The sequence below is a fragment of the Streptomyces capparidis genome, from assembly GCF_054782095.1.
In genome coordinates this window covers 56,104-113,167 of the sequence record NZ_BAAGTD010000008.1, presented here as the reverse complement: position 1 = coordinate 113,167, position 57,064 = coordinate 56,104, and the positions used below count along the sequence as shown (strand labels likewise).

Genomic DNA, 57,064 nt, shown 5'->3' with positions numbered 1-57,064 from the left:
GGCCGACGGCGGCGACGGCGCCGTTCTCGACCAGGACGTCCGCCGGGTCGCCGCCGAGGATCCTCGCGCCGCGGATCAGGGTCTTGTGCTCGCTCACTTGCTCTCCTCGGGGCGGGCCTGGGTGGCGGGGACGGTGGCGGCGGGCGCGGCCAGGGCGGGCTCGGCGCCGCCGAGCAGCAGGTACATCACGGCCATGCGCACGCTGACGCCGTTGGTGACCTGCTCGACGATGGTGGAGCGCACGGAGTCGGCGACCTCGGCGGCGATCTCCATGCCGCGGTTCATCGGCCCCGGGTGCATGACGATGGCGTGCTCGGGCAGCGCGGCCACGCGGGCGGCGGTGAGGCCGTAGCGGCGGCTGTACTCGCGCTCGGTGGGGAAGAACGCGGCGTTCATCCGCTCGCGCTGCACCCGCAGCATCATCACGGCGTCGCACTTGGACAGGGAGGCGTCCAGGTCGTAGGAGACCTCGCAGGGCCAGCCCTCGACGCCGATGGGCAGCAGGGTGGGCGGCGCGACCAGGGTGACGTGCGCGCCCAGGGTGTTCAGCAGGTGGACGTTGGAGCGGGCCACCCGGCTGTGCAGGACGTCGCCGACGATGGTGACGCGGCGGCCCGCCAGGTCGCGCCCCGTGCCGTCCCCGGGGCCGCGGTGGTGGGTGGGCCCGCCGTCGGGGGCGCCCGCGAGGTGGCGGCGCATGGTGAAGGCGTCCAGCAGGGCCTGGGTGGGGTGCTCGTGGGTGCCGTCGCCGGCGTTGACGACGCTGCCGCCGATCCAGCCGGAGTGGGCCAGGCGGTGCGGGGCGCCGGAGGCGGGGTGCCGGATGACCACGGCGTCGGCGCCCATGGCCTCCAGGGTCAGCGCGGTGTCCTTCAGCGACTCGCCCTTGGAGACCGACGACCCCTTGGCGGAGAAGTTGATCACGTCGGCCGACAGGCGCTTGGCGGCGGCCTCGAAGGAGATGCGGGTGCGCGTGGAGTCCTCGAAGAACAGGTTGACCACGGTGCGCCCGCGCAGGGTGGGCAGCTTCTTGATGGGGCGGTCGGCGACGCGGGCGAGCTCCTCGGCGGTGTCGAGGATCATCAGGGCGTCGTCGCGGTCGAGGTCGGCGGCCGAGATCAGGTGGCGCTTCACTGGTGACTCCGTCGGATCTTCTCGTGGGCGCGCGGCAGCCCCGGGCGTGCTTCGGGCGCGGGGCGGCGTGCCGCCGGGTGTCAGGCGCGTTCTTCGGGGGCGCTGCCGAGCAGGACGGCGTCCCGGCCGTCGTACTCCGCGAGCAGGACCTTGACGGTCTCGCGCAGCGACGTGGGCAGGTTCTTGCCGACGTAGTCGGCGCGGATCGGCAGCTCCCGGTGGCCGCGGTCGACCAGGACCGCGAGCTGCACGGCGCGGGGGCGGCCGATGTCGTTCAGCGCGTCGAGGGCGGCGCGGATGGTGCGGCCGGAGAAGAGCACGTCGTCCACGAGGACCACGAGGCGGCCGTCGACCCCGTCGGCGGGGATCTCGGTGCGGCCGAGCGCCCGCGCCCGGCCGAGGCGCAGGTCGTCGCGGTACATGGTGATGTCCAGCGAGCCGGAGGGGACGGCGCGCCCGTTGATCTCGGCGAGCTTGTCGGCGAGCCGGCGGGCCAGGAAGGAGCCGCGGGTGGGGATGCCGAGGAGCACCACGTCGTCCGCGCCCTTGGCGCGCTCCACGATCTCGTGGGCGATACGGGTGAGCACCCGTGCGATGTCAGGTGCTTCGAGCACCGGTCGGGCCGAGGACAGGTCGGAGACCATGCCTGTGGGACCTCCTTCCCCGCCTCACGGGACGGGTCTTAAAGGACGTCTGATGGTTACAGCGGCAACGGTACCAGGCGTGCCGACGGGGGCGGACGGGAGGGGGAAGAGGGTGCGGAAACGTTTCCACAGGCGCCGACAACACCTGTCGTGACCGTGCGCGGGGTCCCCCCGCCGGGGTGCCGCGCCCCGCTTTGCGGAATTTTGGAGGCCCGTACACCTGCGCGAACCGGCCAGAGTGAGCTTTCCTGAGGCCCGGCTGGACCATTCGGCTTGACGAAGGCAAATTACGCTGCGTAACCTCACAGTGAGTTACCGCTCCGGTAGCCGGGACACGGAAGCGTCCCGGCGGACGCGCCCGCGGCCACACACACCGCGGCCACCGACCGGCAGCGGGATTGTTGACCACAGGATTTACCGACGATCCGCCGAGTACCACGCCGGGGAGCCATATGTCCAGCGACTACGCCAAGCAGCTCGGGGCCAAGCTCCGGGCCATCCGCACCCAGCAGGGCCTGTCCCTCCACGGCGTCGAGGAGAAGTCCCAGGGACGCTGGAAGGCCGTCGTCGTGGGCTCGTACGAGCGCGGCGACCGGGCGGTGACCGTCCAGCGCCTCGCCGAGCTCGCGGACTTCTACGGTGTGCCGGTGCAGGAGCTGCTGCCCGGCAGCACCTCGGCGGCCGCCTCCGAGCCCCCGCCGAAGCTCGTCCTCGACCTGGAGCGCCTCACCCAGCTCCCGCCGGAGAAGGCCGGTCCCCTCCAGCGCTACGCGGCCACCATCCAGAGCCAGCGCGGCGACTACAACGGCAAGGTGCTCTCCATCCGCCAGGACGACCTGCGCACCCTCGCCGTCATCTACGACCAGTCGCCCTCCGTGCTGACCGAGCAGCTCATCAGTTGGGGCGTCCTCGACGCCGACGCGCGCCGCGCGGTCCCGCAGGACGAGAGCTGACGACGCCGAAACGTCACGGCCGGGAGGCGGCCCCACCGCCTCCCGGCCTTCTTCGTACGCTCCCCCGGGACGGGGGGTGCGGGAGTGCACGCGGCGGCCCCGCGAGGGCGGCGCCGTGGGAAGAGCCCTGCGGTGCGCAGTACCGGCGGGAAGGCACGGGCGGGAACCCCGGAGGCTCCGGAGGCGGAGCCCCGACATGAGACCGAGGGCCGAAGCCCCGGGCAGGACGGTAACGCACTGCTCGGCAGGGGCACGGGGGCGAATCCGCGAGCCTCGGAGAGCGGCCCTCTCGCCCAGCCACCGGCAAGCCGGCAGCCGTCGGAGCCCAGCCCTCTTGCGCGACCCGGCGTGCCCCGGGGCCGGCCTCGGCAGGGGCAGAGGTCCACAGGGGTCCGGGGGCGGAGCCCCGACTCGAGCGCGTCCACGCCCGCGCGGAAACGCCCGCCCGGGCCACCGGCCCGGGCGGGCGTTCACATTGAGGGCCCCGCGGCCCGGGAGCGGCTAGCGGCGCAGTCCCGGCTTGAGTTCCTTGAGACGGCCGAGGAGTCCGTTGACGAACGCCGGGGAGTCGTCGGTGGAGAACTCCTTGGCGAGCTCCACCGCCTCGTCCAGCACCACCGCGTCCGGGACGTCGTCCTCCCATATCAGCTCGTACGCGCCGAGCCGCAGCACGTTCCGGTCCACGCCCGGCATCCGGTCCAGCGTCCAGCCCACCGAGTAGGTGGCCAGCAGCTCGTCGATGCGCTCCGCGTGCTCCGCGTAGCCCTCGACCAGCCGCATGGTGTACTCGCTGACCGGCGGCTGCCGGTCGTCGGTCCTGGCCAGCCGGATCCAGTCCGCGAGGACGGTCGTCGGCTTCTCGCCGCGCTGGTCGGCCTCAAAGAGGATCTGCAAGGCGCGTTTGCGCGCCTTGTTGCGAGCGGCCACGGCTAGTTGTTCACCCGACCGAGGTAATCACCGGAGCGGGTGTCGACCTTCACCTTTTCACCGGTGGTGATGAACAGCGGCACGCCGATCTCGTACCCGGTCTCCAGGCGGGCCGGCTTGGTGCCGCCGGTGGAGCGGTCGCCCTGCACACCCGGCTCGGTGTACTCGATCACCAGCTCCACGGAGGCCGGGAGCTCGACGTACAGCGGGTTGCCCTCGTGCATCGCCACGACCACGTCGAAGCCCTCGAGGAGGTAGTTCGCCGCGTCGCCCACCGTCTCCGGGGAGATGTGGATCTGGTCGTAGGTCTCGGTGTCCATGAAGACGAAGTCGGTGCCGTCCTTGTAGGAGAACTGCATGCCGCGCTTGTCCACGTTGGCCGTCTCGACCTTCACACCGGCGTTGAAGGTCTTGTCCACCACCTTGCCGGACAGCACGTGCTTGAGCTTCGTGCGGACGAAGGCGGGGCCCTTGCCGGGCTTGACGTGCTGGAACTCTACGACGGACCAGAGCTGGCCCCCGTCGAGCTTGAGCACCATGCCGTTCTTGAGGTCGTTCGTGGTGGCCACGGTTGCGGATTCTCCTGAGTGCTGCTTCGGGGACCCAGGGGCGCGCCTGAGCGCCCTCGCGGGCCTACAGGGCGAGCAGCTCCTTGGTCGTGATGGTGAGTAGCTCGGGGCCGCCGTCCGCCGCGGGGCGGACGACGAGTGTGTCGTCGATCCGGACACCGCCCCGGCCCGGGAGGTGGACCCCCGGCTCGACAGTGACCGGCACACAAGCGTCCAGTTTACCCATGGCCGCTGGTGACAACTGAGGGTCCTCGTGGATTTCCAGCCCCACGCCGTGGCCGACGGCGGGCCCCAGCAACTCGCCGTACCCGGCCCCCTCCACGACCTGCCGCACCGCGCGGTCCACCTCCCGGCAGGCGGTGCCCGGGGCGAGCGCCTCGCGCCCGGCGCGCTGGGCCGCGAAGACCAGGTCGTACAGCTCGATCTGCCAGGCGGCGGGCTCGGTGCCGATCACGAAGGTGCGGCCCACCTCGCAGCGGTAGCCCTGGTAGCGGGCGCCGAGGCAGACGGTGAGGAAGTCGCCCTCCTCCACCCGGCGCTCGCCCGGCGTGTGGTGCGGGGCGCCCGCGTTGGGGCCGGTGCCGACGCAGGTCGGGAACGCCGGGGCCTCGGCGCCGTGGTCGACCAGGCGGCGCTCCAGCTCCAGCGCCAGGTGCCGCTCGGTGCGGCCGACCAGGATGGACTCCAGCAGCTCCCCCAGGGCCTGGTCGGTGATCTCGGCGGCGACCCGCAGCGCCTGGATCTCCCGCTCCTCCTTGACCAGCCGGAGCTGCTCCACGGCCCGGTCCAGGCCGATCAGGCGCAGCCCGGGCGCGGCGGCGGCCATGGCGCGGTGGCGGGCCACGGTGAGGTGGTGCTCCTCCACGGCGAGGGCGCGCACTCCGAGCCGCTCGGCCAACTCGGCGGCGGCCACGGCGGGGTCGCCGCCGGTGGTGGGCAGCGGGTGCCGGCGCAGGTCCTCGGGCGGGCGGGTCCGCGGGTCGGAGGGCATGAGCAGGACGTCCTGGCCGGGCGCGAGGAGCAGCAGCGCGCCGGGGGGCGCGCCGCCGGTGAGGTAGCGCACGTTGGCCGCCCGCGAGATCAGGGCGCCGCATCCCCCGATCGCCGCGCAGCGATCCCGCACTCTGCCCCGTCGCGCCGCATGGACCTCGGACATACGCCGAGCGTAAGCGTGAAACGGCCGGACGGCCCGCCCGGTACGGCCACTCGGCGGGCCGGCCGGGACCGGGGCGCGCGGGACGCCCCGGCAGGGGTCCTCACCAGGTGACGGGGCCGGTCAGGCTCTGGGTGATGACCTGGTCGAGCGCGGCCGCGGAGGCGGTGACGTCCAGCGTGGAGTTGTCGATGATCGGCAGGCCGGACCCGTACCAGCCCGCCATGCGGCCGTGGATGCGGGCCACCTCCTCGTCGCTGAGGCGGCGGTTGCCGGTGCGCTCGGCGTTGCGGGCCAGCACCACCTCGAGGCCGGGCAGCAGCACCACCGGGATCAGGCCCGGCCCCACGTGCCGCTTCCAGCCGCCCAGGCCCACGGCGGGGCGGTCGGGGAAGACGGCGTCGTCGATGATGCAGGAGATGCCGTTGGCCAGGAAGTTGCGGGCCGCGAAGCCGCAGGTGCGGCGGGCCAGCCGGTACTGGGCCTCGGAGTTCTCGTTCCAGCCGGACTGCGGGTCGGCGAAGCCGGACCTGACCCACTCGCGCACGTCGTCCAGGCTGATGTGCGCGGTGGGCACGGGCCGCTTGTCCGCCCAGTACCGGGCCACCGTGGTCTTGCCCGCCCCGGCGGGGCCTATCAGCAGCACCGCGATCGGCGCCGTGGTGGTCACCGCGGGCGCCTGCGGGGCGGGCGCGGGTGCCCGCACCGCGGCCGGGGGCGGCAGCGGGAAGTGCCCGGTGCCGCCGGGGGCGGGAGGCGGCGGGGCCGCGGGCGCGGGTGCGGGCGGCGGGGCCGCCGGGGGGCGGGGGGGCGTCGGCGGGTGCGGCGGAGGAGCGGCAGGCGCCTGGTAGCCGGGGGCGGCGGGCGCCCTTCCGTCACCTGGCCCGTGGGGAACGCCCGACGGCGGGGGCAACGGCACCCCAGCATGCTGCATCTCGGCCCACTCCGTCTCCTGCGGCACGGATCCCTCCGTCGTGGACGGCCCGCGCGTTCACCTGACGAACCGTACCGCCCCCGACGGATCTCGCCTCGATGGTGGCCCGGTCAGCAGTCTTTATAGCTCATCCGCGAGGGCCCGCAGGGCCAGCCGGTAGGAACCGATCCCGAAGCCGGCGACGGTGCCCGTGGCCACCGCGGCCACCACGGAGGTGTGCCGGAAGGACTCGCGGGCGTAGGGGTTGGAGATGTGCACCTCGATCAGCGGCGCGGTGCGCTGCGCGGCGGCGTCCCGCAGGGCGTAGGAGTAGTGGGTGAACGCCCCCGGGTTCAGCACGACGGGCAGGCGCCCGTCGGCGGCTTCGTGCAGCCAGCGGACCAGCTCGCCCTCGTCGTTGGTCTCCCGGACCTCCACCTCCAGGCCCAGCTCGGCGCCGAGGGCGGTGCACTGCCGCACGAGCCCGGCGTAGGAGGTGGAGCCGTAGACGTCGGGCTCGCGGCTGCCGAGGCGGCCGAGGTTGGGGCCGTTGAGCACCAGGACCCGTGTGGGATTTTTCACGCGGTCCTGGCCGGCGGGCGCGGCGGCCTCCTGCCGCGGCGCGGCGGTCACTCGGCGACCTCCGCGTACGCGGCGACGAGCAGCGACGGGTCGGGGGCCTCCAGGACGGCCGGCCTGGCGAGCCCGTCGAGGACGATGAAGCGCAGCCGGTCGGCGCGGGACTTCTTGTCCACGCGCATGGTCTCCAGCAGCCTGGGCCACGCGTCGGCGCGGTAGGTCAGCGGCAGGCCCACGGACTCCAGGACCGCGCGGTGCCGGTCCGCGGTGGCGTCGTCCAGGCGCCCGGCGAGGCGGCCGAGCTCGGCGGCGAAGACCATGCCGACGCTGACGGCGGCGCCGTGCCGCCACTGGTAGCGCTCGGCCCGCTCGATGGCGTGGCCGAGGGTGTGGCCGTAGTTGAGGATCTCCCGCAGCCCGGACTCCTTCAGGTCGGAGGAGACCACCTCGGCCTTGACGCGGATGGCCCGCTCGATCAGCTCGGCGGTGTGCGGGCCCGCGGGGGTGCGGGCGGCCTGCGGGTCGGCCTCGACGCGGGCGAGGATCTCAGGGTCGGCGATGAAGCCCGCCTTGATCACCTCGGCGAGCCCGGAGACGTAGTCGTGGACGGGCAGCGACTCCAGGGTGGCCAGGTCCGCGAGGACGCCCGCGGGCGGGTGGAAGGCGCCGACGAGGTTCTTGCCCTCGGCGGTGTTGATGCCGGTCTTGCCGCCCACGGCCGCGTCCACCATGCCCAGCAGCGTGGTGGGCACGGCGATCCAGCGCACCCCGCGCAGCCAGGTGGCGGCGACGAAGCCGGCCACGTCGGTGGTGGCGCCGCCGCCGACGCCGACGATCACGTCGGTGCGGGTGAACCCGGTCTGGCCGAGCACCTTCCAACAGTAGGCGGCGACCTCGGCGGTCTTGGCCTCCTCGGCGTTGGGCAGTTGGACGGCCACGGCCTCGAGGCCCTGCGCGGCCAGGTCCTCGCGCACGGCCTCGCCGGTGGCGGCGAGCCCCTCGGGGTGCAGCACGGCCACGCGCCGGGCGGCGTCCCCGATCAGGCCCGGCAGCTCGCCGAGGAGGTGGCGGCCGACGAGCACCTGGTACGGGTCGGTGCCCGCGGTGCCTTCGACCTGGATGCGGGTGGGGGTGTCGGACATGCGTTCCTCGGCAGTGGAGTCGGCAGTGGAGTCGGCGGGGGTTCGGCGGGGTCGGTGCGGGGCCCGCGCGTCAGCGGGCCGGAGTCAGCTCCAGCGCCTTGGCGACGGCGTCGGCGACCTCCTCGGGGGTGCGCCCCTCGGTGGCCACCACCGCGCGGGCGACCTCGGTGTACAGCGGCCTGCGCTGCTCCATCAGCTCCCGCCAGCGGGCCCTGGGGTTGCCGATCAGCAGCGGGCGGGGGGCGTCCAGGCCCACCCGCCGGACGGCGTCGGCGAGCACCACGTCGAGGAAGACCACGGGGGCGCCGGCGAGCAGCTCCCGCGTCCCGGCGTCCATGACCGCGCCGCCGCCGAGGGAGAGCACCCCGGTGTGCTCGGCGAGGGCGGCGCGCACGGCCTGCCGCTCCAGCTCGCGGAAGCGCGGCTCGCCGTCGTCGACGAAGATCTCCGGGATGGGCTTGCCCGCCATGGCCTCGACGTCGGCGTCGGTGTCCCGGTAGGGGATCAGCAGCCGTTCGGCGAGGATGCGGCCGACGGTGGTCTTGCCCGCGCCGGGCGGGCCGACGAGGACGGCGACGGGAGCCGGGGCGCCGCTCACCTGACCACCAGGTTGTCCAGGTACCCGGTGACGTTGCGCCGGGTCTCGGCCACCGAGTCGCCGCCGAACTTCTCCGCGACGGCGTCGGCCAGCACCAGCGCCACCATCGCCTCGGCGACGATGCCGGCGGCCGGGACGGCGCACACGTCGGAGCGCTGGTGGTGGGCCTGCGCGGGCTCGCCGGTGGAGACGTCCACGGTGGCCAGGGCCCGGGGCACGGTGGCGATGGGCTTCATCGCGGCGCGCACCCGCAGCGGCTCGCCCGTGGACAGGCCGCCCTCGGTGCCACCGGAGCGGCCGGACCTGCGGCGCACGCCGTCGGGGGTGGGCTCGATCTCGTCGTGCGCCTGGGAGCCGGGCACGCGGGCCAGCTCGAAGCCGTCGCCGATCTCGACGCCCTTGATGGCCTGGATGCCCATCAGGGCGCCGGCCAGCCGCGCGTCCAGGCGGCGGTCCCAGTGGACGTGGCTGCCCAGGCCCGGCGGCAGCCCGTAGGCGAGGACCTCGACCACGCCGCCGAGGGTGTCGCCGTCCTTGTGGGCCTGGTCGATCTCGGCGACCATCGCGTCCGAGGCGTTGTGGTCCAGGCAGCGCACCGGGTCGGCGTCCAGCCTGGCCTCGTCGGCGGGCACGGGCAGCAGCCCGGCCGGGGCCTTGGCCGCGCCGAGCTCCACGACATGGCTGACGATCTCCGCGCCGACGGTCTCCCGCAGGTAGGACCTGGCCACCGTGCCGAGCGCCACCCGGGCCGCGGTCTCCCGCGCGGAGGCGCGCTCCAGCACCGGCCTGGCCTCGGTGAAGCCGTACTTCTGCATGCCGGCCAGGTCGGCGTGGCCGGGGCGGGGCCGGGTCAGCGGGGCGTTGCGGGCCAGCTCGGCGAGCACCTGGGGGTCGACCGGGTCGGCGGCCATCACCTGCTCCCACTTGGGCCACTCGGTGTTGCCGACCATGACGGCGACGGGGCTGCCCAGGGTCAGGCCGTGGCGCACTCCGCCGAGGAAGGTGACCTCGTCCCGCTCGAACTTCATGCGGGCACCGCGTCCGTAGCCGAGCCGCCGCCGCGCCAGCGCGTCGGCCACCATGCCGGTGGTGACCGGTACGCCGGCGGGCAGGCCCTCCAGCGTCGCGACGAGAGCGGGGCCGTGCGACTCCCCCGCAGTCAGCCAGCGCAACCTGCTCAACGATGCTCCTTCTCACGTCTCCGCGCACGGTCCGGCCGCTTCGGGCCGGTACCCGCCTTGTGACGATCCTCCCACGTCCCGGCCGAAGGCCACGGGCCGCGTCCACAGCGCGGGACGCGCGGCGTCCGGGCGGGCCCGCCCGCCCGGACGCCGCGGCGGGCCTGTTCAGCGCCCGGCGAGCGCCTGCTCCCCGGCCCTGCGCATCGCGGTCAGCGGCGCGGGGCGGCAGCCGGTCATCAGCTCGACCTGGAGCACCGCCTGGTGCACCAGCAGGTCCAGGCCGCCGACGACCGAGCCGCCGCGGGCCCGCCAGGCGGCGGACAGGCGGGTCGGCCAGGGGTCGTAGAGCACGTCGAACAGCGCGCCGGGCCGGTCGGGCACCGCGTCCGCCAGGGCGTCGGTGGCCCCGGCGGGGGTGGTGGAGACGACCAGGTCGGCGGTGAACGCCTCGGCGGCGCGCTCCCAGGGCACCGGGCGGGCCGCGACGCCGAGCCGCTCGGCGACCAGCCGCACCTCCTCGGCCCTGGCCGATCCCCGCGCGTACACCCGCACCTCGCCGCGGCAGATCCGGGCGAGCGCCGCGAGCGCCGAGGAGGCGGTGGCGCCGGCGCCGAGCACCGCGGCCGATCCGGCCTCGGTGACGCCGCGCTCGGCGAGGGCCGCGACCATGCCGGGGATGTCGGTGTTGTGGCCGGTCAGCCGTCCGTCCTCGGTGAACACCACCGTGTTGACCGCGTCCACGGACGCCGCCGTGGGCGTGATCTCGTCCAGCAGCGGGATCACGGCCCGCTTGAGCGGCATGGTCAGCGACAGACCGGCCCAGCGGTGCCGCTCGGGCGCGGTGCGGGCGAGGAAGCCGGGCAGCGCGGCCTCGTCCACCTCGTGCCGCTCGTAGGTCCAGTCGGCCAGGCCGAGCTCGGCGTACGCGGTGCGGTGCAGCACCGGGGAGAGCGAGTGGGCGATCGGCGACCCGAGGACCGCCGCCCGCCGGACGTCGGTCATTGCCCGCCCTCCTCCCCGCCCCCGTTCCGGCGGATGGCGTTGAACTCGTCCACGTTGCGCTGGTGCTCCTCCGGGTCGCCGGTGAAGCGGGTGTCGCCCGGCTTGACGGTGACGAAGTACAGCCAGGGCCCCTCGGGCGGGTCGATCGAGGCCTGGATCGCCTGGTGGCCCGGGTTGCTGATGGGAGCGGGCGGCAGGCCCTCGTGCTTGTAGGTGTTGTAGGGGCTGTCGAGGCCGGTGTCGTCCACCGAGACGTCCAGCGTGCTGCGGTTGAGCGCGTAGTTGATGGTGGAGTCCATCTGGAGCAGCCCGTTGGTGGCGTTGGTGTCCAGGCGGTTGTAGATGACGCGGGCCACCTTGCCGAAGTCCTTGTCCTCCTGGGCCTCGGCCTGGACGATGCTGGCCAGGGTGATGATCTCGTACGGCGTGCGGTCCAGCCTGCTCGCCGCCTGGTCGAGACCGTCCTTGGCGTACTCCCGCTCGGCCCGCTCCACCATCTCCTTGAGCACGTCCACCGGCTTGGTGTTCTTGCCGACCGCGTAGCTGGAGGGGAACAGGAAGCCCTCGGGGTTGCCCTTGGCGTACTCGGGCAGGCCGAGGTCGGCGTTCTTCGCGGCCTGCTCGGTGGTGCCGTCCTTCAGCTTCAGCCGCTTGTCGATCATCTTGTAGATCGCCGTGGCCCGCTGACCCTCGGGGATGATGAGGTTGTTGAGGCTGCTGGGGTCGGTGAGGATCCGCATGGCCGCCTCGGCGGACATCTTCTCCTTCAGGAAGTAGACGCCCGGCTGGATCGACCGCGAGCGGCTGTTGGCCTCCGCCTCCTCGGTGAAGGCGCGGACGCTCTTGATGACGCCCTTGTCGAAAAGGATGTTGGCGATGTCGCCCGAGCCCGCGCCCGCGGGCACCTCGACCTCCACCTGGCCGCTGCCCTCGCCGGAGAAGTCCGGGGGCGGGCCGAAGCGGGTCTGCCAGAAGTCGTAGCCGAAGTACCCCACGGTGCCCAGGCCGCCGCCGAGGACGAGCAGCACCACCAGGCAGGCGCAGCCGTTGCGGCGCTTCTTGGTCTTCTTGCGGCCGCGGCGGTCGCCGTCGCCCTGGGCGTCCTCGTCCTCGGCGGGCTCCTCGCCCGGCGTGCCCGCGGCGCCGTCCCGCTCCCCGGGGCCGGAGAAGAACGGGTGGTCCTCGTCGTCGGCCGGAGGGTCCTGGGGGCGCGGGCCCTCGGGCGCCGCGCCGTCCCGCGGGCCGCCGGCGCCGCCGTCCCCGGGCTGTCCGGGGTGCCCGGGCTGCCCGGGGTGTCCGGGCTGCCCGGGGTACGGCTCCTGCCCTTGCCCGGGGTACGGGCCCTGCTCGGGGTACGCGTACGGCTCGTCGGGGGCCGGGACCGGGTAGCCCTCGGGCGTCGGGTACGGGCTCTGCCCGGCGTACGGGTCGCCGGGGTAGTGCCCCTGGTACGGGTCCTGGTGCCCGTAGCCGTGCCCGGCGTACGGGTCCTGGGGGGCGGGGGGCTGCTGTCCGTACGGGTCGCCGTAGCCGTTGTACCCGTCCGCGCCCTGCCCGTAGGGGTCGTGCTGGGCGTGCGGGTCGTGCTGGCCGGGCTGGGCGTGGGGGCCGTGCGGGTCGTGCTGCCGGCCGGGGTACGGGCCCTGGGCCTGCGCGTCCCAGCCCTGCCCGCCGTCCCAGCCGGGCTCGCCCTGCGGGGCGCCCCGGTCCGTCCAGTCGCCGCCCTCCCACTGTCCGGAGGGGGCTCCGTCCGCCCACCGCGGGTCTCCGTAGCGGGGGTCCTCCGGGTGCCACGGCCCGCCGGAACCCCGGCCAAGGTCAGTCATCTATCCCCTATCACCGGGATGGCGGCGCTCGCGATCGTCGTCACTGCGCTTCGGCCGCTATTCGCTTCAGCGTTCGAACGAGCGCCCTTGCGGGTACTCACCCCCCGCGCGAACGTTACCGTACCGCGATCAGACAACCACTTCGACGCACTCGCCCGGGGGCCGCCCCGACCCTCGTTCGGCCTCCAGCGCGCTCTGGAGGATGACGACGGCCGCCGCCTGGTCCACCACCGAGCGGCCCTTCCTGGACCGCACGCCGGAGGCGCGCAGGCCGTGGGTGGCCGTGACCGTGCTCATCCGCTCGTCCACCAGGCGCACCGGCACCGGCTCCACCCGCGCCGCCAGCGTGTGCGCGAACTCGCGGACCTTGGCCGCGGCCGGGCCCTCGCGCCCGCTGAGCGAGCGCGGCAGCCCGACCACGACCTCCACGGCCTCGTACTCGGCGACGATCGCGGCCAGCCGCGCCATCGCCCTGCGGCCCGCCGGCACGGTCTCCACCGGGGTGGCCAGCAGCCCGTCGGGGTCGCACGAGGCCACCCCGATCCGCGCGTCGCCCACGTCCACCCCGATGCGCCGGCCGCGCCGGAAGGACTCGCTCATCGCCCGGCGCGCTCCGCGACCAGGCGCCGCACGGCCTCCACGGCCGCGTCCACGGCCGACGGGTCGCTGCCGCCGCCCTGCGCGACGTCGTCCTTGCCGCCGCCTCCGCCGCCGAGGGTCTTGGCGGCGGTGCGCACCAGCTCACCGGCCTTGACGCCGCGCTCCCTTGCGCCCTCGTTGGTGGCGATCACCGTCAGCGGGCGGCCGTTGGACACCGCGAACGCGGCCACCACCGCGGGACGGCCGCCGGTGATCCGGCCGCGCACGTCCAGCACCAGCCTGCGCAGGTCGTCGGCCGCGGTGCCGTCGGCGAGCCGGGCCGCCACCAGCGCCACCCCGGCCACGTCCTCGGCCTGCTCGGCCAGCCCGGCCGCCGCCTGGAGGACCTTCTCCGCGCGGAACTTCTCGATCTCCTTCTCGGCGTCCTTCAGCCTGCCCAGCAGGCCGGAGATCCGCTCCGGCAGCTCCTCGGGTCGGCCCTTGAGCAGGTCCGTCAACTGCGAGACGACGGTGTGCTCACGGGCGAGGTACTGGTAGGCGTCCACGCCGACCAGCGCCTCGACGCGGCGCACGCCCGAGCCGATGGAGGACTCCCCCAGCAGCTTGACCAGGCCGAGCTGCGCGGTGTTGTGCACGTGGGTGCCGCCGCACAGCTCCTTGGAGTAGTCGCCGATGGTGACCACGCGCACCCGGTCGCCGTACTTCTCGCCGAACTCCGCGATCGCGCCCTGCGCCTTGGCCTCGCTCATGCTCATCACCTCGGCGGTGACGTCGAGCTCGCGCGCCAGCACCTCGTTGATCTTCTGCTCGACGTCGGTGAGCACGGTGCCGGGCACCGCGCTCGGCGAGCCGAAGTCGAAGCGGAACCGGCCCGGGGAGTTCTCCGAGCCCGCCTGCGCCGCCGTCGGGCCGAGCGCGTCGCGCAGCGCCTGGTGGGTGAGGTGGGTGGCGCTGTGTGCGCGCGCGATCGCCCGGCGGCGGCCGGAGTCGATCTGCGCCCACGCCGACGCGCCGACGGTGACCTCGCCGACCTGCACCACACCCTTGTGCACGCTGACGCCGGGCACCGGCTGCTGCACGTCGCGGACCTCCACGACCGCGCCGGACTCCAGCTTGATCCGGCCGGTGTCGGCCTGCTGGCCGCCGCCCTCGGCGTAGAAGGGGGTGCGGTCGAGCACGACCTCCACCTCGTCGCCCTCGTGCGCGGCCGGCGCGGGCACGCCGTCCACCAGCAGGCCGACCACGGTGGCCTCGCCCGCGGTGTCGCTGTAGCCGGTGAAGACGGTCGAGCCGGAGCGGTCGGCGACCTCCCGGTAGGCGGTCAGGTCCGCGTGGCCCATCTTCTTGGCGCGGGCGTCCGCCTTGGCGCGCTCCCGCTGTTCCTTCATCAGGCGGCGGAAGCCGTCCTCGTCGACGGACAGGCCCTGCTCGGCCGCCATCTCCAGGGTGAGGTCGATCGGGAAGCCCCAGGTGTCGTGGAGCAGGAAGGCCTTGTCGCCCGGCAGCACGGTGCCGCCGGCGCGCTTGGTCTCGGTGACCGCGCCGTCCAGGATCGCCGTGCCGGTCTTCAGCGTCTGGAGGAACGAGCCCTCCTCGGCGAGCGCGACCTGCTCGATCCGCTTGTGCTCCTCCACCAGCTCCGGGTACTGCGGGCCCATCGCCTTGACGGTGACGTCCACCAGCTCGCGCACGGTCGGCCCGGTGGCGCCCAGCAGCCGCATGTTGCGGATGGCCCGGCGCATGATGCGGCGCAGCACGTAGCCGCGGCCCTCGTTGCCCGGGGTGACGCCGTCGCCGATGAGCATCACCGAGGTGCGGATGTGGTCGGCGACGACCCGCAGCGAGACGTCCGAGCCCTCCGCGTCGCCGTAGGCGTGCCCGGTGAGCTCGGCGGCCCGGTCGATGACCATCCGGGTGGTGTCGATCTCGTACATGTTGTGGACGCCCTGGAGGATCATCGCCAGGCGTTCCAGGCCGAGACCGGTGTCGATGTTCTTGGCGGGCAGCTCGCCGAGGATCGGGTAGTCCTCCTTGCCCTCGCCGGGACCGCGCTCGTACTGCATGAACACCAGGTTCCACAGCTCGACGTAGCGCTCGTCGTTGACGGCGGGGCCGCCCTCGGGGCCGAACTCGGGGCCGCGGTCGTAGTTGATCTCCGAGCAGGGGCCGCAGGGGCCCGGCACGCCCATGGACCAGAAGTTGGGGCCCATGCCCAGGCGCTGGATGCGCTCGGCGGGCACGCCGACGACGTCGCGCCAGATCCGCTCGGCCTCGTCGTCCTCCTGGTAGACGGTGATCCACAGCCGCTCCGGGTCGAGCCCGTAGCCGCCGTCGTCCTGGGAGGAGGTCATCAGCTCCCAGGCGAAGCGGATGGCCTCCTCCTTGAAGTAGTCGCCGAAGGAGAAGTTGCCGCACATCTGGAAGAACGTGCCGTGCCGCGTGGTCTTGCCGACCTCTTCGATGTCGGGGGTGCGCACGCACTTCTGCACGCTGACGGCGCGCTTGTACGGCGGGGTCGCCTCGCCGAGGAAGTACGGCTTGAACGGCACCATGCCGGCCGGGACCAGCAGGAGCGTCGGGTCGTCGGCGATGAGCGAGGCCGACGGCACGACGGTGTGCCCGCGCTCCTCGAAGAAGCGCAGCCAGCGGCGGCGAATCTCTGCCGACTCCATCAGTGGCCCTCTTTCCGGTTCCGGTGGTGACTGAAGTGACTGGGGTCGCCCGGCGCGGCGCCGGAGGACGGCCCCGGCAGGGCCGCCCGCTCCGGTGCCCCCGGGCGGATCTGGTACACACCCCGGCCGTCCCGGCCGAGGACCTGGTTGAGCTCCCGCTCGCGCTCGGCCATGCCGACGCGGACCTCCCGCGCGAACAGGCGAAGCCGGCCGCCCGCGACGGACGCCCGGACGGCGGCGGTCTCGGCGAGGCCGCCGGGCGTCATCCTCCGGGCCGCCCGGTTGACCTTGGTGGTCCCCCAGGCGCCGACGGCGACTCCGGCGACGAGCCAGAACAGGCGGCGGAACACGTGTCTCCCTCTAGCCCTTCGGTCCGCGGGGCCCACGGCCGCTGCCGAGCTCGCCCCGCACATTGGTGGTGTCCTGCCGGCCGCGAGCCGCGGCGCTCGCCCGCCGCACCCCGTGCCCGAACGCGGCGACCTTCACCAGCGGCCCGCCGAGCGCGGCGTTGACCGTGGTGGACAGGGCGGAGGCGTTCGCGGTGACGCGCTGGACGTCGGCGGTGATCTCGTCCACCCGCCCCAACTGCTCCTCGGTGCGCCGGATCGTCTCGGCGGCACCGCCGAGCAGGGGCGCGGTCTGGTCCGCGACGCCCGCCACGAGCCGGGCGGTCTGCCGCAGCAGCCGGGCGGCCCGGAGCAGGGCCACGGCGAGGAAGGCCACCAGGACCGCCCACAGTCCGGCGACGACGAGACCTGCCACCTCTCCTGCGGACACCTTGCTCGCTCCCTGTGCTGTCGTCTGCGCGTGCTCCGTCTGCGCGTGCTGTCGTCCGCGCGTGCTCCGTCTCGCGGCGGAACCCCGCCCGGCGGCCGGGACGGCGGCGGGCGGCCGCTGCCGCAGATCCGCCCCGGTGGTCCTGCCGGTCGTGCTCGCCACTCCGCGTGGCCGGCAGGTATCGACCTTATCGCGCCCCGCCGGTGGATCCGTACCGGTTACCCGGCGCGGGGCGAAACCCTGTGCGGTGCCCCACCCGGCGACCGGACGGGGCCGGTGGGGGCCGAGGGGCGGGCGGGGCGGCACCCGGTGCCCCTTTCGGGGCCGGCCGGTCCGATGCGCGGGGTTTGTACGCTGCGCACTCAGGCAAGTACGCTCCGTGAGAACATGTGTCGAAGACGAGCCACCCCTCACGCCACCCCCGCCGCCGCGGTGCTCGGGAACCTGCCCGCGGAGATGGACGGCTTCGTCGGCAGGCAGCGCGAGCTCGCCGAGGTCGGGCGACTGCTGGAGCGGGCCAGGACGGTGACCGTCACCGGCCCCGGCGGCGTCGGCAAGAGCCGTCTCGCGCTGCGGGCCGCCGCCGCGGCGCGCCACCGGTTCCCCGGCGGCGCCTGGCTGGTGGAGCTGTCCGCCCTCGGCGGCCCGGAGCAGGTCGGGCCCGCGGTGGCCGCGGCGCTCGGGCTCGCCCCAGGCTCGGGGCGGCCGCGCGAGGCGCTGGGCGAGCACCTGGCCGGGCGCGAGCTGCTGCTGGTCCTCGACGCCTGCGAGCACCTGGTGCAGGAGTGCGCCGACCTCGTCGGCGAGCTGCTGCGGCGGGCGCCCGGCCTGCGGGTGCTGGCCACCAGCCGCCAGCCGCTCGGCGTGTGCGGCGAGCACGGCCTGCCGCTGGCGCCGCTCGGCGACGACGCCGTGGCGCTGTTCGAGGAGCGGGCGGGCGCGGTCGTCCCCGGCTTTCGCGTGCACGACGGCAACCGGGCCGCCGTCGTCGAGCTGTGCCGCCGCCTGGACGGCATCCCGCTGGCGGTGGAGCTGGCCGCCGGGCGGCTGCGCGCGCTGTCCCTGGAGCAGTTGCTGGCCCGGCTCCACGACCGGTTCGGGCTGCTCACCGACGGCAGCCGCACCGCGCCGCCGCGCCACCGGGCGCTGCGCACCGCGATCGGCTGGAGCCACGAGCTGTGCACCCCGCAGGAGCGGCTGCTGTGGAGCAGGCTGTCGGTGTTCGCCGGGGACTTCGACCTGGAGGCCGCCGAGTACGTGTGCGCCGACCGCCAGTTGCCCGGGCAGGAGGTGCTCGGCCTGCTCGCGGACCTGGTGGCCAAGTCGGTGGCGGCGCGCGAGGACGGGCCCGCGGGGGTGCGGTACCGGCTGCTGGAGACGGTGCGCGAGTACGGGGCGGGCTGGCTGGCCCGGCTCGGTGAGGGCGAGCGGCTGCGGCGGCGGCACCGCGACTGGTACCTGGGCCTGGTCACCTGGGGGGAGGCGGACTGGTTCAGTCGGCGGCAGGGCGAGGTGGCGGCCCGGGTGGAGCGCGAGTCGGCCAACATCCGCCTGGCGCTGGAGTTCAGCCTGGCCACGCCCGGCGAGGCCAGGTTCGGGCAGTACATGGCGGGCGCGCTGTGGTTCCACTGGGCGGGCTGCGGGCGGCTCACCGAGGGGCGGCAGTGGCTGGACCGCGCGCTGGAGCTGCCGGCGAGCAGCGGGGAGGCGCACGCCAAGGCGCTGCTCGCGGCCGGGCACCTGGCGCTGCTCCAGGGCAGCACCCGGCGGGCGCGGCGGCTGCTGCGCGAGTGCGAGGAGCGGGCGCTGGCCCGGCGCGACCCGGCGGCCGCGGCCGGCGCCCGGCACCGCCTGGGCTCGCTGGCGCTGGCCACCGACGACCTGCCGCGCGCCGAGGAGCTGCTGCGCGAGGCGCTGCGGGCGTACCACGAGCTCGGGGAGCCGGTGGGCGCGCAGGTCATGGCGCAGAACGAGCTGGCGCTGGCGGTGGGCTTCCAGGGGCGGCTCGACGAGGCGGTCGCGCTCGGCGACGAGGTGCGCGAGGTCTGCCGGGACCACGGCGAGCGGTGGGCGCGCGCCCACGCGCTGTACGGGCTGGGCCGGGCGGCGTGGCTGCGGGGCGCGCCGGAGCGGGCGCGGGTGCTGCTGGAGGAGGCGCTGGCCGTCCACCACGCCTTCCGCGACCTGGTGGGGGTGGCGCTGACGGTGGAGCTGCTCGCGCTGCTGACGCTGTTCGAGGGGCGGCCGGCGGAGGCGGCGCTGCTGCTGGGCGCGGCGGGCCGGGTCAGGGCCGCCGCCGGGCTCCCGGCGTGCGGTTCGCGGTACTTCGACGCGCCGCGGGCCCGCTGCGAGCGGCGGGCCAGGCAGCGGCTCGGGGACGCGCGGTTCGAGGAGGCGTTCCGGCTGGGCGGGCGGCTGGGGCTGGACGAGCTGGCGGCCAGGGCGCCGCGGGCGCCCCGGCCCGTCGCCGAGCTGCCCGCGGGCGGCCGGGACGCGCAACGGCCCGCCGTCACCCCGCCGACCGGTGCGGTCGACTGAATCGGGGCGACGGCGGGCCGTCGTCGCGTGGGACGCTGCCGCCCGGTGACGGGCGGGGTGACGTCAGCCGCGGGCGTAGTACTCCACGACGAGCTGCTCGTCGCAGATCACCGGGACCTCGCGGCGGTTCGGCTCGCGGTCCAGGCGGAAGGCCAGCGCCTTGAGGTTGACCTCGAGGTACCTCGGGGTCTCGCCCTCGCCGGCGTAGCCGCCCTCGCGGGCCACCTGGAACGGGTGCTTCTCGCGGCTGCGCTCGCGAACCATCACCACGTCGCCGGGGCGGACCTGGAAGGAGGGGCGGTCCACCTTGCGGCCGTTGACCTCGATGTGGCCGTGGACGACCATCTGGCGGGACTGGTAGATGGTGCGGGCCAGGCCGGAGCGCAGAACGAGGGCGTCGAGACGGCGCTCGAGCTCCACGATCAGGGCCTCGCCGGTCTTGCCCTGGACCTTCTTGGCGCGGTCGTAGGCACGCGAGAGCTGGGTTTCGCTGATGTCGTACTGGGCCCGCAGACGCTGCTTCTCGAGCAGACGGACCTTGTAGTCACTGCTCTGCTTGCGGCCGCGACCGTGCTGACCCGGCGGGTACGGACGGGCCTCGAAGTACTTGACAGCCTTCGGCGTCAGCGGGATGCCGAGAGCCCGGGACTTCCGGACCTTGGGCCGTGACTGGTTCACGAGGAGAAGACCTCCGGTGTAAGTTAGGTGAGGCTTACCTTACTAGAGGAGATCGTGATGTTCCGTCCCGGGAGCCCCATGCCCACTAGCCGCAACACCACCGAAGCAGTGAGCGGCAGGGAGCCGGGTCAGCCGCGCCCTCGAAAGGAAGCCGACGTTCGATCGCCCACGGCGGCCGAACGCGCACGAACCCTGATCGATGGTAACGCGTCCGCGGCACTGGACGTGCCGCGGGGGTGGCTCACCCACCCGGAGGGGGCCGTCCCCGCGGCCAGGGCGGTGCTGCCGGACGGGGACGTCCTGCTGCTGGTGGCGGGCGCCTCCCCCGCCGTCCGGGCCGCCGCCCACGCCCGGCACGACGAGCTCACCGCTGTGCTGGAGGTCACGGACGTGGCGCCGGTGGCCGTCCCCCGGCGGGTGCGCGGCCGGGTCCGGGTGACCGGCTGGCTCACCCCCGTCCGCCCCGAGGAGCGGGCGGCCTGCGCGATGCTGCTGTCCGGGCGGTACCCGGTCGGTGAGGTGCTCGGGCTGCCCGAGGGGGCCCTGGGCCTGGACGTGCTCGACGGGCCGGGGCCGCTCGGCGCCGGGTCCGGCCACGACGGGCCCCGGCCCGCCTGGACGCTGCTGCGCCTGGAGGCCGCCGAGGTGGTCGTGGAGGACCTGTGGGGCACCGACCGGGTGGACCCCGAGGCGTTCGCCGCGGCCGAGCCCGACCCGCTGGCCGCGCACGAGGCCGACCTCCTCCAGCACCTGGCCGCCGCCCACGATCCGCAGGTGCAGAGCCTGACCGCGCTGCTCGGCGACCGGCGGGGCGCGCCGGGCGAGGACGCGCCGACCGCGGTGCCGCTCGCGCTGGACCGGTTCGGGCTGCGGGTGCGGTTCCGAGGGGCCCGCGGCGCGCTGTTCGACGTCCGGTTCGAGTTCCCCGAGCCGGTCGACGGGCACGACGGGCTGCGCCACGCCATGCACGCCCTGTTCCAGGCCGCCCGCGAGGAGCAGCGGCGGCAGCGGGGGTGACCCGGGCGGCTCAGCCCGCCTCCCCACCGCCGCCCTCGCCCTCGCTCTCGCCCGCGGCCCGGCCCTCGCCGCTCCCGGCGGTGCCGCCCGTGCCGCCGGCGAGCCGTTCCCGCAGCCGCTCCACCACGTCCGCGTACCTGGCCTCCGCGCCGTAGCGGGTGGGCGCGTAGTAGCGGTGGCCGTGCACCGCGTCCGGCGCGTACTGCTGGGGGGCGACGGCGCCCGGCACGTCGTGCGGGTAGACGTAGCCGCGGCCGTGCCCGAGGCGGTCGGCGCCGCGGTAGTGGGAGTCCCGCAGATGCGGCGGCACCGGCCCGGCCAGGCCCTTGCGGACGTCGGCGATCGCCGCGTCCACCGCCAGGATCGCCGCGTTGGACTTCGGGGCGAGGGCCAGCGCGATCGTCGCCTGCGACAGCGCGATGCGCGCCTCCGGCATGCCGATCATCTGCACCGCCTGGGCGGCGGCCACCGCGGTCTGGAGCGCGGTGGGGTCGGCCAGGCCCACGTCCTCGCTCGCCGAGATCATCAGCCGGCGGGCGATGAACCGCGGGTCCTCCCCCGCCTCCACCATCCGCGCCAGGTAGTGCAGCGCCGCGTCCACGTCCGAGCCCCGGATGGACTTGATCAGCGCGCTCGCCACGTCGTAGTGCTGGTCGCCCGAGCGGTCGTACTTCACCGCCGCCCGGTCCACCGCGGCCTCGAGCGTGGCCAGGGTGATCTCCGGCTCGCCCTTGGCCAGCGCCGATCCCGCTCCCGCCTCCAGGGCGGTCAGCGCCCGGCGCGCGTCCCCTCCGGCTATCCGCAGCAGGTGCGCCTCGGCGTCCTCCGCGAGGGTGACCGCCCCGTCCAGGCCGCGCGGCGAGGTGAGGGCGCGGTGCAGCAGGCCCCTGATGTCGTCGTCGGTGAGGGCCTCGAGCGTCAGCAGCAGCGAGCGGGACAGCAGCGGCGAGATCACCGAGAAGTAGGGGTTCTCCGTGGTGGCCGCGATCAGCGTCACCCAGCGGTTCTCCACCGCGGGCAGCAGGGAGTCCTGCTGCGCCTTGCTGAAGCGGTGGATCTCGTCGAGGAACAGCACGGTCTCCCGGCCGTAGCCGCCCGTGGCGCGCTTGGCCGCGTCGATGACCGCGCGCACCTCCTTGACCCCCGCGGTGATCGCGGACAGCTCCACGAAGCGGCGGTTGGTGGCGTGGCTCACCACGTAGGCCAGGGTGGTCTTGCCCGTGCCCGGCGGGCCCCACAGGATCACCGAGGCGGGACCCGCGGGCCCGCCGCCGGCCTCGGCGACCAGGCGGCGCAGCGGCGAGCCCGCACCGAGCAGGCGCTGCTGCCCGACCACCTCGTCCAGCGTGCGGGGGCGCATCCGGACCGCCAGCGGCAGGCGGCCGGGTTCCTTCTCCGCGCGGTCCTCGGCCGCGGCGGTGAACAGGTCCGGTTCCACGCCGTGCAGCCTATGCCACGCCTGTGACAGCCCCCGCCCGGCGGCCGTCGGGGCTACAGGAGGGTCCGCCAGTAGGACCAGAAGCGGGTCAGCACCAGCATGGCGATCACCAGGTACCAGGTGACGACGATCACCCAGTGGAACTCCAGTACCGCGGCCACCGCCCGCCGCCCGCGCGCGCCCAGCGGGATCACGCCGTGCCTGAGGTTGTGCAGGGTGACGTAGACGAACATCGGGATGGTCGCCGCCCAGGCCACCATGCAGTACGGGCACAGGGCGCCGATGGTGTACAGCGACTCGTAGACCAGCCAGTGGATGAAGCCCACCCCGAACAGCACGCCGAGCTGCGCGCACGCCCAGAACCAGGGCCGCATGCGCGCCCCGGCCAGCAGGGCGGCCCCGATGGCGGCGATCACCGCGTAGCCGGCCAGGCCCAGGTACATGTTGGGGAAGCCGAACGCCGACGCCTGGTCGGTGCGCATCACCGAGCCGCAACTGAGCACCGGGTTGATGCTGCAACTGGGGACGTACGACGGGTCCTCCAGCAGCCGGATCTTCTCCACCGCCAGCACGAACGCGGCGAGCAGCCCGACGGCCCCGGTGACCACGAGCAGCCAGGCGAAGGGCCGCCCGCCTCCGACGGGCCCGCCGCGCCGGTCGGCGGCGGAGGGGGCGTGGGGGGTCGCGTGTGCGGTGGTCGTCGTCATGGGCGGTCCGCTCTCGGAGTGCCGGTTCGTCTGCCGGGTGGCCACAGTGTCCAACGCCCCCGGGGGCCGGGGAGTGCCGATCGGCCCCCTTTTCCCGCTGGGTGTCCCGTTGTGGGAACGAGGAGGGCGGGCGGGGGGACACGGCCGGTGCGCGGGCGCGCGGGGGCGGAGCGGACCGCGCGGGGCGCGGGAGGCGGCGCAGCGGGACCGACGGGATCGGCGGGATGGGTGCGGCGGCTCGCGGACCGGGCGCGCGGGGGCGCGGGACGCCCGCGCACCCGGGAGTGCGCGGCGCGCGGTCCCGGCGTCGCCGAGGCGAGACACGGAGACGGGAAACGGCCGGGGGCGGCGGTCCCACAGCCGCCCCCGGCCGCCGCGCTCCCCCGCCGCCACCGTCCCGGGGGAGATGGCAGCCGGGAAGCGCACCCCGTGGAGCCCGCCCCGTTACTCGGCGCCCTTCGGCTTAGCGTCCACCCCGGCCTCGCGCCGCTGCTGCGGGGTGATCGGGGTGGGGGCGCCCGTGAGCGGGTCGCCGCCGGTGGAGGTCTTCGGGAAGGCGATCACGTCCCGGATCGACTCCGAACCGGTGGCCAGCGCCACGATCCGGTCGAGCCCGAACGCGATCCCGCCGTGCGGCGGCGGCCCGTAGTTGAACGCCTCCAGCAGGAAGCCGAACTGCGACTGGGCCTCCTCCTCCGACAGCCCGATGGCGCGGAAGGCCCGCTGCTGCGTCTCCCGGTCGTGGATACGGATCGACCCGCCGCCGAGCTCGGTGCCGTTGAGCACCAGGTCGTAGGCGTTGGACAGGGCGCTGCCCGGGTCCTTGTCGAACGACTCCAGGCTCTGCGGCGCGGGAGCGGTGAACGGGTGGTGCAGCGGGGTCCAGCCGACCTCGTTGCCCTGCTCGTCCTCGACCGGCTCGAACATGGGGAAGTCCACGACCCACAGGAACTCCCACCGGGACTCGTCCACCAGCCCGCAGCGGCGGCCGATCTCCAGCCGGGCGGCGCCCAGCAGCTCCTGCGAGGCGGTGCGCTTGCCCGCCGCGAAGAAGACCGCGTCGCCCTTGGCCGCGCCGGTGGCCTCGGCGAGCCCGGCCAGGTGCTCGGCGGAGAGGTTCTTGGCGACGGGGCCGCGCGGCTCGCCGGTCTCGGCGTCCAGCAGCACGTACGCCAGGCCCTTGGCGCCGCGGGAGCGGGCCCACTCCTGCCAGGCGTCCAGCTCGCGCCGGGTCTGGGCGGCGCCGCCCGGCATCACCACGGCACCGACGTAGGGCGCCTGGAAGACCCGGAAGGAGCTGCCGGCGAAGTACTCGGTGAGGTCGGTCAGCTCCTGGCCGAAGCGGACGTCCGGCTTGTCGGAGCCGTAGCGCGCCATCGCGTCGGCGTAGGTGATGCGCGGCAGGGGGCGCGGCACCTCGTGGCCGTGCACCTCCTTCCAGATCCGAGCGATCACCTCCTCGCCGACGCGCAGCACGTCCTCCTGCTCGGCGAAGGACATCTCCACGTCGAGCTGGGTGAACTCCGGCTGCCGGTCGGCGCGGAAGTCCTCGTCCCGGAAGCAGCGGGCGATCTGGTAGTACCGCTCGAGCCCGGCGACCATCAGCAGTTGCTTGAACAACTGCGGGGACTGCGGCAGCGCGTACCAGTGGCCGGGCTGGAGCCGCACCGGCACCAGGAAGTCGCGGGCGCCCTCGGGGGTGGAGCGGGTCAGGTACGGCGTCTCGACGTCGAGGAAGCCGTTCTCCTCCATGACCGTGCGGATGACGTGGCTGATCCGCGAGCGGGTGCGCAGCGCCCGGGCGGGGCCCTCGCGGCGCAGGTCGAGGTAGCGGTACTTCAGCCGCACCTCCTCGTTGACCGTGCCCGGCTCGTACTCGGCGACGGGGAAGGGCAGCGGCGCGGCCTCCGAGAGCACGGACAGCTCGGCGACGACGACCTCGACCTCGCCGGTGGGCAGGTCCGGGTTCTCGTTGCCCGCGGGCCTGATCCGCACCTCGCCGGTGACCTTGACGCAGTACTCGGCGCGCAGCCCGTGCACGGAGTCCAGGTCCCGCACCACCACCTGGACCGTGCCGGAGCCGTCGCGCAGATCGATGAACGCGACCCCGCCGTGGTCCCGGCGCCGGGCGACCCACCCGGCGAGCGTCACGGTGGTGCCGGCGTCGCTCGCGCGGAGCGCCCCGGCGTCATGGGTGCGGATCACTGAAGCTTCTCCTTGATCGTGGTGACGAGGGAGTCGAGGGCGACCGGGGTCTGGTCGCCGGTGGTGAGGTCCTTGAGCTGGACGACGCCCTCGGCGAGGTCCCGCTCCCCGGCCACCAGCGCGTAGCGGGCTCCGGAGCGGTCGGCGGACTTCATGGCGTTCTTCAGGCCCTTGCCGCCGAAGGCGAAGTCGGCGGCGACCCCCTCGCGGCGCAGTCGGGTCACCACGGCGAACAGCTCCTGCCTGGCGCCCTCGCCCAGCGGCACGGCGAAGATCCGAGTGCGCGGGGGCAGGGACGGCTCGACGCCCTCGGCCTTCAGCGCCAGCACCGTGCGGTCCACGCCGAGGGCCCAGCCGACGGACGGCAGGGGCGGGCCGCCGAGCATCTCCGACAGGCCGTCGTAGCGGCCGCCGCCGCCGACCGCGGACTGGGCGCCGAGGCCGTCGTGGACGAACTCGAAGGTGGTGCGGGTGTAGTAGTCCAGGCCGCGCACCAGCCGCGGGTCGTCCTCGAACGCCACGCTGGCCGCGGTGAGCAGGGAGCGCACCTGCTCGTGGTAGCCCTTGCAGGCCTCGCACAGGTGGTCGCGCATCAGCGGGGCGTCGGCGAGCCGTTCGCGGACCTGGGGGCGCTTGTCGTCGAGCACCCGCAGCGGGTTGATCTCGACGCGGCGGCGGGTCTCCTCGTCCAGGTCGAGGCCGCGCAGGAAGTCCTGGAGCGCGGCGCGGTAGGCCGGGCGGCACTCGCGGTCGCCGAGGGTGTTGAGCAGGACCCGGAAGGCGCGCAGGCCCAGGGAGCGGTAGGCGTCCACGGCCAGGATGATCAGCTCCGCGTCGAGCACCGGGTCCTCGGCGCCCAGCACCTCGGCGCCGACCTGGGAGAAGTGGCGGTAGCGGCCGGCCTGCGGCCGCTCGTAGCGGTAGTAGGAGCCGGAGTACCACAGCTTCACCGGCAGCGCCCCGCGGTGCAGGTTGCGCTGGAGCGCGGCGCGCAGCACGGACGCGGTGCCCTCGGGCCGCAGCGACAGGGTGTCGCCGCCGCGGGTGGTGAAGGTGTACATCTCCTTGGTGACGATGTCGGTGGACTCGCCGACGCCGCGGGCGAACAGCGCGGTGTCCTCGAAGGTCGGGGTCTCCACATAGCCGTATCCGGCGCGGCGCAGCGGAGCGGCCAGGGCCTCGCGCACGGCGAGGAACACCTCGGAGTCCGGCGGGATCAGGTCGTAGGTGCCCTTGGGGGCGGAGAAGGTGCTCACGGGTTCTTGGTCGTCACAATCCTCGTCGCGGCGCCGCCTGCCCGGCGGCGCCTTCGGGCGCCTGCGCGGCCACCTGCCGCAGGAACGGGTTGGTGGCGCGCTCGCGGCCGATGCTGGTCTGGGGGCCGTGCCCGGCGAGGACCACGGTGGAGTCGTCCAGCGGCAGGCACACGCGGGCCAGGGACCGCAGGATCTCGGCGTGGTCCCCGCCGGGAAGGTCGGTGCGTCCGATGGAGCCGGCGAACAGCAGGTCGCCCGAGAAGAACACCGACGGCACGTCGGCCTGTTCGGGCAGCCGGAAGGTCACCGACCCCTTGGTATGGCCGGGTGCGTGCGCGACGGAGAACGTCAGGCCCGCGAGCGCGAGCGTGGCGCCGTCGGTGAGCTCCTCGACGTCGCTGGGCTCGCCCACGGTCAGCCCGCCGAGGATCTGCGCCCCGATCGACCGGCCGAGCGCCTTCCCGGGATCGCTCATCATGTAGCGGTCCTCGGGGTGGATCCAGGCGGGGACGTCGTGGGCGCCGCAGACGGGCACCACGGAGGCGACGTGGTCGATGTGGCCGTGGGTGAGGATGACGGCGACGGGCTTCAGCCGGTGCTCGCGGACCAGCTCCTCGACTCCGTCCGCGGCCTGGTGGCCCGGGTCGATGATCACGCACTCCTCACCCGCGGCGGGGGCGACGAGGTAGCAGTTCGTCCCCCAGGCCCCGGCGGGGAACCCGGCAATGAGCACGTTCGTCCTCTGATCGTCAATGGGCGTTTTCGGCAGGGTCCGAGCCTACCGGCGGCGCCGGGCCGATCGCGAACCAGATCACGCGCCTCATGCCTACACTGTGCGCCGATACCGGCGCGTAGAGCAGGTCCGCGGCGCCTGAGAAGACCTGACAACAGCGGCCGACAAGAAGGGGAGCGAATCGGTGGTCAGCAAGGACAAGCGGAAGCGCCAGCTCGCGCGCGCCAAGTACGAGCGCCAGCAGCAGCGCCGGGCCGAGCTGCGGGGCCGCGCCAGGAGGCGCAACGTGGTGATCGCCTCGGTGCTCGCGGTGGTGCTGGCCGCGAGCGGCGCGGCGTGGGCGTCCGTCGCCCTGCTCGGGGACGACGACGACGGCGGCAACCAGGCCGCCGCGACGCCGTCGGCGCCCACCTCCGCGCCGGCGAGCCCCAGCAAGGTGCCCGACCCCTGCGGGAAGCCGGCGAAGGGGTCGCCGTCGAAGAAGCAGTTCGACAAGGAGCCCGCGCTCACGGTGGACAAGAAGGCCACCTACACGATGACGCTGGACACCACCTGCGGGGACATCACGATCGAGATGGACGCGGCCAAGGCCCCCCGCACGGTGAACTCCTTCGCGTTCCTGGCCGAGGAGAAGTACTTCGACCACTCCTCCTGCCACCGGCTGGTCACCCAGGGCATCTACGTGCTCCAGTGCGGCGACCCGACGGGGCAGGGCGCGGGCAGCCCCGGCTACACCATCCCGGACGAGAACCTGAACGACCCGCTGATCAAGAACAACACCTACCCGGCGGGCACCGTGGCGATGGCCAACCAGTACAACGCGCAGACCAAGCAGGGCCGCAACACCGGCGGCGCCCAGTTCTTCCTGGTGTTCCAGGACAGCCAGCTTCCGCCGGACTACACCCCGTTCGGCAAGGTCACCGGCGGGATGGACGTGCTGAAGAAGATCGCGAAGGCAGGCACGCAGTCCGGCACGCCCGACGGGCCGCCGAACGCGACCGTGGTCGTCGACCGGCTGACGGTGGCGAAGAAGGACTAGCGCGAGCCCGTCCGGGCCCCGGCGCGCCGGGAGAGCAAACTTCGGCAGTGCGGGATGCGGACAGCGCCGCCGCCGGTCGCCTATGTTGGGCGTATGTCAGGGCGCCGCGCCGACGGCCGCCGTCCTGACACGCCTGACCAGCCAGGACGGACCTGACCAGCCGGCAGCGAGGCCGGTCGCGGACCGGCCCAGGCACGGCCCGGCCGGGCGAGCCCCTTCCTCCGTGCAGGGAGTGGGCCCCTCCTCCCCGAAGGGGGCGAGGAGGGAGGAACTGTGGACGATGCCCCGTGTGGGAACCACCGGGCATCACGTAGGAGGAGGCGCTGTGACCAGCGACCCATGGGGCCGCGTCGACGAGCAGGGGACCGTGTACGTGCGCACGGCCGACGGTGAGCGTGTCGTCGGATCGTGGCAGGCGGGCTCCCCCGAGGAGGCCCTCGCCTACTTCGAGCGCAAGTACGAGGGCCTCGCCGTGGAGATCGGTCTCCTCGAGCGGCGGGTGAAGACGACGGACCTGTCCCCCAAGGACGCGCTGACCGCCATCGACCACCTGCGCGCCACGGTGGACGAGGCGCACGCGGTGGGTGACCTGGAGGCCCTGTCCCGGCGTCTGGACGCGCTGGTGGAGGTCGTGGAGGCCCGCCGGGAGGAGCGCAGGGCCGAGAAGGCCAAGGCCGCGGAGGAGGCCAGGCAGGCCAAGGAGCGCCTGGTCGCCGAGGCCGAGGAGCTGGCCGTCAGCGAGCAGTGGCGGGTGGCGGGCGAGCGGCTGCGCTCGCTGGTGGACACCTGGAAGAGCCTGCCCCGCTTGGACCGCAAGACCGACGACGAGCTGTGGCACCGCTTCAGCCACGCCCGCTCGGCGTTCTCCAAGCGGCGCAAGGCGCACTTCGCCTCGCTGGACGCGCAGCGCGACGAGGCGCGGCGCCGCAAGGAGAAGCTGGTGCAGGAGGCCGAGGCGCTGTCCGACTCCACGGACTGGGGTGCGACCGCGGCCAGGTACCGCGAGTTGATGACCGAGTGGAAGGCCGCGGGCCGGGCCCAGCGCGAGGTCGAGGACGAGCTGTGGAACCGCTTCCGCGGCGCGCAGGACGTGTTCTTCCAGGCCCGCTCCCAGGTGTTCGCCGAGCGGGACGCCGAGCAGCGGGAGAACCTCACCCGCAAGGAGGAACTGGTCGCCGAGGCCGAGAAGCTGCTGCCGGTCGGCGACCTGAAGGCGGCCAGGGCCGCGTTCCGGTCGATCAACGAGCGGTGGGAGCAGATCGGGCACGTGCCCAGGGACGCCCGGCCCCGGATCGAGGCGCGGCTGCACGCGGTGGAGCGGGCGATCCACGAGGCCGAGGAGGCCGAGTGGCGCCGCACCAACCCGGAGGCCCGGGCCCGCGCGGCGGGCCTGACCGGTCAGCTCCAGGCCGCGGTGGACAAGCTGCGCGGCCAGGTGGAGGCGGCCCGCGCGGCCGGGAACGACGCCAAGGCGCAGAAGCTGGAGGCGGAGCTCGCCGGCCGTGAGGCGCTGCTCCAGCAGGCGCTGAAGGGGCTGGAGGAGTTCGGCGGCTGAGGGACGGCTCGCCGCCGGGGACGTTCGGCGGCGCGGACGGCCCGGAACCTCGCGGTTCCGGGCCGTCCGGCTTTCTGCGCTGCCTCACGGGGGCGGGAGGGGGATTCCCCCGGAGGCCAGGGGGCTTCGCCCCCTGGACCCCCACCGGGGGCTCCGCCCCCCGGGCCCCATTGGGAGGGCGGCTCCGGTCGGTCCACCGAGAGGCTTCGCCCCGAGGTCCCGTCGGGGAAGGTGGCCACGGCCCGCTAGCGCGACTGACGGGCCGAGGTCACGCGGTACACGTCGTAGACGCCCTCCACTCCGCGCACCGCCTTCAGGACGTGGCCCAGGTGCTTGGGGTCGCCCATCTCGAAGGTGAAGCGGGAGGTGGCGACCCGGTCGCGGCTGGTCTGCACGGCCGCGGAGAGGATGTTGACGTGCTGGTCGGACAGCACCCGCGTGACGTCCGACAGCAGCCGGGACCGGTCGAGCGCCTCGACCTGGATGGCCACGAGGAACACCGACGACTGGGTGGGTGCCCACTCCACGTCCAGGATCCGCTCCGGCTCCCGGGACAGCGACTCGACGTTGACGCAGTCGGCGCGGTGCACCGACACCCCGTTGCCGCGGGTGACGAAGCCGATGATCGGGTCCCCGGGCACGGGGGTGCAGCAGCGGGACAGCTTCACCCACACGTCGTCCGCGCCCTTGACGACCACGCCCGGGTCGCCCGCGGGGCGGCGCCTGCGGCTGCGCGGCGAGGGGGTGGTGACCTCCGCGATGTCCTCGGTCGCGCCCTCCTCGCCGCCGAGCGCCTGCACCAGCTTCTGCACCACCGTCTGCGCCCCGACGTGGCCCTCGCCGATGGCGGCGTACAGGGCCGAGATGTCGGGGTAGCGCATCTCGTGGGCGAGCGTGACCAGGGAGTCCCCGGTGAGCACCCGCTGGATCGGCAGGTTCTGCTTGCGCATCGCCCGGGCGATGGCCTCCTTGCCCTGCTCGATCGCCTCCTCGCGGCGCTCCTTGGAGAACCAGGCGCGGATCTTGTTGCGGGCGCGCGGCGACTTCACGAAGCTCAGCCAGTCCCGGCTGGGCCCGGCGCCCGGGGCCTTGGAGGTGAACACCTCCACCAGGTCGCCGTTGTCGAGCTTGCTCTCCAGCGGCACCAGGCGCCCGTTGACCCGGGCGCCGATGGTGCGGTGGCCGACCTCGGTGTGCACCGCGTACGCGAAGTCCACGGGGGTGGCGCCCGCGGGCAGGGCTATCACATCACCCTTGGGGGTGAAGACGAACACCTCGTTGCGGGACAGGTCGAACCGCAGCGACTCCAGGAACTCGCCCGGGTCCTCCGTCTCCTTCTGCCAGTCCAGCAGTTGCCGCAGCCACGCCATGTCGTTGACCGCGTCCGCCTTGTCGCCGCGGCGGGGCGCGCGCGGGGTGTCGGTGCGCACCTTGGAGGCGCCCGCGACCGCGTCCTGCTTGTACTTCCAGTGCGCCGCGATGCCGTACTCCGCGCGGCGGTGCATGTCGAAGGTGCGGATCTGGAGCTCGACCGGCTTGCCCTGCGGCCCGATGACCGTCGTGTGCAACGACTGGTACATGTTGAACTTGGGCATCGCGATGTAGTCCTTGAACCGGCCGGGGACCGGGTTCCACCGCGCGTGGATGGTGCCCAGGGCCGCGTAGCAGTCGCGCACGCTGTCCACCAGCACCCGGATGCCCACCAGGTCGTAGATCTCGGCGAAGTCGCGGCCCCGGACGATCATCTTCTGGTAGACGCTGTAGTAGTGCTTGGGGCGCCCGGTGACCGTCGCCTTGATGCGGGCGGCGCGCAGGTCCTGCTGGACCTGGTCGGTGACGACGGCGAGGTACTCGTCCCGCTTGGGCGCCCGCTCGGCGACCAGGCGCACGATCTCGTCGTACATCTTGGGGTAGAGGATGGCGAAGGCCAGGTCCTCCAGCTCCCACTTGATGGTGTTCATGCCCAGCCGGTGCGCCAGCGGGGCGTAGATCTCCAGGGTCTCGCGGGCCTTCTTCTCCTGCTTCTCCCGCTTCAGGTAGCGCATGGTGCGCATGTTGTGCAGGCGGTCGGCCAGCTTGATCACCAGGACCCGCGGGTCCTTGGCCATGGCGACGACCATCTTGCGGACGGTCTCGGCCTGCGCGGCCTCGCCGAACTTCACCTTGTCGAGCTTGGTGACGCCGTCCACCAGCAGGGCGACCTGGTCGCCGAAGTCGCGGCGCAGCGCCTCCAGCCCGTAGTCGGTGTCCTCCACCGTGTCGTGCAGCAGCCCGGCCATCAGCGTCGCCGGGTCCATGCCGAGCTCGGCGAGGATGGTGGTGACGGCGAGGGGGTGGGTGATGTACGGGTCGCCGCTCTTGCGCTTCTGACCGCGGTGCCAGCGCTCGGCGACCTGGTAGGCGCGCTCGATCTGCCGCAGGTCGGTCTTGGGGTCGTTGCTGCGCACTATCCGCAGCAGCGGCTCGAGCACCGGGTTGTACGGGCTGCTGCGCTGGACGCCGAGGCGGGCGAGGCGGGCGCGCACGCGGTTGGACGACGGCTGGCGCAGCCCGGAGAGCGCGGCGGCGGAGGCGCCCTGCGGGGCGGGGCGGACGCGCGGCGGCTCGGCGGGGCGCCCGGGAGGGGCGGCGGGGGCGGACGGCCCGGAGGGCGCCGGGGGCGCCGCGGGGGCGGGCGCCGCCTCGGGGGCGGCGGGCCGGCGGCCGGCCGGCTCACGCCGGTCGCCCGCGTCGTGCTGGTCCCCGGCGGTGCGCGGGCTTGCGGTCAGCGGCTGGGCCTTGTCGGACAAGAGAACTCCTTACAGGCCCCTCCTGCCTGGGGAGGGCAGAAGGCAGGGTCCGGGCATCCATGGTAGCGACGTGATGCGCACAAGTGCCCTCGGGACGTCTGCGACGAAAGAGCAACGGGCACCCGGCAGGCGCCGGGTGCCCGTGTCCGTGACCGGCCGCGCTCAGACGGTGAGCAGCGCGTCCAGCGGAGCGCCGTCCAGGTCCTGCTCCAGGCGGGCGCGCCCGCCGAGGAAGCCCAGCTCCATCAGCACCGCCACCCCGGCGACCCGGGCGCCCGAGCGGCGGATCAGCTCCACGGACGCCCCCGCGGTGCCGCCGGTGGCCAGGACGTCGTCCACGACCAGGACGCGCTCCCCCGGCGCGAAGGCGTCGCGCCGCACCTCGATCTCGGCGGTGCCGTACTCCAGCGCGTAGGACTGGGCGTGGCACTCGCCCGGCAGCTTGCCCGCCTTGCGGACGGGCACGAAGCCGACCCCGGCCCGCAGCGCGACGGGGGCGCCGAGGATGAAGCCGCGCGCCTCCAGGCCCGCGACCTTGTCCGCGCGGTGGCGGACGGCGAGCGCCGCGAGGGCGTCCACCAGGGCGGTGAACGCCTCCGCGTCCGCGAGCAGCGGGGTGATGTCCTTGAACACCACGCCCGGCTGCGGGTAGTCCGGTACGTCCCGGATGCGGTCGGCCAGCAGCGCGGCCAGCCGCTCCGGGTCCTGCTCGGGGATCGTGACTGCCGTCGTCATCCCGGCCCCCCTAGCGCCGCTTGCCGGACGGGCGGCCGCGGCCCCTGCCCCGGCTGACCGGCTGCCTGCGCTGACCCGGCTGGGGCTGGGGGCCGACGCCCGCGCCCGCGCCCGCGGCCGACGGCTCGGCCTCCTCCGCACCGTCCTCCGCGTCCGCGTCCGCGGCCTCGCCGGCGTCCTCGGCCGCGGAGTCGCGGCCCTTGGCCCGGTCCGAGGCGCGGCGGGCGGCGACCCGCTTGGCCAGGTTCTTCATCTCCGGCTGCTGCTCCTTCAGCAGGGCGAGCAGCGGGGTGGCGATGAAGATCGACGAGTAGGCGCCGGCCGCGAGGCCGATGAACAGCGACAGCGCGATGTCGTTGAGCATGCCCGCGCCCAGCAGGCCGCCGCCGACGAACAGCAGCGCGGCGACCGGGAGCAGGGCCACCACGGAGGTGTTGATGGACCGCACCAGGGTCTGGTTCAGACCGTGGTTGGCCGCCTCCGAGTAGGTCAGGCGGCTCTGCGACGTGATCTTCTTGGTGTTCTCCTTGATGGTGTCGAACACCACCACGGTGTCGTAGAGCGAGTAGCCGAGGATGGTCAGCAGACCGATCACCGTGCCCGGCGTGACTTCGAAGCCCACCAGGGCGTAGACGCCGACGGTGATGGTGATGTCGTGGATCAGCGCCAGGAGCGCGGCGATCGCCATCCGCCACTCGAAGGCGATCGCGAGGTAGATCACCACTAGGACCAGGAAGATGCCCAGGCCCTGCCACGCCTTCCGGGAGATCTCCTCACCCCAGCTCGGGCCGATGACCTGGGCGTCCACGTCCTGCGGCCGGACGCCGAGGTCGGCGGCGAACTCCTTCTTCGCGCGGTCGGCCTCGGCGGTGTCCAGCTCGCTCATCTGCACGCGCAGCTTGCCGTTGCCGAGCTTCTGGACGATCGCGGTGTGGCCGCTGGCCTTCTCCCCCGCGACCCGCGCGTCCTCCTGCGAGATCGACTTGTCCGTCTTGGCGACCGTGAAGACCGCGCCGCCGGAGAACTCGATGCCCATCTTCAGGCCGGGCGTGAACAGCCCGATGACGGCGGCGATCGTGATCAGCAGCGACAGCGCGAACCAGCGCTTCTTCTTGCCGACGAAGTCGTAGGAGACCTCGCCTCGGTACATCCGCTCGCCGAGATTGCCGAGCCGGGACATCTCAGGCCTCCTTCACGGTGGTCACGGGACGGCGGCGGCCGCGGATCGGGGCGGGGGCGCCCAGACGCTTCGGATCGAGCCCGGACCACTTGTGCCCGTCGCCGTAGAACTTGGTCCGGGCGAGCAGGGTCATCAGCGGCTTGGTGAACAGGAAGACCACGAGCACGTCGAGCAGGGTGGTCAGGCCCAGGGTGAACGCGAAGCCCTGCACCTTGCCGACGGAGACGATGTACAGCACGGCGGCGGCCAGGAACGACACGAAGTCGGACACCAGGATGGTGCGCCGGGCGCGCGGCCAGGCCCGCTCCACCGAGGGGCGCAGCGAGCGTCCCTCGCGGATCTCGTCCCTGATGCGTTCGAAGTACACGATGAACGAGTCCGCGGTGATGCCGATCGCGACGATGGCGCCGCAGACGGCCGGCAGGTTCAGTGCGAACCCGATGGCGCGGCCGAGCAGCGTCATGATCGAGTAGGTGAGGACCGCGGAGGCCAGGAGGCTGAGCACCGACACCAGCGCCAGGCCCCGGTAGTACAGCAGCGAGTACAGGATGACCAGGGCCATGCCGATGCCGCCCGCGATCAGGCCGCCGCGGAGCTGGTCGCTGCCGAGCGCGGCGGAGACCTCGGTGACGTCCTCGGTGCGGAAGCTCAGCGGCAGGGCGCCGTAGGACAGGATGTTGGCCAGGTCCTTGGCCTCCTGCTGGCCGAAGCTGCCGCTGATCTCGGCCTGGCCGCCGGCGATGCTCTCGTTGACGGAGGGGGCGGAGACCACGTCGCCGTCGAGGACGATGGCGAACTGGTTGTTCGGCGCGCCCTGGCTGGCGAGCTTGCCGGTGACGTCGGCGAACTTCTTCGAGCCCTTGCCGTCGAAGTCCAGCGTGACCTTCCACTGGCCGCTCTGCTGGTCGAACACCGCCTTGGCGTCGTCGAGGTCGGTGCCGGCGACGGCGGCCGGGCCGAGCTGGAACCGGTAGTCCTTCATCTCGCCGGTGCCGCAGGCGGTGACGTTCTCCTCGGGCTTGCCGAGCGGCGGCTTCTTGCCGTCCTTGGCGCAGACGTCGGCGAGGGCGCCCTGCTGGGCGGGGTCCTGGGAGGGCGCGGACGGGCTCTGGGTGGCCTGCGGCGAGGAGCTGGAGCTCGCCGCGGGGCTCTCGTCGGCCTTCAGCGCGTCGGTGACGGCCCTGCCCTGCGTGGTGGAGCTGGAGCTGCCCGAGGGGGAGGCGCTCTGCCCGCCGTCGGTGCCGGAGGACTCCTTGGCGTCGGGCGACGACGAGGAGCTGGGCTTGCCGGAGTCGCTGGGCTTGTCCGAGGGCTTGCCCGACTCGGTGGCCGGCGGGGCGATCGGCTCCATGCTGATCACCGGGCGGAAGAACAGCCGGGCGGTCTTGCCGACCTGCTCCTTGGCCTGCTCCTCGTTGGTGCCCTTGGGGATGTTGACGATGATGTGCTTGTCCCCTTGGGTCTGCACCTCCGCCTCGGTGACCCCCACGCCGTTGACCCGCCGCTCGATGATGTTCACGGCGGTGTTCAGGTTCGTCTTGTTGATGGCGTTCTTCTGGCCCGGCTCGTTCTGCGCCGCCAGAGTGATGCTGGTGCCTCCCGCGAGGTCGATGCCCAGTCGCGGAGTCAGGTCACCGGAGGCGAACATCCCTCCCACCAGCGCGGCCATCATCAGCAGGATCACGACCAGGGCGGACCCCGGCCTCTGCTGGGAGCGGCCCTTCTTGGGTGCTGCCACCTTCTCGATTCTCCCTGTCCGAACCGCCCCGCGAGCGCTGCTCGCGGGGCGGCCACGAAGTCAATAGGTAGGACGTGCCCGCCGGACGCGTGGGCGGCCGGCCCGAACCCGTCAGGAGTCGGCGCGGCCCTCCTCGTCGCGCGCGGCGCCCTTCCCGACGTCCTTCCTCACGTTCGCACGAGGGGCCTCGCCCTCGGCGTCGTCCTCGCGGTCCTTGGACAGGTCCACGGCCTCGAGGCCGGCGGGGCTGTCCGGGACGGCCGGCAGTTCGTCCGCCAGGTCGTCACCCTCGAGGGACTCGTCGTCGCCCCCGCCGTTGACGATGCGGTCGTACTCCTCGTCCTCGAGGACGACGGCGATGGCGTTCTTGGCGAAGGTGGCATGGACGCCGGGGGAGAGTTCGACGACGACCGTGTCGTCGTTGACTTCCTTGACGGTGGCGTACAGGCCGCCGATGGTCCGGACCCCGGACCCGGGCTGCATCTGGTTGCGCATCTGGGCGGCTGCGCGCTGCTTGTTCTTTGCCGAACGCGTCAGCAGGAACATCGCACCGATGAGCACGAGGAACGGGAGGAGAGCGACGATATCCACGGTTTCAGGAAGTCCTTCACGGGGCCACCCGCGGCGGCCGGTCTGCGGGGATGTGGGGGGCCGTCCTGTCAGGGGCGGCGTCGGCGGAGTCTAAGCGAACCCGTCGTCATGGAACAACGCCAAGCATCGCATCCCAGTTCCGTGGGAGCGAGCCCGAAGCGCTGCGCCCGAGGGCCTGCGGCCTGGCGGCCGGAACACGCCCTTCCCCGCCCATGGTGTCACGGTCCGCCGAACAGTCCCTGCTGCGGCGCGGCGAGTCCCAGGTGGGCCCAGGCCGCGGGGGTGGCGATCCGGCCCCGCGGGGTGCGGGCCAGCAGCCCCTCGCGCACCAGGAACGGCTCGGCCACCTCCTCCACCGTCTCGCGCTCCTCCCCCACGGCCACCGCCAGCGTCGAGATCCCCACCGGTCCCCCGCCGAACAGCTTCAGCAGCGCCTCCAGCACGGCCCGGTCCAGCCGGTCCAGGCCGCGGGCGTCCACCTCGTACACGTCCAGCGCCCGCTGCGCCACCTCGCGGGTGATCACCCCGTCCGCCCTGACCTGCGCGAAGTCGCGGACCCTGCGCAGCAGCCGGTTGGCGATGCGGGGGGTGCCGCGGGAGCGCCCGGCGATCTCGGCGGCGCCCTCCGCCTCCAGCGGCACCTCCAGCAGCCGGGCCGAGCGGTGCAGGACGCGCTCCAGCTCACCGGGGGCGTAGAACTCCATGTGCGCGGTGAAGCCGAACCGGTCGCGCAGCGGCGGCGGCAGCAGACCGGCCCTGGTGGTGGCGCCGACCAGGGTGAACGGGGGCAGCTCCAGCGGGATGGCGGTGGCGCCCGGGCCCTTGCCGACGATCACGTCGACCCGGAAGTCCTCCATCGCCATGTACAGCATCTCCTCGGCGGGGCGCGACATGCGGTGGATCTCGTCGAGGAAGAGGACCTCGCCCTCGGCGAGCGAGGACAGGATCGCCGCCAGGTCGCCCGCGTGCTGGATCGCGGGTCCCGAGGTGATCCGGATCGGGGCGTTCATCTCCGCGGCGATGATCATGGAAAGGGTGGTCTTGCCGAGGCCGGGCGCGCCCGAGAGCAGCACGTGGTCGGCGGTGGCGCCGCGCTGCCTGGCCGCCCGCAGCACCAGGGACAACTGCTCGCGCACCCGCTCCTGGCCGACGAACTCCTCCAGGGTCTTGGGCCGCAGCGCGGCCTCCACCGCCTGGTCGTCCCCGTCGGCGGACGCGCCCACCAGGCGGCCGCCCTCCGCCTGCCGGTCGAGCGGCGGCTCGTGCGGGGGCTCGTGTGCGGTCTCGTCCCAGTTCATCGGCGCTCTCTCGCTCGGGTTGCACTCAACGGGCCGCTCACCGCAGGCCCGTCTCCGCGGCGGTCCGGTGCCGGGCGCCGCCGTCCAGGGGCATCCTGCCCGACGGGTGCGACAGCGGCGCGGAGCCCGCCGCCGCGGACGGGCCGTCAGCGGGCGCGGCCCAGGCCCCGCAGCGCGGAGCGCAGCAGCGCGGAGACGTCGGGCGCGCCGCCCCCGGCGACGGCGGCGTCCGCCTCGGGGGCCACGGCCTCCACCGCCTCGTCCGCCTGGCGGACGGCGTAGCCGAGGCCCACCAGGGCGGCGTGCAGTTGGTCGCGCCAGCCCGCCGCGGCCGGGCCGCCGGCCGCGGCGCGGGCCGCGCCCGCCGCCGGCTCACCCAGGCGGCCCTTCAGTTCGAGCAGCAGCCGCTGGGCGCCCTTCTTGCCGATGCCGGGCACGGCCACCAGCGCCTTCTCGTCGCCCGCGGCGAACGCCCGGCGCAGCCCGTCCGGCGAGTGCACGGCGAGCATGGCCTGCGCCAGCCGCGGCCCGACGCCGCTCGCGGTCTGGAGCAGCTCGAAGACCTGCCGCTCGTCGTCGTCGGCGAAGCCGTACAGGGTCAGCGAGTCCTCGCGCACCACCAGGGAGGTCGCGAGCCTGGCCTCCTCGCCCACCCGCAGCCCGGCGAGGGTGCCGGGGGTGCACTGCACGGCCATGCCGACGCCGCCGACCTCGACCACGGCGGTGTCGGGGCCGAGCGCGGCGACCCGCCCGCTGACGAAGGCGATCATGTGCCACTCCTGGGGGTTCCGGTACGGGGGGCCGGCCCGGCGGCGGGCCGGGCGGCCGGCCCGCGGGAGCCGGCGCGGGCCTGGGCGGCCACCGCGTCGGCGAGGCGGCCGGTGGCGGTGCCGCGCCAGATGTGGCAGATGGCCAGCGCCAGGGCGTCGGCGGCGTCGGCGGGCTTCGGCGGGGCGTCCAGCCGAAGCAGCCGGGTGACCATCGCGCCGACCTGCGCCTTGTCGGCGCGGCCGCTGCCGGTGACGGCGGCCTTGACCTCGCTGGGGGTGTGCAGGGCGACCGGCAGGCCGCGGCGGGCGGCGCACAGGATGGCCACGGCGCTGGCCTGGGCGGTGCCCATCACCGTGCGCACGTTGTGCTGGCTGAAGACCCGCTCCACGGCGACGGCCTGCGGCCGCTGCTCGTCCAGCCAGCGCTCCAGGCCCTGCTCGATCAGGACCAGGCGCTGCCCGATCTCCGCGTCCGCCGGGGTGCGCACCACTCCGACGGCGGCCATCCGCAGCGGGCGGCCGGGGGCGCCGTCCACGACGCCGATCCCGCACCGGGTGAGCCCCGGGTCCACTCCGAGCACCCGCACCGGCCCGCCCCCGATCTCGTCTCGTCACGGCCTGCCCGGCGAGCTGCCGCCCGGCCTGCCCGCAGGCTAGCGGCCGGGTCCGACAGCCGGGCCGCGCGTCAGGCGTCCAGCTTCTCCATGATCTCGTCCGGCACGTCGAAGTTCGCGAAGACGTTCTGCACGTCGTCGCTGTCCTCCAGCGCGTCGATCAGCTTGAAGATCTTCCGCGCGCCCTCCTCGTCCAACTGCACGTGCACGCTGGGCAGGAAGTTGGCCTCCGCCGAGTCGTAGTCGATCCCGGCGTCCTGGAGCGCGGTGCGCACCGCGACCAGGTCGGACGCCTCGCTGACTACCTCGAAGGACTCGCCGAGGTCGTTGACCTCCTCGGCGCCGGCGTCGAGCACCGCGGCCAGCACGTCGTCCTCGCCGAGCTCGCCCTTGGGCACGATCACCACGCCCTTGCGGGAGAACATGTAGGACACCGAGCCCGGGTCGGCCATGGAGCCGCCGTTGCGGGTCATCGCCACGCGCACGTCGGAGGCGGCGCGGTTGCGGTTGTCGGTGAGGCACTCGATGAGGACCGCCACGCCGTTCGGGCCGTAGCCCTCGTACATGATGGTCTGGTACTCGGCGCCGCCGGCCTCCAGGCCGGAGCCGCGCTTGACGGCGCGGTCGATGTTGTCGTTGGGCACCGAGCTCTTCTTCGCCTTCTGGATGGCGTCGTAGAGCGTCGGGTTGCCGGCGGGGTCACCTCCGCCGGTGCGGGCCGCGACCTCGATGTTCTTGATCAGCTTCGCGAAGAGCTTGCCGCGCTTGGCGTCGATCACGGCCTTCTTGTGCTTCGTCGTAGCCCATTTAGAGTGGCCGGACATCCCCGCCTGTCTCCTTCGCGTCACCTGTTGACTGCTGGAACGAGCCGATCCTACCGGGGGCGGCACCCCCTCCCGGCCCGCCGCCCCCGGCGGGGCCGCGGGCGCCTCGGCGGGGCGGGCGCACGGCCGATGTGCCGAAGCCGCGCGGCCCCGTGGCGGGGCGGCGCGGCTTCGGCGGGCGGGCGGACGCCTCAGAGCAGGTCGCGGACCATGTCCACGAACAGCCGGTGCACCCGGTGGTCACCGGTGAGCTCCGGGTGGAACGACGTGGCCAGCAGCCCGCCCTGGCGCACCGCCACGATCCGGCCCTCGGCCGGGCCGCCGTCCAGCCGGGCCAGCACCTCCACGTCCGCGCCCACGGACTCCACCCACGGGGCGCGGATGAACACGCCCTGGAGCGGCCCGTCCTCGATGCCCGTGAAGTGCACCCGCGCCTCGAAGGACTCGTTCTGCCGCCCAAAGGCGTTGCGGCGCACGATCATGTCGATGCCGCCGATGGTCTCCTGGTCCTCCCGCCCGTCCAGGATCTTGTCCGCGAGCATGATCATGCCCGCGCAGGAGCCGTAGACGGGCATCCCGGCCGCCACCCGCTCGCGCAGCGGAGCGAGCAGGCCGAACGCCAGCGCCAGGTTGGACATGGTCGTGGACTCGCCGCCGGGCACGACCAGGGCGTCCACCTCGGCCAGCTCGCCGGGGCGGCGGACCGGGCGGGCCAGCGCGTCGGCCTCGGCGAGGGCGATGGTGTGCTCGCGCACGTCGCCCTGGAGGGCGAGCACGCCGATGACGGGAGTGGAGGAGGACACGGGAGTGAGCGAACCTCTCGGCAGACGGCGGGGACGGGGCGGGGCGGGGCGGCGGGAGCGGGCGGAACGGCCGGAGCGGGCCGCGGGCTACCAGCCGCGGGAGGCGTAGCGCTGGGTCTCGGGCAGGTCGTCGCAGTTGATGCCGACCATGGCCTCGCCGAGCCCGCGGGAGACCTTGGCGATCACGTCGGGGTCGTCGTGGAAGGTGGTGGCCTTCACCACGGCCGCGGCGCGCTTGGCCGGGTCGCCGGACTTGAAGATGCCGGAGCCGACGAACACGCCCTCGGCGCCGAGCTGCATCATCAGCGCCGCGTCCGCCGGGGTGGCCACGCCGCCGGCGGAGAAGAGCACCACGGGCAGCTTCCCGAGCGTGGCGACCTCCTTGACCAGCTCGTACGGGGCGCGCAGCTCCTTGGCGGCGGCGAACAGCTCGATCTCGTCCAGCGTGGTGAGCCGCTTGATCTCCGCGCGGATCTGCCGCATGTGGCGGACCGCCTCCACCACGTTGCCGGTGCCGGCCTCGCCCTTGGAGCGGATCATCGCCGCGCCCTCGGAGATGCGGCGCAGGGCCTCGCCCAGGTTGGTGGCGCCGCAGACGAAGGGGGTGGTGAAGGCCCACTTGTCGGTGTGGTTGACCTCGTCGGCCGGGGTCAGCACCTCCGACTCGTCGATGTAGTCCACGCCGAGCGCCTGGAGGACCTGCGCCTCCACGAAGTGCCCGATCCGGGACTTGGCCATCACGGGGATGGACACGGCCTCGATGATGCCCTCGATCATGTCCGGGTCGGACATGCGGGCCACGCCGCCGTCCTTGCGGATGTCGGCGGGCACGCGCTCGAGCGCCATGACGGCGACGGCGCCGGCGTCCTCCGCGATCTTGGCCTGCTCCGGCGTGACGACGTCCATGATCACGCCACCCTTGAGCTGCTCGGCCATGCCGCGCTTGACCCGGGCGGTGCCGGTCTCGGGAGTGCCGGAGGGAACGGGGGACGCAGTGGACACGGTGTGACCTCACTCGAGAGAACGAAATCCGAAGGGGCGGACGGGAACCATCGTAGGCCTGTCGCTCAGATGATCGGACGCGCCGATCCGTCCAGGTGGGGAACGCCACCAGGACAGTTTTTCTTCCGCTTCCCCGCCGGCGGCCCGCCCCGGGCGGGCGGCCGGCGCCGGTCGCGCGGCACCGCGGGGCCCGCCGCCTCAGTCCCGGGACAGCGTCGCGGGCGGCTCGTCGTCCATCTCGAACGTCATCGGGAACGGCGCGTACCCGGCCAGCCGGAACCACCGCACCAGACGGTGCCGCCGCACCGCGCGCGCCGCGCGCACCGAGTCGTTGTGGAACCGCCGCGCCATGGTCGCCCGCCGCATCGCCGCGGCCAGCTCCCGGGTGGCCTCCTCGCCGCCGGGGACCGCGTGCAGCGCCTCGACCTGCTCCTCCTCGCCGAAGACCGCGCGCAGCGCCTGGCTCAGCTCGCTCTCGGCCACCTCGCGCTGCTCGTCGTCGGCCTGCCGGGCGGCCTGCGCCGCCTGGTACAGCACCAGCGAGGCCGCCGGGTCGAGCAGGCCCGAGGTCGCCAGCTCCTGCGCCACCGAGGCCCGCCGCAGCAACTGCGCGTCCAGCGCGGCCCGGGAGGCGTCTATCCGCGTGTGCAGCCGGTCCAGCCGGCCCGCCGTCCAGCTCAGGTACACACCGAAGGCGAGGACGGCGAGGACGATCAGGATCCAGGTGGTCACGGGCGGCCAGGCTACCCGGCGCGGGCCGGGCCGCCGCGCGCATGCCCCCGCGCCCGGTCACCCGCGCCCCCGCGCTCAGTCCCCCGCGCTCAGGTCCTTCGCGCCGCCCCGGCCGAACCGGGAGAACAGCCCCACCCGCTCGTCCTCGGCCACCGACGCCGCGCCCGCGGCCACCGTCTCGTACACCTCCAGGATGTCCCCGGCGACCGTGGGCCAGTCGTAGCGCCGCACATGGCGGCGGGCGGCCCGGCGCAGCTCGGCCAGCCTCGCCGGGTCGCCGAGCAGGCGCACCGTGGCCCGGGCCAGCGCCTCGGCGTCGCCCACGTCGAACAGCTCGCCCGCCGCTCCCCCGTCCAGCACCTGCCGGAACGCCTCCAGGTCGCTGGCCAGCACCGGCGCGCCCGCGGACATCGCCTCCACCAGGATGATCCCGAAGCTCTCCCCGCCGGTGTTCGGCGCCACGTACACATCCACGCTGCGCAGCAGCCGCGCCTTGTCCTCGTCGCTGATCATGCCGAGGAACTCCACCTGCCCGCGCACCCGCGGCGGCAGCGCCTCCACCGCCTCGCGCTCGTCCCCGCGCCCGGCCACCAGCAGCCGCACCCCGGGGCGGTGCTCGAGGATCCGCGGGAAAGCCTCCAGCAGCGTCGGCAGGCCCTTGCGCGGCTCGTCCAGGCGGCCGATGAAGCCGATCGTGCCGGGCCGCCCCTCCTGCGCGCCGCCCTGCCAGCGCGGCTCGGGCTCGGCGCCGGCGAAGAACGACACGTCCACCCCGTTGGGGATCACCACCGCGTCGCCGCCCAGGTGCTCGACCAGGGTGCGCCGCGCGTACTCGCTCACCGCGATCCGGGCGCTGATCTTCTCCATCGCGGGCTGGAGGATCGGGTACGCCGCGACCATCGCCCGCGAGCGGGGGCTGGACATGTGGAAGGTGGCCACGATCGGCCCCTGCGCCGCCCAGCACGCCAGCAGGCCGAGCGAGGGCGGCGCGGGCTCGTGGATGTGCAGCACGTCGAACCGGCCGTCGCGCAGCCAGCGCCGCACCCGGGCGGCGGCGACGAACCCGAAGTTCAGGCGGGCCACGGACCCGTTGTACGGGACGGGCACGGCGCGGCCGGCCGACACCACGTACGGCGGCAGCGCCCCGTCGTCCTCCGCCGAGGCCAGCACGGACACCTCGTGCCCGAGCCCGGTCACGTACTCGGCGAAGTCGCGGATGTGGAACTGCACGCCCCCGGGGATGTCCCACGAGTACGGGCAGACGATCCCGATCCTCACCTGGCCCCCCTGCCGTCCGCGCGCTCCGCCGCCCCCGCGGCCCGCTCCGCCGCGCCGCCGCCGCGGGCCCCGGGCAGGTCGGCCAGCCACAGCCGCTGGAGCATGTGCCAGTCCTGGGGGTGCTCGGCGATGCCCCGCGCGAACACGTCCGCCAGCGCCTGGGTCATCGCGGCGGCCTTCTCCGCGGTCGTGCCCCGCTCCGGCACGGGCACCGGTGGGTGCACCCTGCCCTCCAGGGTGTCGCCGTACCACAGGGTGACGGGCAGCAGCGGCGCCCCGGTCCGCAGGGCGAGCAGCGCGGGCCCGGCCGGCATCCGCGCCCTCTCGCCGAAGAAGGTGACCTCGACCCCGCTGCTGGACAGGTCCCGGTCGGCGACCAGGCACACCAGGCGGCCCGCGCGCAGCCGCTCCGCCATCACCTCGAACGCGCCCGCCGCCCCGCCGGAGTGGGCCAGCACCTCCATGCCGAGGCTCTCCCGGTAGGCGACGAAGCGGTCGAACAGCGACTCGGGCCGCAGCCGCTCGGCGACCGTGGTGAACGGGTAGCCGCGCTCGGCGATCCACGCCCCGGCCAGGTCCCAGTTGGCCAGGTGCGGCAGCGCCGCGATCACGCCGCGGCCCGCGGCCATGCCCTCGTCCACGTGGTGCACGCCCTCGATGGCGAGCGAGGCCCGCACCCGCTCCGGGCTCCACGTGGGCAGCCGGAACGCCTCCAGCCAGTACCGCAGGTAGGAGCGCATCCCGGCCCTGGAGAGCTCCCGCAGCGCCTCGGCGGAGGCGTCCGGCGCCACCCGGGCGAGGTTCGCCTCCAGGCGGGCCACGCTCCTGCCGCGCCGCCGCCAGGCGTAGTCGGCGATCGCGGTGAACAGCCGTCCGGCCACCGGCTCCGGCAGGCGCTTGACGAGCGTCCAGCCCAGCGCGTACCCGGTGTCCGCCAGCCGTTCCCTCACGCGGAACCGCCCTTGCCTGCGGCCTTGACGGCGTCCGCCTGCTGCGCCTCGCGGTACACCGCGTGCATCCGCTGCCACAGGGTGATCGCGCTGCCCACGGCCACCAGCCACAGGGCGATCGGGAGCAGCCACTCGATGTACGGCACACCGAACGTCTCGAAGCCGGCGAGCCCGGCCGCGACCAGGGAGATCACCAGCCGGTCCGCCCGCTCGACCAGGCCGGACACATCGCACTTGAGGCCCAGGCTCTCCGCGCGCGCCTTGGTGTAGGAGACCACCTGGCCGCTGCCGAGGCAGAACAGCGTCACCGCGGCGAGCAGCAGGTCGTCGCCCCGGCCCGCGTACCACATGGTGATGCCGCCGAAGATCGCCGCGTCACCGATCCGGTCCAGCGAGGAGTCGAGGAAGGCGCCCCAGCGGCTGGACCGCCCGGACTGGCGGGCCATGGTGCCGTCGACCAGGTCGGAGAAGATGAAGAGCGTGATCACCACGGTGCCCCAGAAGAACTCGCCTCTGGGGTAGAAGGCCAGTGCCCCCGCCACCACACCGGCGGTGCCGACCAGCGTGACCGCGTCCGCGGAGACGCCGGCACGCAGCAGCATCGACGCGAACGGTGTGAGGACACGCGTGAAGAACGCACGCGCGTACTTGTTGAGCATGACCTTCCCAGGTTTCGGCGGAAGCGGCGACACCCGGACGGGCGTCGGCGGGCCCATCGTAGCCAGGTCGCGCGACCACTCCTTCCGACGGCACCCGCCCCGGCGACCCGGGCCGGGCATACCCGCAGGCAGCCCGCCCGGACCGCCCCGCGGCACCCGTACGCCCTATGGACGGGTGGTGACGCTCGTGAAAAGCTCGAGAGACCCGCGGGCGTCGACGGAGCCGCCCCACGTCCCCGCCGCCTCATCCGCCGCCGGGAAAGGCCCTCCCCTGCCCCCTGGGCGGACGAGGAGACAGCAGGCGGGGTGACCGACGAGCGGACCCGTCGCGCGCGCGTTCCCATCCCTGCGAACATCACCTCGCGGTGAGCGGGGTGAGCGGGAGGCGAGCCCATGGCCGACAAGACGAACCCCCCAGGAGCCGCCGGAAGGGCACTGGCGGCCGACCGGCCCAGCGGCGTACGCAACGTGGTGCTGGTCGGCCACAGCGGCTCGGGCAAGACCACCCTCGTCGAGGCGCTCGCGCTGGCGACCGGCGCCACCACCCGGGCGGGACGGGTCGAGGACGGCGCCACCGTCTCCGACCACGACGAGATCGAACACCGCCAGCACCGCTCGGTGCAGCTCTCCCTGGTCCCCGTCGAGTGGGCCGGCATCAAGATCAACCTCCTGGACACCCCCGGCTACGCCGACTTCGTCGGGGAGCTGCGGGCCGGCCTGCGCGCCGCGGACGCGGCCCTGTTCGTCGTCTCCGCCGCCGACGGCGTGGACGGCTCCACCCGCATGGTCTGGGACGAGTGCGCCGCCGTCGGCATGCCCCGCGCCGTCGTCGTCACCCATCTGGAGGCGGCGCGCTCCGACTTCGAGCAGATGGTCGCCACCTGCCAGGAGGTCTTCGGCCGCGACAACCCCGAGTGCGTCCTCCCCCTCTACCTGCCGCTGCGCGGCCCCGAGGCCCCGGACGGGCACGCCCCGGTCACCGGCCTGATCGGGCTGCTCTCGCAGCGGGTCTTCGACTACCGCGGCGGCACCCGCGAGGAGCGCGACCCCGACGAGGCCGACCTGCCGCGCGTGGCGGGCGCCAGGGCCCGGCTGATCGAGGGCATCATCGCGGAGAGCGAGGACGAGTCCCTGATGGACCGCTACCTCGCCGGGGAGGCCCTGGACACCAAGACGCTCGTCCAGGACCTGGAGCGGGCCGTGGCCCGCGGCACCTTCCACCCCGTGCTCGCCGCCGCCCCGGCCGCCGACGGCGCCAGGCAGGGCCTGGGCACGGTGGAGCTGCTCGAACTGGTCACCGGCGCCTTCCCCACCCCGCCCGAGCGCCGCGCCCCCGCCGTCACCACCCCGGACGGCAGGCCCAGGCCCCCGCTGACCTGCGACCCGGACGGCCCGCTCGTCGCCGAGGTGGTCAAGACCTCCTCCGACCCCTATGTCGGGCGGCTCAGCCTGGTGCGGGTGTTCTCCGGCACCCTGCGCCCCGACGAGACCGTCCACGTCTCCGGGCACGGCCTGGCCGACCGCGGCCACGAGGACCACGACGTCGACGAGCGCGTGGGCGCCCTGTCCTCCCCGTTCGGCAAGCAGCAGCGCACCGTCGCCAAGTGCGTCGCCGGGGACATCTGCACCGTCGCCAAGCTCACCCGCGCCGAGACCGGCGACACCCTCTCCGCCAAGGACGACCCGCTGCTGATGGAGCCGTGGGTCATGCCCGACCCGCTGCTGCCCGTGGCCGTGGAGGCGCACAGCAAGGCCGACGAGGACAAGCTCTCCCAGGGCCTGGCCCGCCTGGTCGCCGAGGACCCCACCATGCGGCTGGAGCAGAACCAGGACACCCACCAGGTCGTGCTGTGGTGCCTGGGCGAGGCGCACGCCGACGTCCTGCTGGACCGGCTGCGCACCCGCTACGGCGTGCAGGTGGACACCGTCCCGTACAAGGTGTCGCTGCGGGAGACCTTCGGCGCCAAGGCCACCGGCCGCGGCAGGCACGTGAAGCAGTCCGGCGGGCACGGGCAGTTCGCCATCTGCGAGATCGAGGTGGAGCCGCTCCCCTGCGGCGGCGGCTTCGAGTTCGTCGACAAGGTCGTCGGCGGCGCGGTGCCCCGCCAGTTCATCCCGTCCGTGGAGAAGGGCGTGCGGGCGCAGCTCGCCAAGGGCGTCGCCGCCGGGTACCCGGTGGTGGACGTGCGGGTGACGCTGCACGACGGCAAGGCCCACTCGGTGGACTCCTCCGACGCGGCGTTCCAGACTGCGGGGGCGCTCGCGCTGCGGGAGGCCGCGGCCGGGGCCGTCATCCACCTGCTCGAGCCGGTGGCCGAGGTCGGGGTGCTGGTGCCGGACGAGTACGTCGGCCCGGTGATGAGCGACCTGTCCGGGCGGCGCGGCCGGGTCCTCGGCACGGAGGCCGCGGGCCCCGGCCGCACCCTGGTGCGCGCGGAGGTGCCGGAGCTGGAGATCAGCAGGTACGCCGTGGACCTGCGGTCGCTGGCGCACGGCACCGGCAGGTTCAGCCGCTCCTACGTCCGGCACGAACCGATGCCGGCGCAGGTGGCGGCGAAGGTGCGGCAGGAGGAAGCCGCGGTGAGGTGACCGGGTGGCGGTCACCTCCGCGGGGGGTGACCGTCCGAAAGCGCAGCGTGCGCTGCCCCGCCCCGGGCTAGGCTGTGCCTCGGGTATGGCCGTCCGCCGGGCGGGGCATGCTGTTGGGGCGGCAGGCGGGCCGCACATCCTGGTGCGACCGCCGGCAACGGGCGCGGCGCGCCCGCGACTTGGCGGCGGCGCCCGCGGTCGGCGCCGTCCGGTCCCGCGGTCGGGGCCGGTGGCGGGTTGGGCGGTTCGAGTTGGCAGTCTTAGTTGTCAGGGGGGCGCGTTGACCACGTCGTTCGACCTCAGTCCCGGGGCCCAGGTCCCGCTGACGGACGTGGCGAAGCAGAGCGCGGCGACCCAGATGCTCTCCTCCGCCGCGTACCGCGACGGGAAGATGGAGGAGCTGACCAAGCTCAGCGAGGGCACGTCGCAGAAGGCGGGCCGGTTCAGCCTGCTGGAGCCGACGCTCGGCGAGGCGTTCTGCCGGGCCGTGCAGGTGCGGATGCTCGGCGCCGGGCGGGCCCCGGTCATCCAGTCGTTCGGGCTCGACCCCATGGCCGTGGTCCAGCACTGCCTGGCGGCCAGCCGGATCCGCCGCTCCCGCGACCTGCGGCTGACCGCGGTGATGGCGGTGTTCGGGCTGCTGTTCCTGCCCGGCACCCTGGTGTGGATCGGCGCCTTCCAGCTCAAGCGCACCCTCACCCGGATGGCCAGCAACCGCATCAGCCCGCTGGGCGGCGTGGTGATTGCCGCGGTGGCGGTGTTCGCGGTGCTGTTCGCCGTGCGGCCGCCGTTCACCGGCCTGGCGCAGCTCTACATGCGGCTGATCCTGCTGGCGCCGGTCGCCGGGTGGTTCCTCGCCAAGCGGATATGCACCGCCACGGCCGGGGAGCTGCGCAAGCGCTGGACGGACACCCTGGAGGGCGCCGGCGCGGGCCCGACCATCCCGGAGACCGTCCCCTCGGGCCCCAACGACACCCGCGCCGAGCAACTGCGGGTGGAGCTGGAGAAGCTCGCCGCCGAGCAGAACAGCAACGTCGTCTTCTACCGCGGCCGCGACGGCATACTCGGCATGGGCCCGCGCTGGGGAGGCTGGTCGATGGCCGAGGAGCTCACCCCGAAGCCGGGCCACTCCGACATCAACCAGTTCCGCGCCTGGGACGTGATCAAGGTCATCCACGGCGCCCTGCGCGACCTGGAGCGCGGCCCCCTGCACAGCGGCGGCTTCCCCCGCCCCACGGTGCGGCACTGGATCGTCGTGCCGATAGCCGAGGGCGCGGGCTCGGTCTCCCGCCCGTCCGGCCCGGAGGTGGACGGTTACTCCGTGCGGGACTTCGAGATCCAGCGGATCTGCAACGAGCAGCAGTTCGGCAGCGGCAACCGGCACTACCTGGGCGTGCAGTTCGTGCTGTGGGAGGGGCAGCTCGTCCTCAACCTGCTGTGCACGGTCACGGTGCTGCACCGCACCCTGCGGATCGATGTCACCGGGCACACCCTGGGTCCGGTCGCGCCGTCGCTCAGCAGCAAGCCGGAGCCGAAGACCAAGGACGTCCCCAAGAGCATCAAGTTCTGGGAGACCAAGAAGGTCTCCCTGCCGCTGGTGACCGCCGAGGAGGTCGTGCGCTGCTCGGTGCGCGCCCCGCTGATGTGGATACCGCCCCTGCTGGAGTGGGCCGGCGGCAAGCTCGCCCTGCCCGAGCCGTTCGGGCTGCGGCACTCGTGGGTGGAGCCGCCGTGGACGCACCGCTTCATGGCGGACGACGCGCTGCGCGCCGCCACCCCGGTGGTGCGGGCCGTGCACGCGGCGGCGATACGGTTCCTCGACGACAACAACGTCGACACCGACAAGTTCGTCAGCCGCTCGCTGAATCTCGGCGGCGCGGTGCAGGGCGCCACCCCGGGCAAGCCGGACGCGTACGACGCGTGAGGCGGGCCCCGGCCGGGTGGCCGGGGCCCTTCCCGCCGGGGGCCGCCGCCGGCCGGGTCAGGCGGAGGGCGCGGGCGTCTGCCGCCAGACCTCGGCCAGCATGTCGCGGGTGTCGGCGAGCAACTGCGGCAGGACCCGGGTGTGGCCGACGATCGGCATGAAGTTGGTGTCGCCGCCCCAGCGGGGGACGACGTGCTGGTGCAGGTGCGCGGCGATGCCGGCGCCCGCGACCGAGCCCTGGTTGAGGCCGATGTTGAATCCGTGCGCCCCGGACGCCCGCCGGAGCGTGATCATGGCCTTCTTGGTGAACTCGGCCAGTTCGGCCGTCTCGGGGCCGGTGAGCTCGGTGTAGTCGGCGACGTGGCGATACGGAACGCTCATGCAGTGGCCGGAATTGTAGGGGTACAGATTGAGCACCGCGTACACGTGTTCCCCGCGCGCGATGATCAGCCCGTCCTCGTCGCTCTTCGCCGGGATGGTGCAGAAGGGACAGCCGTCTCCGGCGCCCGTGCCCGTGGGCTTGTTCTCGCCCTGGATGTAGGCCATCCGGTGAGGCGTCCACAGGCGCTGGAACGCGTCCGGCAACCCCACCCCGATCTGCTGCTCCGGCTCGCTCGTCATGCGGGCCAGCATATGCGCCCGGGGCGCGGGTGGGGGCGGGCAGGGGCGGCCCGGATGGACCGCCCCCGAACCCCCGCGTGGGCCGGAAGCGACACATCGTCCGGCCCTCCCCGGGACCACCCCCGCCCGGGCGGGGAGCGGTCACACCTGGATCCGGCGCTCCACCGCGTCGAGGATCTCGGTGACGGCCAGGTCACGGGCGACGCCGTTCTTCTGCGAGCCGTCCCGGTAGCGGAAGCTGACCGTCCCGGCGGCCATGTCCTCGTCGCCGACGATCAGCATGAACGGCACCTTGCTCTTCTGCGCGTTCCGGATCTTCTTCTGCATCCGGTCCGCCGACGAGTCCACCTCGACCCGCAGCCCCTTCTTCCGGGCCTCGGCCGCGAACTCCTCCAGGTACGGCACATGGGTGTCCCCGATCGGGATGCCCACCGCCTGCACCGGGGCCAGCCACGGCGGCATGGCGCCCGCGTAATGCTCCAGCAGCACCGCGAAGAAGCGCTCGATCGAGCCGAACAGCGCGCGGTGGATCATCACCGGCCGCTGCTTGGTTCCGTCGGGCGCGGTGTACTCCAGGTCGAAGCGCTCCGGGAGGTTGAAGTCGAGCTGGATGGTGCTCATCTGCCACGAGCGCCCGATGGCGTCCCGCGTCTGGACGGAGATCTTCGGGCCGTAGAACGCCGCGCCGCCCGGGTCCGGGACCAGCGGCAGGCCCTGCTTCTCGGCCGCCTTGCGCAGGGTCTCGGTGGCCTCTTCCCACACCTCGTCCGAGCCGACGTACTTCTCCGGGTCCTTGGTGGACAGCTCCAGGTAGAAGTCCTCCAGGCCGTAGTCGCGCAGCAGGTCGAGCACGAAGGTGAGCAGCGAGTCCAGCTCCTCGGCCATCTGCTCCTTGGTGCAGTAGATGTGCGCGTCGTCCTGGGTGAAGCCCCGCGCCCGGGTCAGGCCGTGCACCACACCGGACTTCTCGTACCGGTAGACCGTGCCGAATTCGAACAGCCGTAGCGGCAATTCCCGGTACGACCGCCCCCGCGCGTCGAAGATCAGGTTGTGCATGGGGCAGTTCATGGGCTTGAGGTAGTAGTCCACGCCCTCGTCGAGCTGCATGGGCGGGTACATGCCCTCGGCGTACCAGTCCAGGTGCCCGGAGATCTCGAACAGCTTCCCCTTGGTGGCGTGCGGGGTGTAGACGAACTCGTACCCCGCCTCCTCGTGCCGCTTGCGCGAGTAGTCCTCCATCACCCGGCGGATGATCCCGCCCTTGGGGTGGAAGACCGCCAGGCCCGAGCCGATGGCCTCCGGGATGGAGAACAGGTCCAGCTCCGCGCCCAGCTTGCGGTGGTCGCGGCGCTCGGCCTCCGCCAGGAACTCCAGGTACGCCTTCAGCTCGTCCTTGGAGGGCCAGGCGGTGCCGTAGATGCGCTGGAGCTGGGGGTTCTTCTCACTGCCCCGCCAGTAGGCCGCCGCGCTGCGCATGAGCTTGAACACGGGGACGTTGCGGGTGGTGGGCAGGTGCGGACCGCGGCACAGGTCCTTCCAGCACAGCTCGCCGGTCTTGGCGTCCAGGTTGTCGTAGATGGTCAGCTCGCCGGTGCCGACCTCGGCGGACGCGCCCTCGGCGGCCTCGGCGGCGGAGCCCTTCAGCCCGATGAGCTCCAGCTTGTACGGCTCGGCCGCCAGCTCCTCGCGGGCCGCCTCGTCGCTCACCGGGCGGCGGGAGAACCGCTGGCCGCGCTTGACGATCTCCTGCATCTTCTTCTCGATGCGCTTGAGGTCCTCCGGCTGGAAGGGCTCGGCGACATCGAAGTCGTAGTAGAAGCCGTCCTTGATCGGCGGGCCGATGCCCAGCTTGGCCTCGGGGAAGAGCTCCTGCACGGCCTGCGCCATCACGTGCGCGGTGGAGTGGCGCAGGATCGCCAGGCCGTCCTCGCTGCCGATGGCGACGGGCTCGACCTCGTCCCCGTCGGCGAGGGGGTGGGCGAGGTCGCGCAACTGCCCGGCGACGCGGGCGGCGACGACCTCGCGGTCGCCCTGGAACAGGTCGGCGGCCGTCGTCCCCGTGGTCACCACGCGCTCTTCCCGCTCGGAATCGCGTTTGACGATCACACGGAGGTCTGACACCGGTCTCTCCTGACTCATGACGTGGTCGTGCGGCGAGCGCCGCGCTGATGAATCGTACCGAGCCGGACGTGCCCCGGGCGAAAGCGGTCAGGGCCCGGCCGCCGCCCCGGACGCCGGGCTGCCCTGCGGCTCGCACGCCCGCTCGACGAGCTCGGCCTGGCCGCGCAGCGCCTTCAGCAGCCGCTGCCGCTCCCCGTCGTCTATGGGCACGGGCACCACCTCCCGCACGTCGGCGAGGGCGCGGAAGCCGCCGCGGCTCTCCAGCCGGCCGCTCACCCGGACGGGCAGCCCGGTCAGGTGCGCGTTGGCGGCGACGCGGTAGCCCTCCTCGTCCAGCCGTGCCCGCACCCGCGCCACGTCGGCCCCGGACAGCACGCGCAGCCGCACCGTGCCGGGGCCGCCGCCGCCCGGCCGGTGCAGCCGCTCCACCTGCCCGGTGATCCGCACCGGCACGGACGGCTCCGCCGCGACGTACCGGGCGCCGGCCTCGGTGAGCACGGGCAGGTCGGCGGGTGAGAAGGCGACGGTCTCCACCCGGTCGGGGAAGCCGAGCGGCGCCCCGGCCGTCGGCGACCACGACAGCAGCACCTCCACTCCCGCGGTGTCCCGCACCAGCCGCACCACGGAGTCCAGCAGCTCCTGGCAGGCGCCGAGCGCCACGGCGGCCTCGAACGCGGTCATGGAGCCGGTGGCCCGCCGGTGGTCCACGGCGTCGCGGACGGCCCGCAGGCCGCGCAGCAGGGTGACGGTGATCCGGCGGCTCGCGGGCACGGGGGCGTAGGCGGTCAGCACATGGCCGCCGGGTGAGGGGCCGACCAGGATCTGCTCCAGGCGGCACTCGGCGTACCCGGCGAGGCGTTCGCCGAAGTGGCCGCAGGCAACGCAGTCGGCGCGGGCCGCCGCCATCAGCATGGCGCGGGCGCCGGACCACAGCCGCTCGGCGTTGTTCCAGGTGACGGCGCCGCCCGCCCCGGGCACCCGGCGCCGCCAGCGGATCTCGTCGCCGGGTAACGCCAGGCGCAGCAGGATCCGGCGGGCCGAGGGCGTGCCGGAGCGGGCGAGCGCGGTGAGGGCCTCGCCCAGCAGCTCGGCGTGGTCCTCCAGCCGGTTGCCCTGGGGCACCAGCAGGCTGATCCCGGGCTCGGACGGCCGGGCACCCGGCGGCGGGGTCCAGCGCGAGTAGCGGCCGGGCACGCCGCCGCGCCGCTGCCAGCCGTGGCGGGCCAGCAGGCGGCAGAGCACGGCCGGGTCGACGCGCATGAGGTCGGGCAGCGCGGCGAGGCCGTCGTCGTCGGAGTCCGGCGGGTCCGCAGGACTGGGCATCAGGGTCTCCCTCCCGCCCCGACCCGGGCCATCATCTGGCACAGCGCGCGGTCGTCGAATATCCGCGAGGTCGGGATCCGAACGGTCGTCCGGTAGCGGCCGGTCAGGGCGTGGCCGGCCAGGTTGGTCCAGTAGCAGCAGTGGCGCAGTTCCAGCCGGTCGTGGTCGGCGTGCAGCCAGGCGTCCCTCGCGCGGGGCGCGACCATCACCACGAGGATCTTGGGGACGGAGACGTGGGTGCGGGCGAGCCCGGCCAGGTGGTCGTTGTCGAGGGTGAGGGAGAAGGACGAGCCCTCCGGGTGCGGGGCCATCCGGTAGGCGCACCGCAACTGGACCCGGATGGTCACCTCGCCGTCCGCATCGTGGCGGGGTGAGCCGTGGCTGACGTGCCAGTCGGCGCCGCCGCCGGGGAAGGGCTGGGACAGCGAGCACCCGGCCGCGGCGGCGACGGCGTGGAGGTGGGCCACCTGGAGCGTCTCCAGGGAGGCGGTGGTGGTCAGGGCTCCCCGCAGCGGCTCCCGCGGCGGGGACAGGAGGCTGCCGTACTCGGGCTGCGGGAGAGCCATCGACTCGGTTTCCTTCTGACGTTGGTGACTGAGTGTGACTTTCGCGACCGTGATCGAAGAAACGGTCCGCCACTACTCTTCCTCTCCTTGCGCGGGCTACCTCAAACGACTACGGGCGAGCGCGATTTGTTAACAGTCGGTCACGGGACGGCAGTAAACAGAGCGTCACGAACACCTGATCGTCGAGGAGTTGGACACCAGACGCACGCGCGAGGGCTCAACCGCCCCAAGAACCACAGTGGTCACTCCGGTCCCGACAGGGGCGCGACGGTGCGGAACCCGGGGGCGCGGGGGGCGGAAGCCCCGCCGAGCGAGGCGAAACCGAGCGGGAAAACGACGAGGGCGAGCCGCTCCGCATGTGCTGCGGACACGACTCGCCCTGGTACTTGTGGGCGATACTGGGATCGAACCAGTGACCTCTTCGGTGTGAACGAAGCGCTCTCCCGCTGAGCTAATCGCCCGGGATCATCGGGGGGTTGCCCTCCCGACTCGTTGAACAATACAGGGCCCGCCCACCCCGGTTCAAACCGCTTCCCCCGACGCCGACCGCCCCGAACCCCAGGCCGCCGCACCCGGCACTGCGGCCCGCCCCGAGTCGGCCGATGGCGGCGCGGGAGGCGAAGCCCGCCCCGCGAGGCGGAGCCGAGCACGAACGACGGAGCCGAGCACGAACGACGGAGCCGAGCACGAACGACGGAGCCGAGCACGAACGACGAGGGCGACCCGCTCCGCGCTTACCGCGGACACGAGTCGCCCTCGCACTCGTGGGCGATACTGGGATCGAACCAGTGACCTCTTCGGTGTGAACGAAGCGCTCTCCCGCTGAGCTAATCGCCCGGGTGCGGGGAAAACACTACCGCACCGAGGCCGGTGCCCGGCACCCGGGCCGCCGCCGGCCGGGCTCAGGGCAGCGCCAGGCCGTACTTCCAGAGGTAGATCCCCACGCCGACCGCCGCGAGCACCAGGCCCACGATCAGGAAGATCAGGTTCCGCCGCCGGGTCTTGGGGTCCATGGCACGGCTGGCCGCCTTGGCCGCCTGCTCCTTGGACCAGCGCAGGACCCGCTGCGCCCACACGAACTCCGTGCCGAGCACCGCGAGGCCCAGGAAGATCGCCACCCACCCGGGCCCCGGCAGCACCAGCATCGCGATGCCGGCGATGATGATCGCGACACCGACCAGGAAGACACCGATCTGCCAGGTCAGGTGGAGGGGTTTGTACTTCTTGATGAACATCGGCGCCCGGGAGCCGAACACCGGCTCCTTGGGGCCCTCCCCGCCGACCTTCCCCTCCGCGACCTCCGCCGCGACGCGGATGCCGCCGTCCTTGGTCACCTCGGTGCCGACCGGGCCGCCCGCGGCGGTCTCGTCACGCGGCGGCGGCGTCCGCTTCTCACTCCCCGTCGTCATGAGTTCAAAGGTACCGGAGCTTTGCCTTTCACCGGAACGGCGGTTGTGTCCACAATTGCACTGAGCCGGACGGGGTACCCGAACCTTCGCAATCCGGGCAGAGGGGTTTACAACGTCCTCCCTGGTGGCATGTCGATTTCGCCGACGTGCGAATCCCCGAGCGCACACTGAGCGAAAGGCCATGGCGCTTATGAACACCACGGTCAGCTGCGAGCTGCACCTGCGCCTCGTTGTGTCGAGCGAATCCTCACTGCCCGTCCCCGCGGGCCTGCGGTACGACACGGCCGATCCCTACGCCGTGCATGCCACCTTCCACACCGGCGCGGACGAGACCGTCGACTGGGTCTTCGCCCGTGATCTGCTGGCCGAGGGCCTGCACCGGCCCACCGGCACCGGCGATGTCCGGGTCTGGCCCTCGCGCAGTCACGGCCAGGGCGTCGTCTGCATCGCGCTGAGCTCGCCCGAGGGCGAGGCCCTGCTCGAGGCGCCGGCGCGCGCCCTGGAGTCGTTCCTGAAGCGCACCGACGCGGCGGTGCCGCCCGGTACCGAGCACCGTCACTTCGACCTGGACACGGAGCTGTCGCACATCCTGGCCGAAAGCTGAGGACCGCGCCCGGCCGTCCGACTCGGGGGTACGGCTCGGGTCGCCATCAGTCTTCGTTGCGGCGAGCCCGCGGCGCCGCCTCCCCCTGTGGGTGGCGGCGCCTTCCGC

At 73.7% G+C, this 57,064-nt stretch carries 51 protein-coding genes and 2 tRNA genes (1 of these 53 cut by a window edge); 8 read left to right on the top strand and 45 right to left on the bottom strand.

Translation table 11 applies throughout. The features are described from left to right. From ACYVO2_RS09430 to pyrR, 3 genes are all read right to left on the bottom strand, one after another. On the bottom strand, positions 1 to 97 hold the beginning of the coding sequence (locus tag ACYVO2_RS09430) for a dihydroorotase (protein ID WP_461007184.1). Its footprint begins 1,196 nt before the window's first position; only the first 97 of its 1,293 coding nucleotides appear in the window; the start codon lies at positions 95 to 97; its stop codon lies off the left edge, out of view. Next, positions 94 to 1,134, bottom strand: a complete 1,041-nt coding sequence (locus ACYVO2_RS09425) for an aspartate carbamoyltransferase catalytic subunit (protein ID WP_461007183.1) — start codon at positions 1,132 to 1,134, stop codon at positions 94 to 96. Before ACYVO2_RS09425 ends, ACYVO2_RS09430 begins: the two co-directional genes overlap by 4 nt. Positions 1,135 to 1,214: 80 nt before the next feature. Further along, positions 1,215 to 1,778: a bifunctional pyr operon transcriptional regulator/uracil phosphoribosyltransferase PyrR gene (pyrR, locus tag ACYVO2_RS09420; RefSeq protein ID WP_461007182.1), complete on the bottom strand. Its 564-nt coding sequence runs from the start codon at positions 1,776 to 1,778 to the stop codon at positions 1,215 to 1,217. A gap of 452 nt (positions 1,779 to 2,230) precedes the next feature. Between pyrR and bldD the strand changes: the two genes are divergently transcribed. Continuing rightward, positions 2,231 to 2,731, top strand: a complete 501-nt coding sequence (bldD, locus tag ACYVO2_RS09415; protein WP_461007181.1) for a transcriptional regulator BldD — start codon at positions 2,231 to 2,233, stop codon at positions 2,729 to 2,731. 501 nt (positions 2,732 to 3,232) lie between these two features. Here bldD and nusB read toward each other — a convergent pair. The 14 genes from nusB to ACYVO2_RS09345 form a co-directional block, all read right to left on the bottom strand. Continuing rightward, complete coding sequence (nusB, locus tag ACYVO2_RS09410; protein ID WP_461007180.1) at positions 3,233 to 3,658, bottom strand: transcription antitermination factor NusB; 426 nt, start codon at positions 3,656 to 3,658, stop codon at positions 3,233 to 3,235. 2 nt (positions 3,659 to 3,660) lie between these two features. After that, a complete protein-coding gene (efp, locus tag ACYVO2_RS09405; protein WP_461007179.1) occupies positions 3,661 to 4,227 on the bottom strand; it encodes an elongation factor P in 567 nt (188 codons plus the stop codon). A gap of 64 nt (positions 4,228 to 4,291) precedes the next feature. Beyond that, positions 4,292 to 5,383: a M24 family metallopeptidase gene (locus ACYVO2_RS09400; RefSeq protein ID WP_461007178.1), complete on the bottom strand. Its 1,092-nt coding sequence runs from the start codon at positions 5,381 to 5,383 to the stop codon at positions 4,292 to 4,294. Positions 5,384 to 5,483: 100 nt separating this feature from the next. After that, a complete protein-coding gene (locus ACYVO2_RS09395; protein ID WP_461007255.1) occupies positions 5,484 to 6,314 on the bottom strand; it encodes an AAA family ATPase in 831 nt (276 codons plus the stop codon). A gap of 120 nt (positions 6,315 to 6,434) precedes the next feature. Next, a complete protein-coding gene (gene aroQ, locus ACYVO2_RS09390) occupies positions 6,435 to 6,875 on the bottom strand; it encodes a type II 3-dehydroquinate dehydratase (RefSeq protein WP_461007177.1) in 441 nt (146 codons plus the stop codon). Positions 6,876 to 6,922: 47 nt separating this feature from the next. After that, positions 6,923 to 8,014, bottom strand: coding sequence for a 3-dehydroquinate synthase (aroB, locus tag ACYVO2_RS09385; protein ID WP_461007176.1), 1,092 nt, complete (start codon positions 8,012 to 8,014; stop codon positions 6,923 to 6,925). A gap of 70 nt (positions 8,015 to 8,084) precedes the next feature. Then, the gene (locus ACYVO2_RS09380) at positions 8,085 to 8,612 is read right to left on the bottom strand and encodes a shikimate kinase (protein ID WP_461007175.1); all 528 of its coding nucleotides are present in this window, start codon (positions 8,610 to 8,612) and stop codon (positions 8,085 to 8,087) included. Further along, entirely contained in the window at positions 8,609 to 9,793 is a 1,185-nt protein-coding gene (gene aroC / locus ACYVO2_RS09375; protein ID WP_461007174.1) for a chorismate synthase, read from the bottom strand. Before aroC ends, ACYVO2_RS09380 begins: the two co-directional genes overlap by 4 nt. 165 nt (positions 9,794 to 9,958) lie before the next feature. Continuing rightward, the gene (locus ACYVO2_RS09370; protein WP_461007173.1) at positions 9,959 to 10,795 is read right to left on the bottom strand and encodes a shikimate dehydrogenase; all 837 of its coding nucleotides are present in this window, start codon (positions 10,793 to 10,795) and stop codon (positions 9,959 to 9,961) included. Continuing rightward, positions 10,792 to 12,621, bottom strand: a complete 1,830-nt coding sequence (gene mltG / locus ACYVO2_RS09365) for an endolytic transglycosylase MltG (RefSeq protein WP_461007172.1) — start codon at positions 12,619 to 12,621, stop codon at positions 10,792 to 10,794. The genes ACYVO2_RS09370 and mltG overlap by 4 nt, the downstream gene beginning before the upstream one ends. A gap of 129 nt (positions 12,622 to 12,750) precedes the next feature. Next, the gene (gene ruvX, locus ACYVO2_RS09360; protein ID WP_461007171.1) at positions 12,751 to 13,221 is read right to left on the bottom strand and encodes a Holliday junction resolvase RuvX; all 471 of its coding nucleotides are present in this window, start codon (positions 13,219 to 13,221) and stop codon (positions 12,751 to 12,753) included. After that, positions 13,218 to 15,893: an alanine--tRNA ligase gene (alaS, locus tag ACYVO2_RS09355; RefSeq protein ID WP_461007170.1), complete on the bottom strand. Its 2,676-nt coding sequence runs from the start codon at positions 15,891 to 15,893 to the stop codon at positions 13,218 to 13,220. The genes ruvX and alaS overlap by 4 nt, the downstream gene beginning before the upstream one ends. Next, positions 15,893 to 16,243, bottom strand: a complete 351-nt coding sequence (locus ACYVO2_RS09350; RefSeq protein ID WP_461007169.1) for a DUF6167 family protein — start codon at positions 16,241 to 16,243, stop codon at positions 15,893 to 15,895. Before ACYVO2_RS09350 ends, alaS begins: the two co-directional genes overlap by 1 nt. 10 nt (positions 16,244 to 16,253) lie before the next feature. Beyond that, on the bottom strand, positions 16,254 to 16,670 hold the full coding sequence (locus ACYVO2_RS09345) for a DUF948 domain-containing protein (protein WP_461007168.1): 417 nt from the start codon (positions 16,668 to 16,670) through the stop codon (positions 16,254 to 16,256). A gap of 387 nt (positions 16,671 to 17,057) precedes the next feature. Between ACYVO2_RS09345 and ACYVO2_RS09340 the strand changes: the two genes are divergently transcribed. Then, on the top strand, positions 17,058 to 19,208 hold the full coding sequence (locus tag ACYVO2_RS09340) for an ATP-binding protein (protein ID WP_461007167.1): 2,151 nt from the start codon (positions 17,058 to 17,060) through the stop codon (positions 19,206 to 19,208). Positions 19,209 to 19,271: 63 nt separating this feature from the next. Here the strand turns inward: ACYVO2_RS09340 and rpsD are convergent, their stop codons facing one another. Then, positions 19,272 to 19,886 carry a 30S ribosomal protein S4 gene (gene rpsD, locus ACYVO2_RS09335; protein WP_461007166.1) on the bottom strand — a complete coding sequence of 205 codons (615 nt, stop codon included), beginning with the start codon at positions 19,884 to 19,886 and terminating at the stop codon, positions 19,272 to 19,274. A 78-nt stretch (positions 19,887 to 19,964) separates the two neighbouring features. Between rpsD and ACYVO2_RS09330 the strand changes: the two genes are divergently transcribed. Further along, entirely contained in the window at positions 19,965 to 20,903 is a 939-nt protein-coding gene (locus tag ACYVO2_RS09330) for a DUF2470 domain-containing protein (RefSeq protein ID WP_461007165.1), read from the top strand. A gap of 10 nt (positions 20,904 to 20,913) precedes the next feature. Here ACYVO2_RS09330 and ACYVO2_RS09325 read toward each other — a convergent pair whose 3' ends face one another. The 5 genes from ACYVO2_RS09325 to ACYVO2_RS09305 form a co-directional block, all read right to left on the bottom strand. After that, a complete protein-coding gene (locus ACYVO2_RS09325) occupies positions 20,914 to 22,341 on the bottom strand; it encodes a replication-associated recombination protein A (protein ID WP_461007164.1) in 1,428 nt (475 codons plus the stop codon). A gap of 53 nt (positions 22,342 to 22,394) precedes the next feature. Next, positions 22,395 to 23,048, bottom strand: a complete 654-nt coding sequence (locus ACYVO2_RS09320; protein WP_461007163.1) for a vitamin K epoxide reductase family protein — start codon at positions 23,046 to 23,048, stop codon at positions 22,395 to 22,397. A 444-nt stretch (positions 23,049 to 23,492) separates the two neighbouring features. Continuing rightward, positions 23,493 to 25,253, bottom strand: coding sequence for an aspartate--tRNA ligase (aspS, locus tag ACYVO2_RS09315; protein ID WP_461007162.1), 1,761 nt, complete (start codon positions 25,251 to 25,253; stop codon positions 23,493 to 23,495). Further along, on the bottom strand, positions 25,250 to 26,509 hold the full coding sequence (gene hisS, locus ACYVO2_RS09310) for a histidine--tRNA ligase (RefSeq protein WP_461007161.1): 1,260 nt from the start codon (positions 26,507 to 26,509) through the stop codon (positions 25,250 to 25,252). The genes aspS and hisS overlap by 4 nt, the downstream gene beginning before the upstream one ends. A gap of 13 nt (positions 26,510 to 26,522) precedes the next feature. Next, complete coding sequence (locus tag ACYVO2_RS09305) at positions 26,523 to 27,242, bottom strand: MBL fold metallo-hydrolase (protein ID WP_461007160.1); 720 nt, start codon at positions 27,240 to 27,242, stop codon at positions 26,523 to 26,525. Positions 27,243 to 27,426: 184 nt separating this feature from the next. On the opposite strand from ACYVO2_RS09305, the gene ACYVO2_RS09300 reads away from it, so the two are divergent. Beyond that, positions 27,427 to 28,281 carry a peptidylprolyl isomerase gene (locus ACYVO2_RS09300; RefSeq protein WP_461007159.1) on the top strand — a complete coding sequence of 285 codons (855 nt, stop codon included), beginning with the start codon at positions 27,427 to 27,429 and terminating at the stop codon, positions 28,279 to 28,281. Positions 28,282 to 28,606: 325 nt separating this feature from the next. Beyond that, a complete protein-coding gene (locus ACYVO2_RS09295; protein WP_461007158.1) occupies positions 28,607 to 29,836 on the top strand; it encodes a DUF349 domain-containing protein in 1,230 nt (409 codons plus the stop codon). A 245-nt stretch (positions 29,837 to 30,081) separates the two neighbouring features. On the opposite strand, the gene ACYVO2_RS09290 is transcribed toward ACYVO2_RS09295, so the two are convergent. The 15 genes from ACYVO2_RS09290 to pgsA form a co-directional block, all read right to left on the bottom strand. Then, positions 30,082 to 32,625, bottom strand: a complete 2,544-nt coding sequence (locus ACYVO2_RS09290) for a RelA/SpoT family protein (RefSeq protein ID WP_461007157.1) — start codon at positions 32,623 to 32,625, stop codon at positions 30,082 to 30,084. Between the two features lie 162 nt (positions 32,626 to 32,787). After that, positions 32,788 to 33,360, bottom strand: a complete 573-nt coding sequence (locus ACYVO2_RS09285; protein WP_461007156.1) for an adenine phosphoribosyltransferase — start codon at positions 33,358 to 33,360, stop codon at positions 32,788 to 32,790. A gap of 10 nt (positions 33,361 to 33,370) precedes the next feature. After that, positions 33,371 to 34,540: a protein translocase subunit SecF gene (gene secF, locus ACYVO2_RS09280; protein WP_461007155.1), complete on the bottom strand. Its 1,170-nt coding sequence runs from the start codon at positions 34,538 to 34,540 to the stop codon at positions 33,371 to 33,373. A gap of 1 nt (position 34,541) precedes the next feature. Continuing rightward, positions 34,542 to 36,278 (bottom strand): protein translocase subunit SecD, encoded by a 1,737-nt coding sequence (gene secD, locus ACYVO2_RS09275; protein WP_461007154.1) that lies wholly within the window; start codon positions 36,276 to 36,278, stop codon positions 34,542 to 34,544. Positions 36,279 to 36,389: 111 nt separating this feature from the next. Next, on the bottom strand, positions 36,390 to 36,869 hold the full coding sequence (gene yajC / locus ACYVO2_RS09270) for a preprotein translocase subunit YajC (RefSeq protein ID WP_461007153.1): 480 nt from the start codon (positions 36,867 to 36,869) through the stop codon (positions 36,390 to 36,392). Between the two features lie 218 nt (positions 36,870 to 37,087). Then, a complete protein-coding gene (gene ruvB, locus ACYVO2_RS09265) occupies positions 37,088 to 38,167 on the bottom strand; it encodes a Holliday junction branch migration DNA helicase RuvB (RefSeq protein ID WP_461007152.1) in 1,080 nt (359 codons plus the stop codon). A 146-nt stretch (positions 38,168 to 38,313) separates the two neighbouring features. Continuing rightward, entirely contained in the window at positions 38,314 to 38,937 is a 624-nt protein-coding gene (gene ruvA, locus ACYVO2_RS09260; protein WP_461007151.1) for a Holliday junction branch migration protein RuvA, read from the bottom strand. Continuing rightward, positions 38,934 to 39,524, bottom strand: a complete 591-nt coding sequence (ruvC, locus tag ACYVO2_RS09255; RefSeq protein WP_461007150.1) for a crossover junction endodeoxyribonuclease RuvC — start codon at positions 39,522 to 39,524, stop codon at positions 38,934 to 38,936. The genes ruvA and ruvC overlap by 4 nt, the downstream gene beginning before the upstream one ends. A gap of 98 nt (positions 39,525 to 39,622) precedes the next feature. Then, positions 39,623 to 40,375: a YebC/PmpR family DNA-binding transcriptional regulator gene (locus ACYVO2_RS09250; RefSeq protein ID WP_461007149.1), complete on the bottom strand. Its 753-nt coding sequence runs from the start codon at positions 40,373 to 40,375 to the stop codon at positions 39,623 to 39,625. Positions 40,376 to 40,566: 191 nt separating this feature from the next. Further along, the gene (gene pdxT, locus ACYVO2_RS09245) at positions 40,567 to 41,178 is read right to left on the bottom strand and encodes a pyridoxal 5'-phosphate synthase glutaminase subunit PdxT (protein WP_461007148.1); all 612 of its coding nucleotides are present in this window, start codon (positions 41,176 to 41,178) and stop codon (positions 40,567 to 40,569) included. Positions 41,179 to 41,265: 87 nt separating this feature from the next. Next, entirely contained in the window at positions 41,266 to 42,180 is a 915-nt protein-coding gene (pdxS, locus tag ACYVO2_RS09240) for a pyridoxal 5'-phosphate synthase lyase subunit PdxS (RefSeq protein ID WP_461007147.1), read from the bottom strand. Positions 42,181 to 42,378: 198 nt separating this feature from the next. Continuing rightward, positions 42,379 to 42,912: a hypothetical protein gene (locus ACYVO2_RS09235; RefSeq protein WP_461007146.1), complete on the bottom strand. Its 534-nt coding sequence runs from the start codon at positions 42,910 to 42,912 to the stop codon at positions 42,379 to 42,381. Positions 42,913 to 42,987: 75 nt separating this feature from the next. Then, positions 42,988 to 44,190 carry a glycosyltransferase family 4 protein gene (locus tag ACYVO2_RS09230; protein WP_461007145.1) on the bottom strand — a complete coding sequence of 401 codons (1,203 nt, stop codon included), beginning with the start codon at positions 44,188 to 44,190 and terminating at the stop codon, positions 42,988 to 42,990. Next, positions 44,187 to 45,140 carry a phosphatidylinositol mannoside acyltransferase gene (locus ACYVO2_RS09225; protein ID WP_461007144.1) on the bottom strand — a complete coding sequence of 318 codons (954 nt, stop codon included), beginning with the start codon at positions 45,138 to 45,140 and terminating at the stop codon, positions 44,187 to 44,189. The genes ACYVO2_RS09230 and ACYVO2_RS09225 overlap by 4 nt, the downstream gene beginning before the upstream one ends. Beyond that, complete coding sequence (pgsA, locus tag ACYVO2_RS09220) at positions 45,137 to 45,799, bottom strand: phosphatidylinositol phosphate synthase (RefSeq protein WP_461007143.1); 663 nt, start codon at positions 45,797 to 45,799, stop codon at positions 45,137 to 45,139. The genes ACYVO2_RS09225 and pgsA overlap by 4 nt, the downstream gene beginning before the upstream one ends. Positions 45,800 to 46,192: 393 nt before the next feature. On the opposite strand from pgsA, the gene ACYVO2_RS09215 reads away from it, so the two are divergent. Together ACYVO2_RS09215 and ACYVO2_RS09210 are read left to right on the top strand one after the other, a co-directional pair. Further along, the gene (locus ACYVO2_RS09215; protein WP_461007142.1) at positions 46,193 to 48,388 is read left to right on the top strand and encodes an elongation factor G-like protein EF-G2; all 2,196 of its coding nucleotides are present in this window, start codon (positions 46,193 to 46,195) and stop codon (positions 48,386 to 48,388) included. A 280-nt stretch (positions 48,389 to 48,668) separates the two neighbouring features. Beyond that, positions 48,669 to 50,312, top strand: coding sequence for a hypothetical protein (locus ACYVO2_RS09210; RefSeq protein WP_461007141.1), 1,644 nt, complete (start codon positions 48,669 to 48,671; stop codon positions 50,310 to 50,312). A gap of 57 nt (positions 50,313 to 50,369) precedes the next feature. Here ACYVO2_RS09210 and ACYVO2_RS09205 read toward each other — a convergent pair whose 3' ends face one another. From ACYVO2_RS09205 to ACYVO2_RS09175, 7 genes are all read right to left on the bottom strand, one after another. Beyond that, a complete protein-coding gene (locus ACYVO2_RS09205; RefSeq protein ID WP_461007140.1) occupies positions 50,370 to 50,945 on the bottom strand; it encodes an HIT family protein in 576 nt (191 codons plus the stop codon). Between the two features lie 129 nt (positions 50,946 to 51,074). Next, the gene (gene thrS, locus ACYVO2_RS09200) at positions 51,075 to 53,054 is read right to left on the bottom strand and encodes a threonine--tRNA ligase (protein WP_461007139.1); all 1,980 of its coding nucleotides are present in this window, start codon (positions 53,052 to 53,054) and stop codon (positions 51,075 to 51,077) included. Between the two features lie 87 nt (positions 53,055 to 53,141). Further along, positions 53,142 to 54,377 (bottom strand): hypothetical protein, encoded by a 1,236-nt coding sequence (locus ACYVO2_RS09195; RefSeq protein WP_461007138.1) that lies wholly within the window; start codon positions 54,375 to 54,377, stop codon positions 53,142 to 53,144. Next, positions 54,377 to 54,943, bottom strand: coding sequence for a DUF4365 domain-containing protein (locus ACYVO2_RS09190; protein ID WP_461007137.1), 567 nt, complete (start codon positions 54,941 to 54,943; stop codon positions 54,377 to 54,379). Before ACYVO2_RS09190 ends, ACYVO2_RS09195 begins: the two co-directional genes overlap by 1 nt. 389 nt (positions 54,944 to 55,332) lie before the next feature. Continuing rightward, positions 55,333 to 55,404: transfer RNA gene (locus ACYVO2_RS09185), tRNA-Val, on the bottom strand. A gap of 304 nt (positions 55,405 to 55,708) precedes the next feature. After that, positions 55,709 to 55,780: transfer RNA gene (locus ACYVO2_RS09180), tRNA-Val, on the bottom strand. A 65-nt stretch (positions 55,781 to 55,845) separates the two neighbouring features. Continuing rightward, positions 55,846 to 56,352 carry a TIGR02611 family protein gene (locus tag ACYVO2_RS09175; RefSeq protein WP_461007136.1) on the bottom strand — a complete coding sequence of 169 codons (507 nt, stop codon included), beginning with the start codon at positions 56,350 to 56,352 and terminating at the stop codon, positions 55,846 to 55,848. Positions 56,353 to 56,542: 190 nt separating this feature from the next. Between ACYVO2_RS09175 and ACYVO2_RS09170 the strand changes: the two genes are divergently transcribed. Further along, the gene (locus tag ACYVO2_RS09170; RefSeq protein WP_018382204.1) at positions 56,543 to 56,956 is read left to right on the top strand and encodes an SsgA family sporulation/cell division regulator; all 414 of its coding nucleotides are present in this window, start codon (positions 56,543 to 56,545) and stop codon (positions 56,954 to 56,956) included. Positions 56,957 to 57,064 lie beyond the last annotated feature (108 nt).

What these genes read in the sequence shown, in the direction of transcription:
- ACYVO2_RS09205 (WP_461007140.1), bottom strand. Translation starts at nt 50,945, where the DNA reads ATGCTGGCCCGCATGACGAGCGAGCCGGAGCAGCAGATCGGGGTGGGG.
- aroB (WP_461007176.1), bottom strand. Translation starts at nt 8,014, where the DNA reads ATGTCCGACACCCCCACCCGCATCCAGGTCGAAGGCACCGCGGGCACC.
- ACYVO2_RS09340 (WP_461007167.1), top strand. Translation starts at nt 17,058, where the DNA reads ATGTGTCGAAGACGAGCCACCCCTCACGCCACCCCCGCCGCCGCGGTG.
- ruvA (WP_461007151.1), bottom strand. Translation starts at nt 38,937, where the DNA reads ATGATCGCCTTCGTCAGCGGGCGGGTCGCCGCGCTCGGCCCCGACACC.
- ACYVO2_RS09170 (WP_018382204.1), top strand. Translation starts at nt 56,543, where the DNA reads ATGAACACCACGGTCAGCTGCGAGCTGCACCTGCGCCTCGTTGTGTCG.
- alaS (WP_461007170.1), bottom strand. Translation starts at nt 15,893, where the DNA reads ATGGAGTCGGCAGAGATTCGCCGCCGCTGGCTGCGCTTCTTCGAGGAG.
- ACYVO2_RS09395 (WP_461007255.1), bottom strand. Translation starts at nt 6,314, where the DNA reads ATGCAGCATGCTGGGGTGCCGTTGCCCCCGCCGTCGGGCGTTCCCCAC.
- ACYVO2_RS09250 (WP_461007149.1), bottom strand. Translation starts at nt 40,375, where the DNA reads ATGTCCGGCCACTCTAAATGGGCTACGACGAAGCACAAGAAGGCCGTG.
- ruvB (WP_461007152.1), bottom strand. Translation starts at nt 38,167, where the DNA reads ATGAACTGGGACGAGACCGCACACGAGCCCCCGCACGAGCCGCCGCTC.
- ACYVO2_RS09400 (WP_461007178.1), bottom strand. Translation starts at nt 5,383, where the DNA reads ATGTCCGAGGTCCATGCGGCGCGACGGGGCAGAGTGCGGGATCGCTGC.
- ACYVO2_RS09285 (WP_461007156.1), bottom strand. Translation starts at nt 33,360, where the DNA reads ATGACGACGGCAGTCACGATCCCCGAGCAGGACCCGGAGCGGCTGGCC.
- ACYVO2_RS09370 (WP_461007173.1), bottom strand. Translation starts at nt 10,795, where the DNA reads ATGACCGACGTCCGGCGGGCGGCGGTCCTCGGGTCGCCGATCGCCCAC.
- pgsA (WP_461007143.1), bottom strand. Translation starts at nt 45,799, where the DNA reads ATGCTCAACAAGTACGCGCGTGCGTTCTTCACGCGTGTCCTCACACCG.
- ACYVO2_RS09330 (WP_461007165.1), top strand. Translation starts at nt 19,965, where the DNA reads ATGCCCACTAGCCGCAACACCACCGAAGCAGTGAGCGGCAGGGAGCCG.
- mltG (WP_461007172.1), bottom strand. Translation starts at nt 12,621, where the DNA reads ATGACTGACCTTGGCCGGGGTTCCGGCGGGCCGTGGCACCCGGAGGAC.
- ruvX (WP_461007171.1), bottom strand. Translation starts at nt 13,221, where the DNA reads ATGAGCGAGTCCTTCCGGCGCGGCCGGCGCATCGGGGTGGACGTGGGC.
- secF (WP_461007155.1), bottom strand. Translation starts at nt 34,540, where the DNA reads ATGTCCCGGCTCGGCAATCTCGGCGAGCGGATGTACCGAGGCGAGGTC.
- ACYVO2_RS09320 (WP_461007163.1), bottom strand. Translation starts at nt 23,048, where the DNA reads ATGACGACGACCACCGCACACGCGACCCCCCACGCCCCCTCCGCCGCC.
- bldD (WP_461007181.1), top strand. Translation starts at nt 2,231, where the DNA reads ATGTCCAGCGACTACGCCAAGCAGCTCGGGGCCAAGCTCCGGGCCATC.
- ACYVO2_RS09195 (WP_461007138.1), bottom strand. Translation starts at nt 54,377, where the DNA reads ATGCCCAGTCCTGCGGACCCGCCGGACTCCGACGACGACGGCCTCGCC.
- pyrR (WP_461007182.1), bottom strand. Translation starts at nt 1,778, where the DNA reads ATGGTCTCCGACCTGTCCTCGGCCCGACCGGTGCTCGAAGCACCTGAC.
- ACYVO2_RS09175 (WP_461007136.1), bottom strand. Translation starts at nt 56,352, where the DNA reads ATGACGACGGGGAGTGAGAAGCGGACGCCGCCGCCGCGTGACGAGACC.
- ACYVO2_RS09190 (WP_461007137.1), bottom strand. Translation starts at nt 54,943, where the DNA reads ATGGCTCTCCCGCAGCCCGAGTACGGCAGCCTCCTGTCCCCGCCGCGG.
- ACYVO2_RS09215 (WP_461007142.1), top strand. Translation starts at nt 46,193, where the DNA reads ATGGCCGACAAGACGAACCCCCCAGGAGCCGCCGGAAGGGCACTGGCG.